Origin of the sequence: Arthrobacter sp. UYP6 (assembly GCF_040547315.1) — a bacterium.
GTDB lineage: Bacteria > Actinomycetota > Actinomycetes > Actinomycetales > Micrococcaceae > Arthrobacter_B.
On record NZ_JBEPPM010000016.1, the window covers coordinates 57,672 to 114,647 of the forward strand.

The window sequence follows — 56,976 nt, forward strand, 5'->3', positions numbered from 1 at the left end:
CTCAGAGCCGCGGCGGCCTCCCCGGGATCCACCCGGCCCGTACCGTCGACCGGCAGCAGCGTTACCCGGAAGCCGTGCCGCCGCTGCAGATAGTCCAGCGATTCCTGCACGGCCGGATGTTCGACGGCGGTGGAGACGATGTGCGCCGCGGTTCCGTTCCCGGCGGAGAACGGGGCAGCGGTTCCGGCCCGGTCCCCCGCGCCGTTTCCCAACCGGTCCAAGCCGGCCAGGGCCAGGCCCTTCACTGCCAGATTGTCTGCTTCCGTACCACCAGAGGTGAAGATGATTTCTCCCGGGCGGCAGCCCAGCACTCCGGCCGTCGTTTCCCTGGCAGCTTCCAATGCCACGGCGGCGGATTCCCCGACGGAGTGGGAACTGGAGGGATTGCCGAACCCGGTGGTGAGGTACGGCCACATTGCCTCCAGCACTTCCCGCCGCGGCGGGGCGGTGGCGGCTGCATCAAGGTAGATCACATCAGGTCCAGGCCGAGGTCCAGGGCCCGGACGCTGTGAGTGAGCGCTCCGGCGGAAATGAGGTCAACACCGGTGAGTGCGATGTCCGCGACCGTGTCCAGACGAACATTTCCGCTGGCTTCGACCAGTGCCCGTCCATTGATCAGTTCCACACCCCGGCGCAGGTCCGCCGGGGTGAAGTTATCCAGCAGCACGGTGTCCGCGCCGCCGGCCAGGACTGCCTCGATCTGGTCCAGCCGGTCCACCTCCACTTCGAAATGCACGGTGTGCGGAAGCCGGGCCTTGGCGGCGGTCAGGGCCTGTGCGAGATCCGCTCCCCCGGCGGCGAGCAGCGTGAGGTGGTTGTCCTTGGCCATCACCGCATCCGAGAGACTGAACCGGTGGTTGTGGCCGCCACCGCACCGCACCGCGTGGCGTTCCAGGATCCGCAGCCCCGGGGTGGTCTTACGGGTATCGGTAATACGGGCGGCGGTACCGGCGGTCTGCGCAACGAAGGCGGCGGTCAGGGTAGCGATCCCGCTCAGCCGCTGGGCCAGATTCAGTGCCACCCTCTCCCCCGCCAGCACCGCGCGGGCGGGACCGCTGACCTCCGCCAGCACTGCCCCGGCACGGAAGGTTTCACCGTCACGGACCCGGAACCGGACTGCCGTTTCCGGCGACGCCAGCCGAAACGCCGCCTCGATGACCTGCTCGCCACAGAAGATGCCCGGTTCCCGGGCGGTCAGGACTCCCGCGGCCCGGGACTTCGGGGGAACCAGCAGATCGGAGGTGATGTCCCCCCACGGTGCGTCCTCTGCGAGCGCCGCGGCCACAATGCGGTCCACCGCGTCCTGCGGAACGGGCATCACTTCCCGGGGATCCGGGGCGGGGGCATCAACGTTCGGTGCGGTGCTGTAACTGGTCATGGGCACGGATCCGTTCATGGGGTTCGGTATGGAAGTCATCGGACGAGGTCCAGGGTTGTGCCGGCATGTCGCCCCGCAGCGTGGTCCGCGATGCGTGGCGTAGCGTCGGTCCGGTAATGCGCGCCCACGGACTCCGTGCGCCGCAGAGCAGCAGCCAGGAGGAGCCGGGCTGAGGTAAGCAGGTTCGTGTCTTCCAGGAGGTGTTGATCTGTTCCTGACCCTGACCCTCCTTGCCCTGAGGCCGCACCAACCGTGTGCTGCTCCCAGCGGGCAACCGCGGAGGCAGCGGCAGCCAGCCCATCGGCGCTGCGGAGCACACCGGCATGGGCTGACATCAGGTCCTGCAGCGCAGCACGGCTGAAAGCAGGCTGCTCCCCGGCGGTGTCCCGTTCGGAAACCCCGCTTCCAGCAACGACCAGACCTCCGGCAGCGGCCGAAGATGCTCCGGTCCCCCTGTCCGCAGCCGCGGCAGCCCCCGCCCGGGCCCCGAACACCAGTCCCTCCAGCAGGGAATTCGAGGCCAGCCGGTTCGCCCCGTGCACCCCGGTGCAGGCGCATTCACCGGCGGCGTACAGCCCGGGCACGGTGGTATGCCCCCAGAGGTCGGCGGCCACCCCGCCCATCCAGTAGTGTGCGGCAGGAACCACGGGCAGCATCTCCCGTTCCCAGTCCAGGCCGTACCGCCGGGTCATTGCGTCCAGCCCCGGAAAGCGCCGGGCCAGGTAGCCGGGACCCCGGGCGGCAGCCACACCGGTGGCGTCCAGCCAGACCCGGGACTCCCCGCTGTCCCGCAGGTAGGCGCTGACCGCCCGGGAGACGACGTCGCGCGGAGCCAGTTCCGCCTCCGGATGCGCGGCTGCCAGAAACCTCTCACCGGCGGCGTTGCGCAGCACGGCCCCCTCGCCGCGCACGGCTTCGGAAATCAGAGGATTACCGGGCACGTCAAGGGAGGTGGGATGGAACTGAAAGAACTCAAGATCCCGCAACGCAGCGCCGGCGCGGGCAGCCAGCGCCACGCCGTCGCCGGTCGCGGAGTCCGGGTTGGTGGTGTGCGCATACAGGGTTCCGGCGCCGCCGGTAGCCAGGATCACGGCGTCGGCCGCCAGGATCTCCCGGCGCCCGTTCCGGAGCAGTTCCACGCCCGTGACCTGGCCGCTGTCAAGCAGAAGCCTGGCAGCAAATGCGGATTCGGCAACGGTGATCCGCGGTTCCGCCGCAACGCTCCGCAGCAGGACAGCGGCGATGCCGGCTCCGGTGCTGTCGCCGTTGACGTGCAGGATCCGCCGGGCGGAGTGCGCCGCCTCCCGGCCCAGCGCCAGCTCCCCGGCATCATCCCGGTCAAAGGGCGTCCCCAGCTCCAGCAGCCGGCGGATCTGTTCGCCGGCGGTCGCACACAAAACCCGCACCGCTTCGGCGTCGCCCATCCCGGCACCTGCCGCCAGCGTGTCCGCCGCGTGCGCGCCTGCCGTGTCTCCGGCCGCTGCCGAACCCGGAACCACGGCGGCGATCCCGCCCTGCGCCAGCCACGTGTTGGACTGCTGCACGGTGCCTTTGGCGAGCACTGTCACTTCCACGCGCGGATTCGACTGCACGGCGCTCAGCGCCGCAACCAGCCCGGCAATCCCGCTGCCGACGACGGCGATCACGGGTGCGCCGCCAGCATCCGTTCCAGCGCGGTCCGGGCGGGGACGGCCACGGCGGCGGGCACCGTGATCCGGTTCAGGGTTTCGCCGCGGACCAGCCCCTCCAGTACCCAGGCCAGGTAACCCGGGTGGATCCGGTACATCGTGGAGCACGGGCAGATCACCGGATCCAGGCAGAAGATGGTGTGCTGCGGATACTGCGCCGCCAGCCGGTTGACCATGTTGATTTCGGTACCCACGGCAAAGGTGCTGCCGGCCGGAGCGGCATCGATGGCCTTGAGGATGTAGTCCGTGGACCCGGCCTCATCGGCCGCGTCCACCACGGGCATCGGGCATTCGGGGTGCACAATCACCCGCACGCCGGGAAAGTCCGCACGTGCCTTGGCGATCTGGGCCACGGTGAAGCGCTTGTGCACGGAGCAGAACCCGTTCCAGAGCAGCACCCTGGCGTCCTGGAGTTCAGCGGCCGTGCTGCCGCCCAGCGGCAGTCGGGGGTTCCACATGGGCATGGCCTCCAGCGGGATGCCCATGGCTTTGGCGGTGTTCCGGCCCAGATGCTGGTCCGGAAAGAACAGCACCCGCCGGCCGCGTTCAAAGGCCCATTCCAGGACGGCCGCGGCGTTGGAAGAGGTACAGACAATACCGCCGTTCTCCCCACAGAATCCCTTCAGCGCCGCCGAGGAATTCATGTAGGTGACCGGAATGACCGGCAGCCGGCCGTCGTCGTCGGGCGCCGATCCGAAGAGTGCGGTGAGCTGGTCCCAGCAGGCGGCCACCGACTCAATATCCGCCATGTCCGCCATGGAGCAGCCGGCGGCGAGGTTGGGGAGCATCACGGCCTGGTCCGGACCGGACAGCAGGTCAGCGGTTTCGGCCATGAAATGGACGCCGCAGAAAATGATGGCTTCGGCGTCCGGCTTGGCCTTGGCCGCTTTGGCCAGCTGAAAGGAATCACCCACAAAGTCGGCATAGCGCAGGACCTCGTCGCGCTGGTAAAAGTGGCCCAGGATCACGGCGCGGTGCCCCAGCTTTTCCTTGGCGGCGAGGATGCGCAGGTGCAGTTCGGCGTCGGACGCCAGCCGGTATTCCTCTGGAAGGACGCCCTGCCGGGGTGTGGCGGGCGGCGCGGCGTCGTGCATGGAGGCGCCGGGACCATAGTCCGGCAGCGGGGCGCCGTCGAACTCCCACGGCGGCATCATCAGGTCCGGCGTGCAGGTAGCGGTGGAGGTTTCGCCGTTGGCGGCGGCCTCGGCCGAAATCAGTGCGACGGCGGTGGCCACGCTGGGCGCGGAGGTAACGGGGGCATTGCTCATGATTCACTGCTCCGTTGCTGGGTTGGGCTGTGTCGCCGGGTTGGACCGTGCTGCCGGATTTGAGAGGAGGGCACCGGTGTAGCGGTAGAGGCGCGGCGGGCGGTGCCGGCCGCCCTGCAGATACTGGTCCGTGGCTTCGATGTCCGGGGCTGCCCGCAGCTGGCGGCGGAAATTCGCCGGCTCCAGTTCCCGGCCCAGCACGGCTTCATACACTTCCCGCAGCTGGGCCAGAGTGAAGGTGTCCCCCAGGAAGGCGTAGGCAATGGAGCCGTACTCCATCCGGTTGCGCAGGCGCCAGAGGGCGTATCCCACGATCTCGTTGTGGTCGAAAGCCAGCTCGCCCACCGCGGGGGCCCGAAACCAGCGGACGTTCTCGTCCTGCCGTGACAGTGCTGCCTCGTCGGGTTGAACAAGAGCCCAGTAGACGATGGACACCACCCGCGGCGACGGCGACCGATCGGTCCCGCCGAAGGCGTAGAGCTGCTCCAGATACTTCGGTGTCAGACCGGTGGTCTGCGCAAGGTTGCCGGCGGCGGCTTCCTGCAGCGACTCGCGGGCTCCCAGCGGTCCGCCGGGCAGCGCCCACATCCCAAGAAAGGGCTCGCGGATGCGCCGCACCAGCGGCAGCCACAGGGCGGGGCGGCCGGTTTCCGGATCCGGGCGCAGGGCAAAGATGACGGTGGAGATGGCCAGCGCCGGCGGCTGCCGGGCCCGTTCGGACACATTCGCGTATCCGTACGCTGGCTGCTGGTAAACCATGGGGGCCTTTCCGGCCGGACCGCCGGCGAGACCCGGCGGAAAGAGTAAAAGTCAGGATGACTCTAACTCATTGCAGGCAGAATCCGTGCAACCTGTGCCACATTTATCGAGGCGTCTTATGGGCGCGCAGCATCACATCGTCGGTCCACAGTGACCTGCGGTTCCCCACTGCAACCGGCAGCTATGCCACAAGAACAGTGGTGGCTTACGCCGGATCGAGGGTCTGAATCGCTGTGGGATCGGCGCCGGAGGCGGCCTGCAGCAAGGGGAGGGTTCGGCCGTCAAAGTGAGTATTAAGCACTATGACGGACGAGGACCGCACGATAGTGCGGGTGGCCACAATGGAATCAATGACCCGCTGCAAATCCGAATTGGACCGGGCCGCCACCCGGGCCAGGAGATCGCTCTCGCCCGAGACGGTGTGAATCTCCTGAATCTCCGGAATCTCGGCCAGCGCCCTGACTACCGCATCGTGTCCGCTGTCCTGGCTGATGGTCAGCGAGCAGTAGGCCAGGACCGTATAACCCAGCGCTGCCGGATCAATCCGCGGGCCCCAGCCGGAAATAACCCCCAGCCGCTGCATCCTGTCCAGCCTGGCCTGGACCGTGGCTCGCGCCACCTTCAAGCTGCGCGAGGCCTCAAGGACGGACATCCTGGGCTCGTCGGTGAATAGTTCAATGATTTGTGCATCCAAGGCGTCTGTTGGCACTTTTCCCTCTCCAGCACCGCAAACCGCTGTGCAAACTGTAAGCATTGTGGCATGGATCATGCGCATTCTGAATGACGCAAGGAACGGCATAAGATGGATAGGCCGCGGCCGGGCCCGTTTTTCTACGGCCCCCGACATGCCGTCGCGTCCCCAACTTCAAAGGCGCCTTTTCCATGACCACCCGAACGTCCGCGACCGGTCCCACCGGCTCACCCGGATCCGCCCCGGCAGGATCAGGATCCGGGTCCCCCGCGGTACGGAAACTACGCCCCCGCCATCTGGTTTTTATGAGCCTGGGAAGCGCCATCGGCACCGGACTGTTTGTCGGTTCCGGGGCGGGTATCCAGGCAGCCGGCCCGGCAGTCCTGCTGTCCTTCCTCATCGCGGGCACCATGGTCATTCTCGTGATGCGCATGATGGGCGAGATGGCGGCTGCCGATCCCAGCAGCGGAGCCTTCTCCGTCTATGCGGAAAAGGCACTCGGCCGGCCGGTCGGGACCACCATCGGATGGCTGTGGTGGCTCCAGCTCGTGATCGTCATAGCCGCCGAGGCAACGGCTGCGGCGGCAATCGTTTCATCCATGTGGCCCGGGTCGCAGCAATGGCTGCTGGCACTGGTGTTCATGAGCGTGTTCACCGCTATCAACCTGGGAGGAGTGGCCAGCTTCGGCGAGTTTGAGTACTGGTTTGCCCTGCTCAAGGTACTCGCCATTGTGGGCTTCCTCGCCGTCGGCGTCGCCTTCATAGCCGGTTGGCTGCCCAACGTTCCGGCACCGGGGCTAAGTAACCTCACGGGCAACGGCGGCTTCATGCCCCACGGCTGGAGCGGAGTCGGCGCAGGACTGCTCCTGGTGGTCTTTGCCTTTGGCGGCACCGAGATTGTTGCCGTCGCCGCTGCCGACACGGAGAACCCGGCCACCAACATTGCCAAGGCCATCACGTCGGTTGTCTGGCGCATCCTGGTTTTCTACGTCGGTTCAGTTCTGGTGATCGTGACCGTCCTGCCCTGGGACAGCGAGTCCCTGAGTACCGGCCCGTTTGTTGCTGCGCTTGCCGCAGCCCGTGTTCCGGGTGCCGACGTGGTCATGGCAGTGGTTATTGTCGTGGCGCTGCTGTCAGCCCTGAACGCCAACCTGTACGGCGCATCCCGGATGGTGTTCTCGCTCGCCGAACGGGGCCGCGCCCCGAAGGCGCTGGCCGGCAAAGGCCCGAGCGGCGTGCCGCGTGCCGCCGTGGCCGCTTCGGTAGCCTTTGGCTTCCTGGCAGTGGCACTAAACTACCTCTACCCCGAGACAGTCCTGATGATCCTGCTGAACCTGGTCGGTTCCACCTGTCTGGTGGTCTGGGGTGTTTCGATTGTTTCCCAAATCATCCTGCGGCGCCGGGCAGAGGCGGCCGGCGTGGAACTGCGCTTCAAGATGTGGGCCTTCCCCTGGCTCTCCTACTTTGCGCTGGCACTTCTGGCCGGCATTGTAGTGCTCGGGTTCCTGGACTCCGCCGTCCGTATCCAGCTGCTGGCAACCTTGGTTCTGACCTGCGCACTGGGCTTCGCAGCCTGGCTTTTGGACCGGACCGCCATGCGCTCCGGCAGGCAGTTGAACTAGCGCCACCCAGCTCACGCTAGGGTGTTTCGCGCTCCGAGTTACGGGAATTTGTAGGCACTCTTGAGTAGAAAAGCACTTTTCCCTACGGGGACCGCTGAAAATATTCTTTATTTGCTGCCGGCGGGGAGATTCCACAGAAAATCAATGCAGCCTGCAGAACTCTAAAAATAGAAAACAGAAACGGCCGCGATCCAAGTTGATCGCGGCCGTTTCCCGTTTTTTCCGGTTTTCCGGCCCCCGTGGCACCCCCGGCGCTCCCCCTCATCGGGCGGCGTGGACACCGTTTACAGAACGCGCTCTTGACTGCGGATCACCCTGCAACTACCGGGATTTTCGGCTTGCATCCACTCGACTCCGTGCCGACCCTAGGGCCTGCAGCTACTACTGCCCCTTGCGCTTCTTGGGGATAAGCTCTGAGTCACTGGCACTCTTAGCTCTTTTTTCTGCGCGCTTATCCTTGATGGACTTGCCCGGCTTCTTCTCATTTGAACCCTGCGGGGATTTACCTGACAATTTAGGCTCCTCATTAAAGAACAAATACGGATAGTCCTGACCATACCCGGTATAAAAATAAAAGCCAGTCCTGAGCCGGATCCTGTGGTCATCAGCATGCTGATTGCTGCGTGGTAACGCCTGTCCACAGCGCGGTAGGCCAGCACAGAGCACGCCTACACTGCGCACACCTTGTGCCTTGGCGAGCCGCCATGGCATTCCAGTGTCGGGATAATGCCCCTCCCCGCCGTCGAGAGTAGAGACGATGCCACTCCGAGGCGCCGGAAACGGCACGAAGGCGACACTCGGGGAACCCAAACGGCACGAAGGCGACACTCGGCAGGCAGTCCGGTGCTCACTTACTCGATCGGGCCCGTACTAGCCGCCGATGCGCCGACGATGCGCCATCGTCGTGCCGATGCACGGCCGTCATGCCTCCCCGCCGTCATGCATGATGCCCCCGCTGGCCTCCGGACCGGGGAAGTGACCGCGCTGGTGACCGGGTGCAGCTTTTCCACCCTGTGCGCCCGGTTGAGCGGGTCACAGGATTCGACGTACCGTATCCCTCGGACGGCGTTGAAGATGAATAGGTCCCCAACATTGACCTCATCCTTGGCGGCCAGCCACGGCCAGGCGCTGTTTTCCCCGCACCACAGTCCCGAACCAGGAGTAAGCATGCAGCTGCACACACATACGGTGGAAGGCACCGACCCGGGCCTGTTCGCAGAGGTGATCATGCCCGATGGCGGCGCCTCCGCTGTGCGGCCGGTCCTACTGCTGCACGGCTTCGCCTCTTCCGCACAGCTGAACTGGCATGATTCCGGCTGGGTGAGCACCCTAACTGCCGCCGGCCGGACCGTGATCACCGTGGACCTGCCCGGGCATGGGCGCAGCGCCGCGCCCGCTGATCCGCAGGCCTACCGCCCCAGCCGCATCCGGGCAGACCTGCTGCAGCTGCTGATGGATGCCGGAGTCCTCCCCCTATCCCCCGATAATCCGGCGTCAGGCGTGGACATCATCGGCTATTCGCTGGGTTCCCGGCTGGCCTGGGAATTCGGAGCCACGCAGCCGGAGCTGGTACAGCGCATGGTGCTCGGCGGCGGTCCCGGCACCGCAGACCCCCTGACCGATTTTGACCTGCCCGCAGCGCGCGCGGCTCTTGCGGGGACCGCCGAAATCCTGGACGCGTCCACCGCGGACCTGATCCGAATGGCCCGGCTGGTTCCGGGCAATGACCTCTCCGCCCTGCTGCGGATGGTGGAGGCCGTCAAGGAGGAGCCGTTCATCCCGGCCGAAGCCGTTCCCGGCATGCCGCTGCTCATGGTGTCCGGGGACCGGGATCCCTTTGCCGAGGGATCATCCGAACTTGCCGCCCTGTCCGGGACGGCGGAAGTGCTGGTGCTGCCCGCACGAACCCATGCCAATGCGGTCACCTCGCGGGTCTTCAAAACGGCAGCCATCGATTTCCTCGCCTGAAAAGTGTGGACTGTGCGCACCCACACTCCGTGAGAAGGGGCATATTAAGAGTTGGTAAAGCCGGGCTGGCCCTGAGAATCGAGGCAGAAGGGCCGGGATAAGATTAACGCGCGAGCAGAGTAGGATCGATTTAATCAGCCTGCTGATGATTTATCCTTCCGGTGCCAAGCAAGAAACCCGGATTCCTGCGCCACGTTTTTCTCATTCTTCGATAAACCCTCAAGGGAGGACACCCGTGGATGTACTCCTTGGGCAGCGATACCGGATCAGCGAACTGATTGGCACCGGCGGCGCTGCCTCTGTCTACCGCGCGATGGACGAAAACCTTGGGCGGGAAGTCGCGGTCAAGCGGTTTCGCCCCAGTGTCAGCGACGACGATGAGAACCGCCGCCAGCAGACGGAAACCCTCCTGCTGGCCACACTGAACCATCCCGGCCTGGTCACACTGCTGGACGCCGGCACCTTCGAGGAAGAAGACGGCCGGACCTCCACCTACCTGGTCATGGAGCTGGTGGACGGCCCGGACCTTCGCCGGACATTAAAGTCCGGACAGCTGGCGCCGGCCGCCATCGGCTCGCTGGGCGCAGACCTGGCCGATGCCTTGAACTATGTGCACTCAAACGGCGTCATCCACCGGGATGTGAAGCCGGCAAATATCCTGCTTTATCCGCAGGCCGAGAACGATACCCGGCTCTATCCAAAGCTGACGGACTTCGGTATTGCCCGAATGACCGAGGCAACTGTTGCCACGGCGCACGGTGCCACCATTGGCACCGCTAATTACTTGAGCCCTGAGCAGGCGCTGGGCGGTGCGGTTGATCCGCGCACCGACATCTATTCCCTGGGACTGGTGCTGCTCGAATGCCTCACGGGAGAAAAGGCCTTTCCCGGCCCCATTGTTGAGTCCGCCGTCGCCCGTTTGGTCCGCGATCCGGAGGTGCCGGCAGAACTGGGCAGCGACTGGGTGGATCTGCTGCGCTCTATGACCGCTCGGACAGTGGAGGCACGGCCCGACGCCCATGACGCCGCAGCAGCCCTGCGCGCGTTGGCCGTGGAGCCTGAGGTCCTGCAGCATCTGGTGTCCCCCGCAGATTCCAGCCCCGACGATGCCATCACGGGCGGAGTCACCACCGGCAACATCTACATTCCGCTGCCGCCGGCACACGCCCCAAGCCTCGGCTAGGAACCGTCGCCAACGCGGCTGCCGCCGCCGCCTGCCGCTGAATCGCCGCAGACAAAAGCCCGGACCGGGAATCCTCCCCGTCCGGGCTTTGTTGTCCGCCGGTTGTTCTTCCTTCCGGCTACGGCTTACATGGATCCGCTACTTGGATCCACCCTCGGCAGACTCCTGGTCTTCCTCAGGTTCAAAGTTCGACGCTTCGCCGGTTGACGCAGCGGCCACGCCGTCCTCAGTGTCAGGGATGGTCCCTTCCGGGCCGGTGGTCTTCCCGCTGTCCTTGGCATGATTCTCGTTGGCGTTCTTGTCACTGCCCATGGTGGGTCTCCTCATCCGCTGCGGGTCCCGCCGAAGATCTCGGCGCTTCCTTCGATACTAAGCCAACTGAGGGTCGGGCCGACAGCCGGAGCAGTTCTGCCCCGGAACATATCGCTCGTTCGCAGCCCGCAGGGACGGTCAGGCGCGCCGGCGGCGGGCCGCGACGGCCCAGCGGGTGCACAGGCTCAGGATCAGCAGGGCGGCGGCGGCACCGACGGTTACCAGGAACGCCGCCTGGTGGCCGTGACTGTCCGCCAGGCGGCCGGCCAGTGCGGCACCAAGTGCAGTTCCGGTGACCACGCCGCTGGCGAGCATGGTCATGACCGTGCCCATCAGGTGGCGGGGCGCGACGACGGCGCCGATGCCAAAGATGCTGACCATGGTGGGGCCTACGGGAATGCCCAGGACAAAGAGCGCCACCAGCATGGTGGGAATGTCAGCCGGAAACAGCAGCAGCACCGAGAGCGCCGTCATGGCCGCGGCGGCCACCATCCAGCGCGCCGCCGGCCCGAACCGCTCCGGCCAGAAGGCAACGGACAGGGCCGCCGCCGCCGAGCTGATACCCATCACCGCGTACAGCAGCCCTGCCGCGGACGAGATGTTGAAGAGCCCGCCAAACGCGGTGAGGCTGGTTTGGGTTCCGCCGAAGAACGTTCCCATGGCCACCATGCCCAGCACGGGCAGCGCGATCAGCAGCCAGTCGGCGCGGGGCTCGGCGGCCGCCGGTTCAGAATCTTCGGTGGACCCCTTGGCGGCCTGCAGTTTCCGGGCAGCCCGGGCCGGCACCACGGTGCGGACTGTGGGGTGCACGGCGAACGCCGCCACCATGGTCAAAGTCAGGATCGCCGCCAGTGCCAGCGGAAGCCAGGGCGCGACGGCGGCAGCCAGCAGCCCGACCAGGGCCGGGCCCAGGACGAAGCTCAGTTCGTCGGCCGTTCCTTCGTAGGACATGGCGGTGTCCAGGTCCCGGGCACCACCCGCAGCAGGGCGGCGCGAGGTCATGGCCATCCAGCGCACGCGGGCCAGCGGGCCCACCTGTGGGCAGGTGGCACCCATAAAGAAGGCGGCAGCTAGGATTCCCGCCGGTCCGGCGGCATCGGGCAGCAGGTACGCCATGTACAGCACCAGGGCCGTAGCCAGTGGATTAACGACGGCGGCGGTCAGCAGCACCGGCCGCTGGCCCGCACGGTCAGCGATATAGCCAAGGACCGGGGCCCCGATGGCCGAGCCGATGCCCACGGCACCGGCGGCCAGGCCTCCGGTGGCGTAAGAACCAGTGACGCTGGTGACCAGGGTCAGGGCGCCCACGGTGAGCATGGCCAGGGGAAGCCGGGCCAGGAAGGCGACCGGCACAAAACCTCGGCCTGCGAGCGCGAAGATGCGTGCATAGCGTCCGGCGGTAGCTGCGTCGGGCTGGTCCGGAGCCGGATGTTTGGGCTCCTGCGGTAACTGCGGCGCAGGCTCGGGAGACGGCTGCTCCGGAGCAGAGGAAGAGAAGGAAGAGGATGACAGGTCGTTACTCATACGATGTCCAGATACGTTGTATCGCGCATCGTCCCCCCTCCCGATGCGCCGAACCCGGTTACGCATCCACCTTACCTTCTATCGAGGTGGATGGCAGGTGACCTACACACCCACCGGATCGCCGGCGGAGAAGCGCACCGTGGATCCGTTCCGCCCCTTGGTAATCTGCAGCTGGGCCCCGATCCGCTGCTTCATCTCGGCCACGTGGCTGACCAGCCCCACTACCCGTCCGCCGTCGCGAAGCCCTTCCAGCGCATCCATGACCTGCTCCAGCGAAGTCTCGTCCAGGCTGCCAAAACCCTCATCCACAAACAGTGTCTCGATGCTCACTCCTCCCGCTTCCTGCTGGACAACGTCGGCCAGACCCAGCGCCAGCGCCAGCGAGGCCATGAAGCTCTCTCCGCCGGAGAGGGTGGAGGTGTCCCGGTGCTGGCCGGTCCAGGCGTCGGTCACGTGCAGGCCCAGCCCGGACCTCTTATTCCCGGAGGTGGAGTCGCTGTGCACCAGGGCGTAGCGTCCGGCCGTCATCGCTGACAGCCGTTCAGTGGCGGCTGCAGCCACCTGTTCCAGGCGTGCGGCCAGCACATAGGTGCTCAGCGTCATCTTGTAGCCGTTCTCCCCCGCCCCGCGTGCGGTGTTGGTCACGGACTGCAGGAGCTCAAACCGTTCCTCCAGCGGCCGGATGCGTTCGGCAGCAGCTGCCAGTTCCTGTCCATAGGACTGGAGCGTTGCGGTGGATGCTTCCAGCAGGCCCAGCTGGACGGAGCAGTTGGTAAGACGCGTGCGGGCGGCCGCTGCAGCCTCGGAGGCCAGGACAAGGTCCTCCTCTTTGGGCACCGGGAGCGGTTCGCTCTCTCCATCCACCTCGGCGGCTGAGTCCTCGGCTTCCCGGCGCAGAACCAGCCGCGCTCCCTCCTGGTCGTACCGGGCCACGGTGAGTTTGGCGTGGGCGGCCGCCCCCGCCTCCAGCAGGGCATCGCGCACGTCCTGGACGGTCTCGAAGTCAGAGTCCCCCAAACGGGCGGCAAGGTCCTCTTGGGCTTCGGCTGCGTTGTCCCGCGCCGTCTGCAGCTCGGTGAGGGACCTTCGCGCGGCGCTGATCAGAGTCCGGAGCCCGGCCAGACAGTCCACGCGTTCGGCAAGAGTGGCAAAACCGTCCCGGGCTGCCTGCACCCGGCCGCTGAGATTGGCAATCTGTCGCTGTGCCGACTTCCGCTGCTCCTCGGCCTGGGCCGCAGCAACCAGTGCCGCGGCACCTTCCTCGGACAGCTGGTCGATCTTCCGGGACAGCTCCGCACAGCGCGCCACGGCAGTATCCAGTTCCGCAGCGGCGGCCGCAGCCACGGCAAGAGCACCGTCCGCTGCTTCTTCGAGTGCGCCGGCCGCCTCCAGGTCTCCGTCTCCGCCCTGGATCCGCAGTTCGGCGAGGCGGCGGTTGTCCTTGTCCGCCTGCAGCCGCGCAGCTTCGTACGCAGCCTCCGCGGCCTGCGTCAGCCGGCGTGCCTCGTCCTCGTCCTGCTTGGTGACGGCGCTTTCACCATCGGGCAGGGCCGCCGGAGCCGGGTGTTCACAGCTGCCGCAGACCGGGCAGCCCTGCCCGTCCTCCAGTCTTCCCGCCAGCTCAGCTGCCGCCTGGTCCAGCCGCCGCTGCAGTTTGTCCTGCCATCCCTGGCGCCGGTCCTGGTAGCTTCCGCGCAGCCGCGCCGCCTCCGTCTCGGAAGCGGCAGCCGTTACGGAAGCTTCGGCGTATTCGCTGATGGCACGGGTCAGGGCGCGCGCACGATCCATGTCTTTCTGCGCCGATTCCTGCCGGGACGCCTGCTCCCGCAGTGATGCCAGCTCGCGGGTCAGCTCGGATTCCTCGGCGCGGAGCTCCTCCCCCGCTGCCTCGGCGGCAGCAGCTGCCGCCTGGCTGGTTTCGCTCCGGTGGGAGGCCTGTGCCAGTTCCGCTTCCAGATCGCCGATGCGCTCTTCCTCGGCCAGCGCGGCCTCGGCGGCCCCCAGCTCCGTGGTTAACCGGTCCTCGGCGGCCGACAGTGCCGGGGCAAGGCCCTCTTCAGCCATTCCGTTATCCGTGAGGCCGAATCCCTCTGCCTGCGCGTGGGCCAGCAGTGCTCCCCGGGCCTGATCTGCGGCCTCCTCACGCAGCCGGAGCCGCTCCTGGGCAGTGTCGACAGCCCGGACATAACCGCTCAGCGACTCGGCCCGCTGATGACGTTCGAGGGCGCGGCGCACCGGTTCCACTTCCTCCCGGCGGCCGGCATGAGCCTGTTCATCGCGTTTAAGCTGCTCCCGGGCAATGCCCCGGGTGCGCCGCACCTCCACCTCCTGGCGCGTGTGCTCCGCTTCCCGCAGTGCTGCGGCCAAGACCGTATGCTCCGCCCGGGCAGCCTCCGTGCGGGAGGCCAGCAGGCGCCGGAACTCCTCCACCTCGGCGGCCTCACCGCTCCCGGCCCGATCCCCGTCCGTGTCCCTATCCGTGTCCGCGTCTGGGTCCGCCAAGGAGCCGTCATCCCAGCGCTCCATTTCGTCGCGCACCCGGCGCATCACATGCTCACTCTCGGCACGGGCCGCGTTAAGCTCCCGCTCAGCCACGGCGAGATCTGCTTTGAGCTGGGCTTCAATGTTCTCGAACCGCGTGGTGCCGAACAATTTCTGCAGGAGCGCAGACCGGCTCGCGGCGTCGGCCTGCAGAAAAGCGGCAAAGTCTCCCTGCGGCAGCATCACCACCCGGGTGAACTGCTCCCGGTCCATGCCCATCAGCTCTCGAATTTCGGCACCGGCTTCATCGTTGCGGGCAGACTTCTGAATCCAATCCCCGTTAACGAACTCACGGAGGGTGGTTTTCGCCTGCTCGAGCACGGTCTTTCCGGTGCCGCGCTTGGCCGGACGGTCCCAGGCCGGGGTGCGCACCACTTCGAAGCGCCTGTCTCCGGAGCTGAATTCGCACAGGACCTCAGGCGCAGTGTCCGCGTCCGCATGGTCGCTGCGCAGCCGCTTGGAGTTCTGCCGGAATCCGGGGACGGCACCGTAGAGGGCATAGCAGATGGCGTCCAGGATGCTGGTTTTCCCGGCACCCGTAGGTCCGTTAAGCAGGAACAACCCATGGGCACCAAGCTCATCAAAGTCGATGATCTGCCGGTCCGCGAAGGGACCGAACGCCTGAATTTCGAGCCGGTGGATCCTCACTGTGCCGCCTCCGCTGACTGGACCTTGGAAAGTACTTCGGAGAAGAGCTTCTTCTCCGCCTCATCGGCCTGCCGGGAGCGCACATGGTCCAGGAATCCGCAGCAGATCTCCAGGTCATCAGTGGCCCGCGCCAGCCGCTGGCTGTAGGTCTGGTTGGCGGTGCGCGGTCCGGACGCGGGCTCAAACGCCAGAACCAGGGTGTCCGGGAAACGTGTCCGCAGCCGTTCCATGGCTTTGGCCGGACGCTCGTCATCAGTCAGGGTGATCTGGCAGTAGGCGTCTTCAGCCTCGGTGAGGCCGGGGTCGGCGAGCAGATTCTCCAGCGTGCCCTTGAGCACTGCGAGCCGGCGCGGAGCAGGCCACAGGACCGGTTCCACGGAAGCCAGGCCGCCGGCGTCGAACTCCACCAGCAGTCCGCCCTTCTGCTGGCGCGCCTCCGAGAAGGAGTACGGCAGCGGCGATCCGCTGTAGCGGACGGACGGGCTCAGCTCCTGCCGCCCGTGCAGGTGACCCAGGGCGGTGTAGGCGAACCCGTCGAAGAGGTCCAGCGGAACAGCGCCCACGCCGCCCACTGTGAGATCCCGTTCGCTGTCCGAAGTGATGCCGCCGCTGGCAAAAACGTGGGCCATGGCCACGGGCTGCACCGGTGTCCCCTCCGCGGCGCGGCGCTGCACGTCCGCCAGGATGCGGCGGACGGCCTCACCGACCACGGTTTCGTGGTGCGGCGTCTCGATGCCAAGTTCCGGAGCTGCCAGCCTCGGTTCGAGATACGGAATGCCGTAGACGGCCACGGGCGTGCCGCCGGTTTCCAGCAGGACCGGGTCCGGAATCTCACTGATCCGGGTCCGCAGGTAGACGCCGCCGCGTTCAAAGATTTTGCTGCCGAACCCCAGCCGGGCAGCGGAATCGTGGTTGCCGCTGGAGAGAATGACCTTCGCTCCCGCGGCGGTGATACGTTCCAGCGCCGAATCAAGCAGACGCACGACGTCGACCCCCGGCAGGGCGCGGTCGTAAACATCACCGGCGATCAGGACGGCATCCACCTTCTTTTCGCGGACCGTCTCCACGAGGCGGTCAACAAACTGCTGCTGGGCGCCGAGCATCCCCACGCCGTGGAAGGAGCGGCCCAAATGCCAATCGGAGGTGTGCAGTAATCGCATACCAACAAAACTACCCCGGGGCACCGACACTCCCCGGACATCCGGAACATGAGAACGCCCACCCCCTTCCGCGGCGTCGTACTGCGGAAAGGAGCGGGCGTTCCGTGTCCCTGCTGTCTTAGGGCGTGTCGTACTTAGTGCTGGGCGCTACCCGGGCGTCCGTCGTCGCCGTCGTTGAAGAACCCGCGGGCGTCGTCCTTCGTCTGAGGGGACACCTCGCGCGGTGCCGCGGCTGATGCGCCGGCCGGCGCCGCTGTTTCGGTGCCGCCCAGGCGCTGGGCCGGGACGTCGTCGTGGGCCGGGACGTCGTCGTGGGCCAGATCGTCGTCGGCCTCAAGGTCCAGGTCGGCGTCGTCCTCCTCATCAGCGCGCTCGGCGTCGGAGACTGTCAGGTCGATGCTGCGGTAAATCAGGCCGGTGATCAGCGCGCCCAGGAGGGGTGCCGCCCAGAAGAGCCACAGCTGCTCCACCGCTGTGCCGCCGGCAAAGACGGCCGCGGCCGTGGATCGGGCGGGGTTGAGGGAACCGCCGGTGATCGGAGCGAGGATGGTCAGCAGGACCACGTAGGTCACGCCCACGGCGAAGGCGGCCGAGACCGCCGGGATGCGCCCGGTGGAGGCGCCCAGGAACACGGCGACCAACAGGGCGGTGGCTATCACCTCGGCCAGCAGGGCACTGGCCAGCGGGAATCCGAGCTGGTAGTCGGCGCCGTAGCCGTTGGCCAGGACAGCGAAGATCTGCCGTGTGTCGCTCAGTTCAGGGTGGCCCTGGAACATCACCCACAGGATCAGGAAGGCCAGCAGTGCACCAACAAGCTGCGCCACCACGTAGACGGGAAGGACCTTCCACGGCGTGCGTCCGGCGGCGGCGCTGCCCACGCTGATGGCTGGATTGAAATGGCCGCCGGAGACGTAGCCGAAGGCCACCATGGCAGCTGCCGCGGCGAGCCCGACGGCCAGCGCGGAGGAAACCCCGCCGGTGGCGCTGAAGATTGCCGCTGCTGTGGCGAAGACCAGCAGGAAGGATCCCACGCCCTCCGCCACGCTGCGTCCCAACAGTCCGTAGCTGTGCAGGTGCCTGCGGTTTGCGGTGCCGGCGGCGGGGTGCACAGCGCGCGCGCCGCCTGCGGGGATGGGCTCAGGATTCATTGGCAAAAAGTGTCCTTCTCCTAGTAAGTGCGGCTCGGCGGTGATCTTTGCGTACGATCCCGGCCGGCGCCCCGGGCCATGACGCAGGCTGCGGGGCAAACTCACCCAGCTTTCCATTCCCTGCTGTGAAGTTGCTGAAGACTCGCCCGGGCTGAGACCGCCGATATGCTGGAACGGTGAGCCAAAACCCTGAACATCCCGCTGCAGCCGACCCGTCCCGCACGGAGTCCGCCGCTTCCTTCCATCTTCCGCTGAACGGGCAGTCAGGCAAAGTGTTTGGCGCCCTGCTGGGCGGCGCCCTCGGCGATGCGATGGGATTCGCCGTCGAATTCTCCCGCATGGCCGAGATCCGCAGCGCCTTCGGCCCGGACGGGCTGCGGGACCTTGCCGCTCTGCCGTCACCCGTTCCGTTTTCCGATGACACGCAGATGACCCTCTACACGCTCGACGGGCTGCTGGAAGCGCTGGAATGGGCAAATCAGGGCCTGGGCGCCGATGAGAGCGCAGTCCTGTGGCTGGCCTACCTCCGCTGGCTGAAGACGCAGGGCATAGCGCTGGATCCGGCCGCTCCCAACCCTCCGCTGCGGTGGATTGATTCCCAGACCGTCCTGCACCAGCGCCGTGCTCCCGGAAACGCCTGTATTTCGGGGCTCTCGGGGCCGGACATGGGAACCAAATTCCGCCCGGTCAACCCGGATTCCAAGGGATGCGGCACGGTGATGCGCTCGGCGCCCTTCGGCCTGCTCCCCTATGTGGAGACTGAAATGGTGTACCGGCTCAGCCAGGACGCCGCCTCGCTCACGCACGGGCATCCGTCCGCGCTGCACTCCGCGGCGGTGTTCGCCACCCTCATCCACGATCTGCTGGACCCGTCGGCCTCCCTGCAGGACGCCGCGGCTGTGGCTGTGCGCCGGGCCGGTGAGAGCGGCGTTCCCGAACTGTCTGACCGGCTGTCCGCCGCCGTGGAGCTGGCATCCTCGGGTCCCGTTTCCCCGGAGGAGCTGACCGCGGCCCTCGGCGAGGGCTGGGTAGCGGAAGAAGCTCTCGCCATTGCCGTATATGCCGCACTGGCCACCGCCTCCGCCGGCTCGCCGCAGGAGCACTTCCGGGCCGCGCTTGCTGTGGCGGTGAACCACGACGGCGACAGCGGCTCCACGGGCTCCATCGCCGGCAACATCCTGGGCACGTTCTACGGCGCCGCGGCGTTGCCCGCCGACTGGTTGGCTGCTTTGGAGGGCCGGGACGTCATCGAGGAGCTGGCCAGGCAGTTTACGGCCGCCACCGCCGGCTAGTTTCCTGCCGGCCGGCGGGGCGGGAGGCTGCTATTGGGCCGTGGAGGGCCAGCTGCCGCCGAGCATCTGCAGGAACTCCGCTTCCGAGAGCACCTCGATCTGTTGGCCCTTGCCGTGCAGGTCCAGGACCCGGCGTGCCTTGCCGGTCAGGACCCCGTTACGCAGGTCTCCCGCCTCAAACCCGTCTCCCATCACCAGCACGGTGGTGGCCCGGGTGACGTTGGAAGCAGGCTTGGCCCCCAGGTCAGCTGCACGGTTCTTGGCCGCCTGACGGGACATGCCAAGGTTTCCGCTGAACACCACGGTCTGCCCGTACAGCGGATGGTCGGAGTCCGCGTCCAGGTTGGGCGGCGGGTTCTCCCCCTCCGACGGCCAGCCGGCCCAGCCGGTGGCGGCAGCCTTGGCCTCAGTGCCGGTTCCGCGTTCCAACGCCGCCCGCGTGGCCTTGGAGAGCGGATCCACACCCGGGACATAGGCGGGCAGCCGGGACGGAACCATGCCCTGCAGGGCAAAGAACCCGGCCATGTCCGCGGCACCGCTGCGGCGCACAATATCCAGCATGATGCCGGCGCACGCGCGCGCGTCCTCGACGGCGTCGTGGTGGTTCTGCAGCGGAACCCCCGCCGCTTCGGCGGCAAACGGCAGCGAGTGGGAGACCAGGGAGTAGGTCCGCCGCGAATGGACCACGGAGCAGGTGTAGTCATAGGCAGGTCCGGGGAGGTCGGAAACCTCCAGCGCGGAGCGGATGACACCCATGTCAAAGGCGGCGTTGTGCGCTACCAGCAGGTCCGCGCCGATGAACGCACCGATCTCCGGGAACAGTTCGCCGAAGCGCGGGGCGGCTGCCACCATGTCCGCTTCGATGCCGTGGATGCGGGTGTTGCGGCGGTCAAAGAAGTCGTGGCCGGCCGGCGGCCGCATCAGCCAGGACACTTCGTCGACGACGGCGCCGTCCCGCACCTTCACCAGTCCCACCGAACACGGAGAACCCCGGAATCCGTTGGCCGTTTCGAAGTCAATGGCCGTGAATTCAATTCCCACGCGGTGTTCGGTTCCTTAGTTCATGCCTGCAGACGCGCTGCAAAAGAGGGGTAATGCGGTGATACGGTGATCTGCCGTTGTGCCTGACCCGGGGCCTATTCGCCGTCCACCGGCTGCTGCGGCGGCTGCGGCGGCTGCGGCTGCTGCGGGAGGGCCTGCTTCTTGCGGCGGTGGGAGCGGACCTTGCTGACCACAAACCACACCGCCACCAGGACGCAGACAACAATCACGATCTTCTGGAAGACACCGGCGTATTCCTCCACGATGTGCCAACTCTCGCCCAGGTAGTACCCGGAAAAGACGAAGATGGCGTTCCAGATGAGGCTGCCCGCCGTTGTCAGGCCCAGGAACTTCCAGATGGGCATCCGTTCGATGCCGGCGGGAATGGAGATCAGGCTCCGGAAGATGGGAATCATCCGGCCAAAGAACACTGCCTTGTAGCCGTGGCGGAGAAACCAGGCTTCCACCTTGTCAACGTCCTCGATGTCGATCAGGGGAACCCGCGAGACCAACGCGCGCATCCGGCGCCGGCCCAGCCAGGCACCGAGCCCGTACAGCGCCCACGCGCCCACAACGGAGCCAAGGGTTGTCCAGACCAGGGCCGCCACCAGGGAGAAGTTGCCCTGGCTCGCGGTGAACCCGGCCAGCGGCAGAATTACTTCACTCGGCAGTGGCGGAAAGAGGTTCTCCAGCGCGATGGCCAGGCCGGCACCGGGAGCACCAATGGTCTCCATAACGTTGACGGCCCAGTCAGCGACCCCTCCCAGCGCCGATCCGTCGGTGGTGGCGGTGGCAACTGAGGCAAGAATCTGTGTAGTCATATTGCCCCCAATTCTGCCCTATGGAGCGGCCGGGGCGGAAACCCGACACCTCGGATGGTCCGGAACCATCGATTTTTAGAGGTTGCGCGGGGAACCGCGGGAGCCGGCTGATGTGCGCCCGGAAGGCCGCGCCGACTCCCGCAGAACGCCTCAGGCCAGGGCGTCCACGATGGCCGGCAGCAGCGCCCTAAAGGCCTGTCCGCGGTGGCTGATGGCGTTTTTCTCCGCCGAGGACAGCTCGGCACAGCTACGGTCCAGGCCGTCCGGCTGCAGGATGGGGTCATAGCCGAACCCGCCGTTTCCGCGCCGTGCTGTGAGAAGCGTCCCACGCAGCTCTGCGCGCTCCACCGCGGTGGCCCCGCCGGGAAGCGCCAGCGCAGCGGCACACACAAAGGCCGCGCCGCGGTGCTCCTCTCCGATGTCCGCGAGCTGGGCCAGCAGCAGGTCCAGGTTGGCGGCGTCGTCGCCGTGCCGGCCGGACCAGCGGGCGGAGAAGATGCCGGGCGCTCCACCCAGGACATCCACCGCCAGGCCGGAATCGTCGGCAATGGCAGGCAGGCCGGTCGCTTCGGCCACCGCACGGGCCTTCAGCAGCGAGTTGGCTTCGAAGGTCACGCCGGTTTCCGGAACGTCCGGAACACCGGCGGCGGCTGCATCAATCACCTGGGTGTCGACGTCGAGCCCTTCGATCCGTCCGCGCAGCAGCTCGCGCAGTTCCAGCAGCTTGCCCTGGTTGCGGGTGGCCAGGACCAGACGGGCCCGGGCGGGTGCGCCTGCGCTCACGCGTTCTGCTCCAGGGCTTCGCCCAGCGTCCGCCGCTGGATTTCGGCGAGCTCGGATGTGCCCAGCAGTGCCAGGTCCAGCAGGGCGTTCAGCTCGTCGCGGTCAAACGGTGCGCCTTCGGCGGTGCCCTGGACCTCCACAAACTTGCCGGAACCGGTCACCACCACGTTCATGTCGGTCTCCGCCCGGACGTCCTCCACATACGGCAAATCCAGCATCGGCACCCCATCGATGATGCCCACGCTGATGGCCGCCACGGTATCCAGCAGGGGCTCGGCATTGCGGGCAATGAGCTTGTTTTCCTTGGCCCAGGCCAGGGCGTCGGCGAGGGCAACGTAAGCGCCGGTGATCGCCGCGGTGCGGGTGCCGCCGTCGGCCTGGAGCACGTCGCAGTCCAGGACGATGGTATTTTCGCCGAGCGCCTTGGTATCGATGATGGAGCGCAGTGAGCGGCCGATCAGACGGGAAATCTCGTGCGTGCGGCCGCCGATCTTGCCCTTGACGGATTCGCGGGAGTTGCGGGTATTGGTGGCGCGCGGGAGCATGGCGTATTCGGCCGTGACCCAGCCGGTGCCTTCACCCTTGAGCCAGCGCGGCACACCCGGGGTCAGGGAGGCGGTGCACAGCACGCGGGTGTTGCCGAACTCGATCAGCGCCGATCCTTCGGCCTGCTTGGACCAGCCGCGGGTGATGGTGATGCTGCGCAGCTGGTCGGGGGTGCGGCCGTCGGAACGGACGACGGCGGAGCCTGCGGAGGGCGTGGAAGTAGGGCTGTTTGCGGCTGTAGTCATGAGCCCAGTCTATCGGCCGGCAACACCCGGCCCGGTGGCGGAGTTATCCGGTGGGTTGGACGCCGCTGTTGGCTGCCAGGCCGGCAGCGAAGGGGGCCCCGACGTCGTACGAGACACCGGCGACAGCCACCGCCAGATCTCCGGCATAGGTTTCCCGGGCCTCCGCCACTGACGCGTTAGCATCATTCCACACGGGAAGGTGGGTCAGCAGCAGACGGCGGGCATTCGCGGCCGAAGCGGCGGAACCGGCGCGTTTTCCGGTGAGGTGCACCCCTTCGATGGCGTCGTCGCGGCCTTCGTGGAACGCCGCTTCACAGAGGAAGACATCACTGCCCAGAGCTGCTTCCTCCAGGCCGTCACAGGAGTCGGTGTCCCCGGAGTAGGCCAGCGTGTGAACCACCGGATTGCCGTCAGCGTCGATGCCCGCGGCCTGGACCCGGAGGGCATACGCCTCGTCAGCCGGATGCCGCACGGGATAGGGCGTCACCGTAAACGGGCCGATGGACACGGCTTCGCGGCTGTTCCAGTGCTGGAAATCGAAGTCCTCATGCATGCCCGGATCCGTGGGCAGGCCGTAGGCAGTGGCCATCCGGTCCGCGGTGTCAGCGGGACCCCACACGAGGATCCGCTCCCGGTTCCAGCCGGCCGGATCCCAGTGCACCGCCACGTGCAGGCCGCACAAATCCATGCAGTGGTCCGGATGCAGGTGGGTCAGCAGGACGGCGTCAATGTCCCGCAGGTCCATGTAGCGCTGCAGTGCGCCCATGGAACCGTTGCCCAGGTCCAGCAGAATACGCCAGTCGCGGACGCCGTCGTTGGCGGTCACGAGGTAACAGGAAGCCGGGGAAGCGGGGCCGGGAAAGGAGCCGCTGCAGCCCACAATGGTCAGTTTCATTTACGTGCCGTTCCGAAGGGCGCCGGGCGGCCTTCCGTGGTCTCGGTGAGTGGAGCGGGCTCCGGCAACCATGTCCGGGGTGACCCGGGCCATGCTGCCGGTGGGATAGTGGGCGGCCACGTTCTCCACGTGTTCAACGCTGAGGACTTCGGGGCCAAGGAAACGCCGGGCAAGTAGTTCGAACGACGTCGAATCCCCGGTGGCTACAAAATGATGTTCCGGAGCGGTTTCGGCCGTCCGCTGCAGGTTGTGGGAAATCAGCGCCCGGTACACGTCCTTGGCGGTCTCTTCCGCGCTGGAAACCAGCGTGACGCCGTCGCCCATCACATAGGAGATCACGCCGGTCAGCAACGGGTAATGCGTGCAGCCGAGCACCAGAGTGTCCACGTCCAAAGCCTTCAGCGGGGCAAGATACTCTTCGGCGGTGGCCAGCAGATCCGGCCCTGCGGTGACCCCGGCTTCGACAAACTGCACAAAGGCGGGGCAGGCCACGGATGCGATCTGCAGGTGCGGAGCGGCCGCAAAGGTGTCGTTATAGGCCCGGGATCCCACGGTGGCTTCGGTGCCGATCACTCCCACCCGGCCGGAGCGGGTGGCCGAGACGGCTCGGCGCACTGCCGGCTGAATGACCTCGATGACCGGGATGCCGTAGCGGCGGGTGTAGCGCTCGCGGGCGTCGCGCAGCACGGCGGCGGAGGCGGTGTTACAGGCGATCACCAGGAGCTTGACGCCGGAATCCACCAGCTCATCCATGACGCCCAGGGCATTGGCCCGGACTTCGGCGATGGGCAGCGGCCCATAGGGTCCCTTGGCGGTGTCCCCCACGTAAAGAATCGACTCATTGGGCAGCTGGTCGATCACGGCGCGGGCAACGGTCAGTCCCCCCACCCCGGAGTCGAAAATTCCGATGGGTGCATCCTGGCGCTGTGCGTGCTTTTGCGGTTCGGTGATCAGCGGGGAACTACCCGGGTCAGAGCTCATAATGTAACGACAATAGCCCTCGGGGGCCCCGGGACGCACTCAGTGCAACGTGCGCTTGATCACAGCAGGGAGCGGGTCATGGCCTGCATGAGTGTCTCCTGGAGCCAGGTGACGAAGTTGTAAACGAGGGCAAGGTAACCGTCCACGTCCTGCGCCTGGGAGGGGTCCGTGATCCCGTGCAGCCGCTCGGTGTCTTCATCGGTTTCCAGTCCCAGCCGGTCCGCGAGCACCAGCCGCACATCGTTGAGTGCGCGGGCAAAATACTGTGCCTGTTCGGCATTCAGCAGCAGCGGTTTGGACTCCAGGAGCAGCGCCGCGGCGCGCAGCGCACCGGTCTTGTTTTCGCGCAGCGACCGCTCCGTGAGGCGGCGGAATTCCAGCGCCTCGCCGTCGTCGCCCTGCACCCCGTCCGGCAGGAGCCGGCGCAGCGCGGAGTCGGACGGGACACGTGCGCTGGTGTCCAAACCCACCATGGCTGCCAGGGGGTCGGCATCCGCCGGAGTGTCCGGTGCCAGCATGCCGAGCACATCGGCAAAAAGACTGCGCAGCAGCTCCCGCTCCCCCGCGTCCAGCGATGCAGAGATTCCCTTGCGGGTGACTTTGAATCCGGTTGCCACGTCTGTCCTATCCGCCGGCCGGGGCCGGTCTGTGCTGCGCGTTGGTGCTGCTGTTGGGGTGCCGGGGGCCGTTTACGGCTCGTCGCTCTTTTGGAAGGTGGCCCAGAGCCCAAAGGAATGCATCGCCACAGTGTCCCGTTCCGCGGATTCCCTGGAGCCGGCGGCGACCACCGATTTTCCCTGCTCATGGACTTCCATCATGAGCTTGTTGGCCTTGGCCTCCGAATAGCCAAAGTAGCTGCGGAACACGTAGCTGACGTAACTCATCAGGTTCACCGGGTCATTCCAGACGATCACCACCCACGGCACGTCACTGGCGACCACGGACTCTGTGTCAGTGCGCTCGAGGGTGTCGGTGCCCGGCGAAGCGCTCAGGACTACGCCGGCTGCAGTGCTCAAAGTCATGACTACAAGTGTAGGTTGGACCCGGTTGCCGAACCGCCAGTGGAAGCCTTCTACTCAATAAGCGAACGGGGGATAGAGTTTTCACTGTGAACAGCCCTTCGACGTGGCGCCAGCCCAATGCCGCCCTGTATACAGACCATTACGAGTTGACCATGCTGCAGGCCGCCCTGCACTCGGGCACCGCCTCCCGACGCTCGGTGTTCGAGGTCTTCGGCCGCAGGCTTCCGGACGGGCGCCGGTACGGCGTGGTGGCCGGCACCGGCCGGATCCTCGAAGCCCTCGCCGCGTTCCGGTTCGACGACGAGCAGCTGCAGTTCCTGGAGCGCACCTCCGTGGTGGACTCGACCACGCTTCAGTGGCTGGCGGACTTCCGGTTCTCCGGCAACATCTTTGGTTACGCGGAGGGCGAGGCGTACTTCCCGCATTCGCCGATCCTGATCGTGGAATCCACTTTTGCGCAGGCCTGCATCCTGGAGACGCTGGTCCTTTCCGTCCTGAACCATGACAGCGCCATTGCCTCGGCTGCCTCGCGCATGGTCACCGCCGCCGGCGGGCGCCCCTGCATCGAAATGGGTTCGCGCCGCACGCATGAGGAATCCGCCGTCGCGGCCGCCCGCGCCGCAATCATTGCCGGCTTTGACAGCACCTCCAACCTCGAGGCCGGGCGTCGCTACGGCTTGAAGACGGTGGGCACTGCCGCGCATTCCTTCACCCTTCTCCACGACTCGGAGCGGGAGGCCTTCGAGGCCCAGGTCGGTTCGCTCGGCGCCAACACCTCGCTGCTGGTGGACACGTACGACGTCGAAGCCGGCGTCCGCAACGCCGTCGCCGTTGCCGGGCAAAAGCTGGGCGGGGTTCGGCTGGATTCCGGCGACCTGGTGGCCCAGGCCCGCTGGGTGCGGGAGCTGCTGGATGATCTGGGCAACACTGACACCCGCATCATGGTGACCTCGGACCTGGATGAATATGCCATTGCCGCCTTGGCATCTGCACCGGTGGATGCTTACGGTGTCGGAACGTCTCTGGTCACCGGTTCCGGTGCTCCGACCGCCGGGATGGTTTACAAGCTGGTGAGCCGCGAGGGGGATGACCACGAATTTGTGTCAGTGGCCAAGGCCGCCAAGAACAAGGCTTCCCTGGGCGGGCGCAAGTATGCGCTGCGCCGGCTCAATGACCGCGGAACCGCCACCGCGGAGGTCATCGGCATTGGACACCGCCCGCAGGACGACGGCAATGACCGCCCGCTGCTGGAGCAGTTTGTGGCCGACGGCGAGGTCCTTCCCGGCTGGACCGGTCCCGATGCCGTGGGCCGGGCCGCCAAGCGCCATACCGCATCCCTGGCCGAACTTCCGAGTTCGGTGAATCGCCTGCAGCGCGGCGAACCGGTGATCCCCACAGAATACGAGGAGTAAGAATGACGCGTGCCCTGATTGTTGTTGACGTCCAGAACGACTTCTGTGAAGGAGGTTCCCTGGCCGTTCCCGGCGGCGCCAACACGGCGTCGGAAATCACCGACTACATCGAAACGACGCTGGGCCGCTATGACGTCGTGGCCGCCACCCAGGATTGGCATATCGAGCCCGGCGCGCATTTCTCCGAGACCCCCGATTACAAGGAGTCCTGGCCGGTGCACTGTGTTGCCGGAACCTCCGGCGCCGGCCTGCATCCGGATCTGGACACCGAACACCTTGACGCCGTCTTCCGCAAGGGCCAGTACGAAGCGGCGTACTCCGGTTTTGAGGGCGTCCTTGCCCCTGAAGACGAGGTGCCCACGGGAGACCTGGACGCCGCTACCGCACCGGCGGATCCTTCCGAAACGGTGAGCCTGGATGACTGGCTGCGGGAGAACGACGTCGATGAGGTGGTCATCGTGGGCCTGGCCACCGACTACTGCGTCCGGGCCACTGCCGTGGATGCCATCGCCGCCGGATATGACACATACGTCATCCCGGAGCTGTGCGCCGGGATGAACCGTGCCGATACCCGGGCCGCCCTCGCCGAACTCGAAGACGCCGGCGTGGAACTGCTGGACCTTTAGCCTGCTGGAGCCCTCACCGCACCACCGCGGGAACCGGGCGGTCCGCCGCAGGTATTGCGCGGGGCTGCGCAGGCCAAGGGATACTTTGGGTACGACGACATACAAGAGGTGCCGGAGCTTGTTGCTCCGGCACCTCTTGTATGTCTGAGGAATGCGCCTTCTCACCGGCGTCTGGGGTTACGGGTTCACCGGTCTGCGACTGAGTGTGCACATATGGTGACCTTGGCCTGCTCGTGCTGGATTAAGTGTGCACATCTGGTGACCTCAACTCGCCGGCACCCACCAGAGCTGCACACTCACGGCGGGATCTGCCTCGCCGACCCACCAGAGCTGCACACTCGATCCGGCTCGGGCAGGCAGCGTGACGGCTCCGGCTCCTTCGCACCGGTATCCCCGCTACTTGCGGCCGATGAACCAGTCCTGCAGCTTCTTCAGCCGCTGGTTGAGCTGTTCCTCGTTGGCCTGCGCCACCGGCGGCCCGCCGCAGATCCGGCGCAGCTCACTGTGGACCATGCCGTGCGGCATCCCCGAACGCGCGGACCAGGCGGAGACGTTCTTGGCCAGCTGGCCGCGCAGCTCGGTGAGCTGGCGGTGGTCCATCACCGTGGGGGCCGGCTCCGGCTCCGGTGCCGCCGCAGCTGCCTTACGTCCGCGCCGGGACTGCTGCTCGTGCTGGCGCTGGCGCAGCAACATCCCCACCTGATCTGCGTCCAGCAGCCCCGGGATGCCCAGAAAGTCCTGTTCCTCTTCGCTGCCGAGCTCTCCCCCGGTGCCGAACTCGCCGCCGTCGAACAATACGCGGTCAAAGGAGGCCTGCGACTCCAGCGCCTCAAACTTTTGTTTGGTGAGGGAATCGGAGGCTTTTTCCTCGCGGTTGGCGGCCTCCATGAGGCTGTCCTCCAGCGCGAAGCCTTCCTCTTCCAAGTGGTTTTCCGGCCGGTCCAGCGCGTGGTCGCGTTCCAGCTCCAGCTGGTTGGCCAGCGCCATCAGGTTGGGCACGGAGGGCAGGAACACTGACGCCGTCTCACCGCGCTTGCGGGCACGCACAAAGCGCCCCACCGCCTGGGCGAAGAACAGCGGGGTTGCCGTGGAGGTGGCATACACGCCCACTGCCAGACGCGGAACGTCCACACCTTCGGACACCATGCGCACAGCCACCATCCAGCGCTGGTCACCGGCGGAGAATGCGTCGATCTTGTCCGAGGCCTTGGCATCATCGGAAAGGATGACCGTGGGAGACTCTCCGGTGATCTTCTTCAGCCTGCCTGCGTAGGCGCGGGCGTCGTCGTGATCGGTCGCGATGACCAGCCCGCCGGCGTCGGGCACTGCCCGGCGCACCTCGGAAAGCCGGCGGTCCGCGGCAGCCAGCACCGAAGGAATCCATTCGCCCGTGGGGTTCAGCGCGGTCCGCCAGGCCTGGGCGGTGATGTCCTTGGTGACGGCAGCTTCGCCCAGGGAAGCAGCCATTTCATCGCCGGCGCTGGTGCGCCAGCGCATGGTGCCGGAGTAGGCCATGAACATCACCGGGCGCACCACATGGTCCCGAAGGGCCTGGCCGTAGCCGTAGGTATAGTCCGCCTTGGAACGGCGGATCCCGTCGCGGTCCTTCTCATACTCCACAAAGGGAATGGCCGCGGTGTCCGAGCGGAACGGCGTACCGGTCAGGGAGAGCCGCTTGACGGCCGGTTCAAAGGCTTCACGGATGCCGTCGCCCCAGGACAACGCGTCGCCGCCGTGGTGGATCTCGTCCAGGATCACCAGAGTGCGGGCGGCTTCGGTCTTGGCCCGGTGCAGCATGGGCTTGGAGGCCACCTGCGCATAGGTCACGGCCACGCCGATGAAGCCGTCTCCGTGGCGGCCGTCGGCGTTCTTGAAGTTGGGGTCCAGGGAGAGCCCCACCTTGGCGGCGGCGTCGGCCCACTGGCGCTTGAGGTGGTCGGTGGGCGCCACCACGGTGATCCGCTTGACGATCCCGCGGTCCACCAGCTCGGTGGCCACGCGCAGGGCGAAGGTGGTCTTACCGGCGCCGGGGGTGGCCACGGCCAGGAAGTCGTCGGCGTCGGCGGCAAAAAACTTCTCGAGGGCTTCGGCCTGCCACTGGCGAAGCTTCGGGGCGGTGCCCCACGCGGCTCGTTCCGGGTAGGCGGGCGGCAGGGCCGGTCCGCCGAAGAGGGTGTCTGGGCTCACGCTGTGAACGGCACCTTTCCTGTGTTCGGAGTAACAATTGCACTGCGGGCGCCGGAGATAATCCCCAGGCACGCAAAAACGGCCAGAACAAGCCACATGACGCGGAACACGCCGGTTTGTCCGGAAGCGGCAGGGTTCTGCAGCAGGGCGAAGAGAATCCCCGCCACGGTGGTTCCCGCTACGGCTCCGAGCTGGTCGGAAATCTGGAGGGACGCGGAATTGCGTCCCCGGTCCGCGGAAGTGGACAGTGCCAGCACCATGACTGAGGTGCTGGAGAGGGCCAGACCCATGGCTGCTCCCGCGAAGGACCACACCGCCACGATCACCCAGAAGGGGACCATTGGTGAGGCAAGCAGCCCGATTCCTCCCACGGCTGCGGCCAGCATGGTTGCGCCGATCACCAAAAGGCGGTGGCGGCGCCCGCCGGCACGTGCCTGCAGGAAAGAACCCACAGCCCAGCCTACCGCTCCTGCGGTCAGGGCCAGTCCGGCAGTGGCGGGGTCCACACCGTGGGTGGCCAGTACCATCAGCGGCAGAAACGCCTCCGCCGCCACGAAACCGGCGCTGAGCAACCCGCGCGTGGCGACCACACTGGGCAGTCCGCGGGCCAGGCGCAGGGTCCCGGCCGGCAACAGACGGGCAAGCGCGACGCCGGCTGTTCCGGCTCCCGCCGCGGCCGCGGTCCAGAGCAGCACGGCGGCCGACGGCGCTGCTCCCGACGGCGACGAGGCGGCGGCGCTGCCGGCCCACTGGGCGATGAAGACGGCAGCGGCCAGCACTGTGCCCCAGAGTGCCCGCCGGCGGCCCGCTGCTTGATCCAGGGCCGGGTTGGCCGGCGGACCGAGACTGCGGATCCGCGGCCAGACCATCAGACCGGCCGCCAGGACAATGGGGATGACAGCGGCAAAAACCCACCGCCAGCTCACGTACTGCGCCAGCAGGCCCGCGGCCAGCGGCCCCACCATGGACGGCAGGATCCAAGCCGCCGCAAGCCAGCCGAAAACCACCGGCTGCAGCGCCGACGGATAGATCTCGCCGATGATCACATAAACAGCCACAATCATGGCTCCGCCACCGAGTCCGGATACCGCCCGGCCGGCGGTGACAATCCAAAACTCGCCTGCCAGGGCGGACAGCAGCAGCCCCACGGTCATGAGGGCCATGCCTGCCCCCAGCGAGGGCAGCGGCCCCTCGCGGTCGCATCTGCTGCCGGCCACCACGGTGCCCAGCAGCGAGGCGGTGAGGAACATCGAGAACGCCAGCCCGTAGCCTGCGCCCGCCGACAGCTCCTGCGCCACCACGGGCATCGCCGTCGTCACAGCCATCGCTTCGAAAGCAGAACAGGTGATGATCGCCAAAATGCCCAGCGTGAGGGCACGATATTCGGCGGACATGGCGCCCGCGGGGCGTGGTTGGGCCGCCGAACCGCTCATGCGCGCACCGTAATTACTTCTTGCCGTCCTTGGGCGCGCTCAGCCCTTCATAGATTTCCTTGCAGGTGGGGCAGACGGGGAATTTCTTCGGGTCCCGGCCCGGGGTCCAGACCTTGCCGCACAGCGCAATCACGGGTTCGCCCGAAAGCGCGGACTCCATGATCTTCTCCTTGCGGACGTAGTGGGCAAACCGCTCGCTGTCACCCGGTTCGGTGTACTCGCGCTGCTCTTCGCGCTCAATAACGGCGGTGGAACCACCGCCGTCGTCCAGGCGGCGGGCGGGGTCATTTTCGAAAGGATCGGGAGGAAGACTCATGGTTCCCATCTTAGTACGCGGGGTCATTTGTTCACGGAAACCGAGGCCAGCAGCTCCGGAGCGCGCCGGTCCATCCACCGTCCGCCCACCCGGATGCCGGCCAGCAACAGGCCGGACCCCAGCAGCAGGCCGGCCGCCAGAGTGAGCCAGCCCAGCAGCGCAGTGCCCGTCAGGACGGCGGCCAGAGCCAGTGCCAGCACCGGCAGCACGAGCGCCAGCTGGGCCAGCATCCCCAAACTCTGAACCAGGATGGTGCGTCCGCCGGAACCGGGCTGCGTTTTGAACGCGTTCTCGCCGGGCAGCGGCACGTTGTAGGTGTAGCGGGCGGACACCACGCTGGAGAGGCCCAGCCCGCTCAACAGCATCGCCAGCGAAACACCGAGCAGCACCGGGAGCAGGTCCGCCTCCCCCAGCACAAGGCACGGAAGCACAGTTGCGAGTAGTACAACGGGTACGGCGAAGACGGCGCAGGCAATAACCCGGCCGGCACGGTCAGCCGCACCGGACACGCCGGTGCTGATATGCAGGGCGAATGCGGTGTTGTCATAAGCGATGTCCGCTGAGAGCCCGTAGGCAAGCAGGAAGGCCACCAGCGGACCCAGGAGCAGCGGCAGCACCGGCGGCCCCTCGCTGCGGTTCAGGAACAGCAGCACCACCACCAGCAGCGGAATGATGAGCAGGGAGGCGCCGTAGCGCGGATCGCGGATCCAGTAGGTCAGCGCCCGCGCTGCCACCGCGCCGGTGGGGGTTGCCGGGAACAGCCCGAAGAAGCCCAGCTTGCCGCCCTTGCGCCGGGCTCCGGCGTTGTGCGGAGGGGTAACCAGCGCCCGGACGAGGAGGACTTTCCAGGCCCAGGCCAGCAGTGCCAGGAAGACGACGGCGATGCCCAACTTGGCGGCCGCAGGTCCCGGCTGGCCAAGGGCTACGTCACCCGGAACGGACCACACAGCGCCCAGCGGTGTCCAGGACAGCGTCCGGGCCAGGGATGGGAGGTATTCCTGCGCATTGCTGATCCCTGACATGGTCCCGCCGATAAGGGGGCCCAGCAACACCAGCGGAATGATCGCCACCAAGCCGGAAATATCCTTGAACCGGCGCGAAGATGACAGCGACGTGCTCGCCGCCACGGTGACACGGGCGGCAATGATGCAGGTGAAGACGGCAATTATGGCGCACACCAGCCCTGCGGCCAGGGCGGCAGGAGAACGCCACCAGATCGCGGCGGAGCCCAGCGCAGCCAGCAGGGTTACGGCGCCGGGGACGCCGATGAGGCCGCCAACGGCCAGTCCGGTCAACAGTTTGGGCAGCGGCACGGCAAAAGTGACGAAACGTGCCGGGTCAAGCGTCAGGTCCACCCCGGTGGCCAGGATCGGTATCAGCGCCCAGCCCAGCACCGCCGTGGCACCTGCGAGGACAACGGCGGTGCGGGCCAGCTCCGCATCACTGATGCTCAGGTAGAACAGTCCCGCGAAGAGCAGCACCAGCACGGAGATCCCGTACAGGGCACCAAAAATGATCCCCACGATCTGCCAGGGGCTGCGGCGCAGGGAATTGCGCAGCAGGGTGAGCTTGAGCCTTAGGAGGTGCGCAACCACGGCAGGCCCTCCGAATGGGTGCGTCCGCCAACCAGCTGCACAAAACGCTCTTCCAGGCTCTCGCCGCCGCGGACCTCGTCCACGGTACCGGCCGCCAGAAGGTTGCCGCCGGAGACCACGGCAACGTGGTCGCACATGCGCTGCACCAGGTCCATGACGTGACTGGAAACAATCACGGTGCCCCCGGAAGAAACGTATCCGGAGAGGATGTCGCGGATATTGGCCGCGGACACGGGGTCCACCGCTTCGAACGGCTCGTCGAGGACCAGCAGCCGGGGTGCGTGGATGAGCGCCGAGGCGAGGGCAATTTTCTTGGTCATGCCGGCGGAGTAGTCCACAACGAGCGTGCCCGCGTCCCGGGTCAGGTCCATCGCTTCGAGCAGGTCCTGCACGCGCTCCGCCACTGTTGCGCGATCCATGCCGCGCAGCAGGCCGGCATAGGTCACCAGCTGCTCGCCGGTGAGCCGGTCAAAGAGCCGGACGCCGTCCGGAAGCACACCCATCAGGCGTTTGGCCTTGAGCGGCTCCGCCCAGACGTCCGTGCCGTGCACCCGGACCTGGCCGTGTTCGGGCCGCAGCAGACCCGTGGCCATGGAAAGCAGTGTGGTCTTGCCTGCACCATTAGGACCCACCAGTCCAAAAAAGGAGCCGGACGGAACGTCAAGGCTGATCCCGTTGACGGCAATCTTCTCCCCGAAACGCTTTCCCAATCCGCGCACCGCCAAGGCCGGGACAGCAGGAACGGCGGGGCTATGCAGCGGCGAGAATTCGGTCATGTCAGCACCAGTTTCGTCATGGAACCAACGTACCGCCGCCCTCCCACCGGCCGGATCATCCACAAGGACCAAATCGGAACGGTTTCCGCCGGGGATCACCCGCCCTGCGGCCTAGCCACACCCGATGACACGGCTGCATCTTCACCCGCAACAACCTCCGCCCGAAGCGCGCCAACCCCCACCCGCTCCCAGCCAGCTCAACCCCGATGCGGGTAGGGATAGTCGAGTGTCGGGATAGTCGAGTGTCGAGATCCTGCCGCTCTCCCCTGTCGAGTGTAGAGATCGTGCCGCTTCAGCGCCGGAGTTGCGGCATCGTCGCGTCACTCGATCCGCGAAAGGCACATCGTCCCTACACTCGGCCAGGAACCTCGGCCGAGCGCATCGTCCCTACACTCACCCCAACGCTCACACCTTCACTCGGGTTGGAACATCGGGCGGGCGGCTAGGCCGGACAGGTCAGTGGTGAAGCCTGCGGCTAGGCCGGGCGGGCTCTTTCATACTGCGGCACCCAAGGGAGCTTGGCGTCCAGTTCTTCTGCGGCGTGCAGCCACCAGTGCGGATCGCTGAGCGCCGCACGGGCGATCAGCACGGCGTCCGCACGGCCTTCCCGCAGGGTCCGCTCAGCTTCGGCCGGAGTACGGATCAGGCCGACGGCGCCTGTGGGCACCCCGGCGTGGGTCCGGATGTGTTCTGCGAAGCTGGTCTGGTAACCCGGCGCCACGGGGATGGAAGCATCCGGAACGGCTCCGCCGGTGGAGACATCCACAAAATCGACGCCGCGGCTGCGGGCCTGGGCGGCCAAGCGCGCAGAGGTGTGCTCGTCCACACCGCCGGGGGTCCAGTCGGTTGCGGAGATGCGCAGCAGCAGCGGCATGGAGTCAGGGATGACGGCCCGGACGGCGTCGATCACCTCCAGCGTGAGGCGGTTGCGGGCCTCTTCGGACCCGCCCCAGCCGTCAGTACGCGTGTTGACCAGCGGGGTCATGAACTGGTGCAGCAGGTAGCCGTGCGCGGCGTGGATCTCGATGGTGTCAAAGCCTGCTTCGACGGCCCGCTCGGCACCGCGGGCAAAGTCGTCAATAACCTTGCGGATGCCTGCCTCATCGAGTTCCTGCGGCGCGGCATACCGGCCAAAGGCTTCTGCGGTGGGACCGACAGTGGGCCAGCCGCCGTCTGCTGCCGGAACGCTGCCCCGGCCCTCGGCAAAGGGGGCATAGGTGGAGGCCTTGCGGCCCGCGTGGGCAAGCTGCACCCCAATCTTGGTGTCCGCCGCGCCGTAGCGGTGGACAAAGTCGATGATTCTGCGCCAGGCATCCGTCTGCTGCCGGTTGTAGATTCCGGTGTCCTGGGGGCTGATCCGGCCTTCGGGGCTGACTGCGGTGGCTTCGGTGATGATCAGTGCCGCTCCCCCGGCCGCAAAGGAGCCCAGATGCATCAGGTGCCAGTCGTGCGGCACCCCGGGGGCGTTGACTTCGTCCGCCGAGTATTGGCACATGGCGGCCACCCAGCCACGATGCGCCAGCTCCAGTCCCCGAAGGGCCAGAGGGTCGAACAGGCCGGGATGGAGATTTACTGCGGTCTCATTCATGCCGGCCCGCTTAGAACAGTGCCCGGGCCAGGGCGGAGCGCGCCTTGGTCACCCGGGGATCGGCAACGCCCACCACCTCGAACAAATCAAGCAGCCGAACTCTGGCCTTCTCCCGGTCGTCTCCGAAGACCCGGGCAATCAGGCGGACCACCCGGTTGAAGGCGTCTTCAACATGCCCGCCGGAAATGTCCAGGTCAGCGACGGCCAGCTGCGCATCGACGTCGTCGGGATTCTCTGCCGCTTCGGTGCGCAGCTTTTCCGCGTCGGCGCCCTTGAGCCGGGACATGAGCTCCACCTGGGCGAGGCCGGCTTTTGCCTCGGCATCAGCCGGCTGCTCGGCCAGGGCCTTGCGGTAGGCGGCGGCAGCGCCGTCGTAATCGCCTTCAACAATCGCGTCGTAGGCTTCCTGATGCAGCGGTGAAAGCGGCGGCTCCTCGGCCGTTTCAGCGCCGCCGCCCTCGTTGAGGCTGCCGGTGACACCGTTGGCTTCCGCGACCTGTTGCAGTTCGGCCACCAGGGCGCGGATCTGCTCCTCGGGAACTGCTCGGTCAAAGAGCGGCACCGGCTGGCCCTTGAGGACCGCGGCAACGGTGGGAACGGCCACGGCCTGGAAAGCCTGGGCAATCTGCGGATGCTGATCCACGTCCACGCGTGCCAGCAGCAGTTTCCCGTCCTGCTCAGTCACGATCTTCTCGAGCGCACCGCTGACCTGCAGCGATTCGGGGCTGCGTGCCGAGTACAGGTCGATGATGACCGGGACCTGGGCGGAAAGCTGGACCACCTGGGGGAAAGACTCTTCAGAGACCTCCACGATGTACGGGCTGGGGCCGGCCTGACCGGCGCCGGCAGCCCCCGCTGCGGCTCCGGCTGCGGGGGCGGGAGGCGCCGTGGCCTTCGCCTTTAGTGCGGAGAGGTCGACGGCGCCCCGCAGGTTCATCGTGGAAGCGGCCGGTGCGGGACGGTGGTTCGGAGTGCTCATGGCTTCACCTTATTACGCGGTCTCGGGTCACCGGCATCCCCGGTTACCCCTGATGGAGGGTTGGGGCTATTTCAGGGTGGCGGAGAGCAGTTCCTGCACGGCGCCGATGACCTGAATCTGGTCGGTGCTGCCGGCCGGCGGAACATAGAGCATGACACCTTCGCCGTACTTGACATCGATTCCGGCTTCGGTGTTCGTCTCCCCCGTCAGCTTCTGGTAGACCGTGCCTTCCAAGTTGATGGAGTCGCCGGCTTCGCGCGGAACGCTGGTGTAGCTGCTGTCCATGTAGCCGAAAACGATGGCTCCGCCGTCGGCAGTACGCAGCGCACCGGTTTCCCCGGGAACTGCCGTGTGCTTGAACGTGATGTCGGCGAACTCATTATCCGGGCTCGACAGCACCGTGGACTGGAACTTCGTGACAGCTTCCGCAAAAGTGTTAGTCGAAAACGTGTCCTTGTTCTCACCGTCGGGCTTGGTCAGGGCGTCCGCCAGATCTTCTACGGCGGTCTGCGGTGAGACGGCCAGGCCTTCGGCAGAGTCTGCCGGAGCGGCTTCCACACCGGTGTCGCCCGCCGGCCGGGGCGGGAACGTGGTTCCGGGCAGCATCTTGATGGCCGACATCAGCTTGTAGTTTTCGCGGGCGGAATTCTGGACCAGCAAAAGTGCCTGCGGGACCTCATTGTCCGGTCCCTGGGTCACGGCAACTACGCTGCGCGGGAATTCGGTTCCGCCCATGATCAGGTCGGTCCTCAGCGGCTCCGCTGCAACAGGTTCCGGAGCCTCGCTCTCCGGCACCTTCGCGGAGGTGGCGTAGCTGGCCTTGCGAAGGCTGGCGGCGGCGCCGCCGGTTCGGGTAGCCAGGAGCGCGGAATCCTTGGCGGCGTCGGCGGTGTTGACCGAGGTTGCAACCTCGGTGAGGATCCGCTCCAGCTGTGAGTCCAGGACCACGGGCGGCGTGGCCTCAGTATCTGACTCGGCCGTGGGGCCGGCGGTCAGGGGCAAGGCAGCCAGTGCCGGCGCGGGGGCCGCGCCGAAGGCCAGCGCAGCCACAAGCATGGTGCTGAAGGCAGCGGCCGGGCCGCGGCGGCGCAGGGCAGGCAGGATCCGGAGAGCTGAACCGGTGCCGGCTGTTCCCGTCTTAGGGTCCCTGGCTGGTGCGTCGGATTCTGAGGGACCAGCAGTGCCGGGCTTCGCCGTGGCAGGGCGCTCGGCGACCGGTTTCTTCCCGGCGGGCTTCTCGGCGTCCGGTGCGGCGGGCTTCACCGCTGGCAGCGAGGTGGTGCTGCCGGGGCCGGCGGCAGGGCCGCTGCCGCTGGCGCGGCGCCCGCTGTTGCCGCGTCCCGTGGCAAAGAGCAGTGCCAGGCCCAGGACGGCGATAAGCGCGCCCAGCACAATCAGGGGGATGGCGAACGGCGTCGAATCATCATTCGCGAAGGTAACTGACACATCGGCCGGCGCAGCGGCGGTGCCGTCCGTGGCCAGCAGGATCTGCCAGTCGCCGGCTGCGGGGGCTTCCCAGGTGAAGGTCAGCTCACCGTCAACGTCCTGTTCGGAGACCCAGAGGTCGGAACCGGCCGGGTTGGGGACGGTGGCAGTGCCGTCAATGTGCTCGGCGGTCAGGGTATCGGCGTCGACTCCTATCCTCAGGACTGAAGCATCTCCCACCCAGGCATCGACGTCGTCTGCCCGACCCACGGCCATCAGGAACGGGCCTTCCGCAGAAACGGTAAGGTCCACGCCCTCGGAGTGTTCAGTGAGGACCTCTGAGCTGATGACAGTCAGCGGCGCCGCCTGGTCTTGGGTCGGTGCTGTGGCCGTGACGGAACTGGGCGGGGCCCAGATGGTGCGCTGTCCGATGCCTATGAGCATCAGCAGCACTCCGATCACGATCAGCGGAACTGCAATTTTGTTTCGCACAACTTACCTATCTTCAGTCTCGGTGCAATCGCCTCACCTGCGGGCAGGCGGAACGGGGCGTGGAGCCTCTTGGCTGTCGGGGCGGTAACCGGGTTTATAACCCAATGGTAACGAAATCCGTTGACTGGTCACATTCGAAGCAGCCCGCCGCCGAAGCGCGTCATGCCACGCCGCTGCCGTTGACTGATAATGTGACGCTTCGTACCCGGGGCATTCGCTAGATCTAGGAGACTTGCAAGAATATGGCCGAGAACCAGGACCAGCCGGCTGACGAGCCGCAGGCGGCGCAGGAGCAGGTCCGGGAACCTGCCCCACCCGCCGGCGAGCGGAAGGGCTTCCTGGCCGCTGCCTCGGAGCGGATCCGGCATGCCGTGCCAAACGGTGTTCCCGGCGCCCGGCCGAGGCTCAGATTTGATGTTCCGCCGGACGTCCCCCTCACGGAGGCGGGGTCAGACGGAGGGGGCGGCGGCGCTGACGGTGCTCCCCCTCGCACCATGAACGCCCATCCCATCCACTTCGGTTTCATGTTTGCCGTAGGCGTGGGTATTGCCCTGCTGGGCTACTTCATCCTGACCAACGTCGGCGAGCTCCTGGTGTGGATCGGAGCTGCGCTCTTCATTGCCATCGGCCTGGATCCGATCGTGAGCTGGCTAGCCGCCCGGCGTGTACCGCGTCCGGCCGGAATCGCCATCACCATCCTGGGCCTGGCCGGCGTCATGATCGGCTTTTTCTCGATGCTGATTCCCACGATCGTCCAGCAAACCTCGGAAATCATCAGCAATGCTCCGGGGTACGTGGATAAGTTCCTCCAATCAGACTTCTTCGTGAACATCGAAGAGCAGTTCCATGTGCGGGAGAGAATCGAAGAAGAGGTCAATAAGTTCTTCACCAATGCCGACACACTAGGCGGAGTTTTTGGCGGCGTCTTGTCCGTGGGAACCGTGATTGCCAACGGCCTGTTCGGCGCGCTGATCATTCTTGTGCTGACGCTGTATTTCCTCTCCTCCCTGCCGTCTATGAAGAAGTGGGGCTACCGGCTGGCACCACGGAGCCGGCGCCAGCGGGTCGAAGCGTTGTCCGAGGAAATCACCGGCAGCGTTGGCAACTACGTGATCGGCCAGGGAATCGTGGCCCTGCTGGATGCCACGTATGCCTTTGTGGTCATGACCATCACGGGCGTGCCGTTCTCGGTCCTGCTGGCCTTTGTGGTTGCGCTGCTGGCCTTTATCCCCCTGGTGGGCCCACCCATCGCCCTGGTGTTGGTCTCGCTAATCGCGCTCACGAACAGCTGGCAGACAGCGGTGGTCTTCGCCCTGTTCTATATGGCCTACCTGCAGTTTGAGGCCTACTTCGTGTCCCCGCGCATCATGCGCCGTGCCGTAGCGGTTCCCGGGGCTGTGGCCGTCATCGCCGTGATAGCCGGCGGAACCCTGCTGGGCGTCCTGGGTGCCCTGATAGCCATTCCCACCGCTGCGGCCGTGCTGCTGCTGCTCAAGGAAGTGTTCATCTCCCGCCAGGACCAGCGGTAGTCAGCGCCTGCCCAGGCGCCCGCCGCCCGTCCTGCGGGTGCGCCAGCAGCGCTCGTGCCAGTGCCTGCGGTCGGCCACCGCGGTGTCCCTGCCCAGCAGCGAATCCTCCTGCCACACCACCAGATGCGGAATCCCGGGCGGAATGATCATGCCGCATCCTGGGCATTTGTAGTCCTTCGCGGCATTTCGTGCAGTGATTTGCCGCACTGACCACTCGCCGTCGGACGCACTCTCGCGCCGGGGTATCCCCGCCCGGGTCCGCTCCAGGTCCAGCTCGGCGGCGGGTGTGGCCCACTTGCTCCGCGCGCTGCGGCCCAGGTTGGCGTTGGCTGCGCCCGGCGGGCGTCGGGGACGGTTCGAACGGGGCATATAAGTCATTTTGCCCGAGCAGAGCCGGTAAAGTGCAACTGTGCGTTTAGTAATTGCCCGCTGCTCTGTTGACTACATCGGCCGCCTCCGTGCCCATCTTCCACTTGCCGTTCGTCTGCTGATGGTAAAAGCCGACGGTTCCGTCCTGATCCACTCAGACGGCGGCTCCTACAAGCCCTTGAACTGGATGAGCCCTCCGGCCACCCTCCGGATCACCGAACCGGCCGACGACGACGCCGAGTCAGGCGTGATCGAAACCTGGAACGTTCAGAGTGCCAAGACCGACGACAAACTGGTCATCAGCATTTACGAGCGGTTCTCCGAGACGAAGCACGATCTGGGCGTGGACCCGGGCCTGATCAAGGACGGAGTCGAGGCGGACCTGCAGCGGCTGCTTGCGGAGCAGATCACCAAGCTCGGTGAGGGTTTCACGCTGATCCGGCGGGAGTACATGACCGCCATCGGACCGGTGGACATCCTGGCCCGCGATGCTTCAGGCGCCACTGTGGCCGTGGAACTCAAGCGCCGCGGAGACATCGACGGGGTGGAGCAGTTGACGCGCTACCTTGAGCTGCTCAACCGGGACCCTCTCCTGGCACCGGTAAAAGGTGTGTTCGCCGCACAGCAGATCAAACCCCAGGCCCGGGTGCTGGCGCAGGACCGCGGCATCGAGTGCCTGACGCTGGACTACGACGCCATGCGCGGCGTGGACGATTCAGCGTCCCGTCTTTTTTAGGTCTTTGCGCACACCGGAACGTGCCGGATAAATACTTCAGAAAATACTCGGAAGTTTTTTCATCCAATTCGTTGACCAGCCATTCGGCGTGTGTAATCCTATAACCAGTCTTTGTGTAGGTGTTATTCATGCTCGCAAGACCGTTGCGAGCGTGGAGCTCCTCAAGGAACTGCTGAATGGCAAGGATCTTGAGCCTTCCCGTTTCAGTAACAATAGGCCGCCGCGGGGTGTGGCGGCCGGTAGTTCCACTTATGAGGAGAAACAAAATGGCACAGGGTACCGTCAAATGGTTTAACGCTGAAAAGGGCTTCGGCTTCATCACTCCCGATGATTCAGACGGCGACGTCTTTGTTCACTACTCTGAAATTCAGACCGGCGGCTTCAAGACGCTTGATGAGAACCAGCGCGTAGAGTTCGAGATTGGCCAGGGCGCCAAGGGCCCCCAGGCTACCGGCGTCACCGCCCTCTAAGCTTTCATTACTCAGCTTCACCGTCCGGGTTCTTCCCGGATCACCAGGAAAGTCCCCGGCACCTGCCGGGGACTTTCCTGTTTGTGTAGCGGTACAGAACCGCCCCCCGGCAGCAGAACCAGGGCGGAGCCGCGCCCGGAACAGTGGCCGGCACAGTGGCCGGTGTCAGCTGCGGCGGCGGATAACCTGCGCGCCAAGGCCACGGAGGTTCTCCATAAAACTCTCGTAGCCGCGGTCTATGTGGTCTACCCCACGGACTTCGGTGGTGCCCTCGGCAGCCAGCCCCGCAATGACCAGGGCAGCCCCCGCACGGATGTCGTTTGCCTCCACGGGGGCACCGGATAGCCGGGGAACACCCTGTATCAGGGCATGGTGTCCGTCGAGGCGGATGACGGCTCCGAGCCTGGCCAGCTCCGAGGTGAATCCCCAGCGTGCTTCAAAGACATTCTCCGTGACCATTCCGGATCCGGTGGATACAGCGTTCAGCGTGACGACAAAGGGCTGCAGATCGGTTGGAAATCCCGGATAGGGCAGCGTGGACACATTGATAGGTTCCGGGCGGTTGGTTCCCTTGACCGTGAAGCCATTCTCCCCCACCGTGACCGTACAGCCGGACTGTGCAAGCTTGTCCAGGACAACGCTCAGTGCTGAAGCGTCGGCGTTGCGCACCTCAATGCACCCGCCGGTAATGGCGGCAGCAAAGGCCCAGGTCCCCGCAACAATCCGGTCCGGAACAACACGGTGCACCACCGGGTTCAGCCGCTCAACGCCTTCGATCACCAGGGTATTGGTGCCGATGCCTGAAATCCTTGCACCCATCTCGTTGAGCATTAAGGCGATGTCGGTGATCTCCGGCTCGCGGGCCGCGTTGTCGATCACTGTGGTGCCCGAGGCTAGGGTCGCGGCCATCATCAGGTTTTCGGTGGCGCCGACGGACGGAAAGTCCAGAAGATGACGCGCGCCGATCAGCCCTTCGGGCACAGAGGCCACCAAGTAGCCGTGGTCAATGGTGATGGTGGTTCCCATCAGCTCCAAGCCGGCGCGGTGCATGTCCAGTCCGCGGGAGCCGATGGCGTCACCGCCGGGAAGGGCAACCTCTGCCTGCCTGCAGCGTGCCACCAGCGGACCGAGCACGGAGATGGAGGCGCGCATTGCCCGCACCAGGTCATAATCCGCCTGATGCCCGGGCAAGGCGGGAACGTCGACGGAGACCGCGGCAGCCTCGACGTCGTAATCCACCGTGCATCCCAGCCGGCGCAGCAGCTCGGCCATGATCCAGACATCCTGGATGTTGGGAACGTTGGTGATAGTGGAGCGTCCCTCTGCCAGCAGCGTAGCCGCCATGAGTTTTAGAACGCTGTTTTTTGCTCCGGGAACGCTGACAGCCCCATTGAGAGATGCGGGGCCGGTAACAACAATGACGTCTTCCATCCCTCCATACTAAGACGGTTGAGGAATGGACCCCGCCTCAGCGCCAGGTGCCGATGCCAATGACCGGACCGGCCTCCAGCCAGGAAGACAGGCCGGTATAGACCTCATACTTCATGGCAACCAGGAATTCGCTGCCCTTATAGTCAAGGGTGACAATAATGGCGCCGGGCTGGATCCGGGCGCGTTCAGCCTCAGTGGGCTGCCGCCAGCTCCCGATTTCCAGGGAACTACGCAGGAATCTGTGGGGTGGGCGCGGGCTCAGTGAAATAAGCCTCAGCCACTCCAGATGAGTGTCCGTATAACGACAAACCCCCATCTGCCAACCGCGGGGCGGGAGGCAAATGGAGGCGTCAAAAGTACCCAGGGCACGCCGCAGCTGGCTGCGGCGCACCCCGAACAGAACTACTGCCAGTACCAACAGGAACAGGAGCCCTGCCAGCGCAATGAACACATAAGAGCTGCTCATTGGGAAGGGTCAGCGAGTCCCAGCGTTGGCTGCGTCGTTCATCTGAGCGTTGTCAGCGACAATCACCACGCGGTTGCTGTCGACGGAGAAGAATCCACCGTCAACGTTCACCGTGAAGCGCGCGCCGGACACCGGTTCAATGGCCATTTCGCCTTCGGCCAGGATGGCCAGCAGCGGGGTGTGGCCGGGAAGGATCCCGACGTCGCCCTCGGACGTGCGTGCCTTGACCATCTTCGCCGCGCCGGACCACACAAAGTGGTCGGCGGCGACAATCTCAACTTCGAGTTCAGCAGTGTTCGCCATGGGGCTTACTTCCCGGTCTGCTCTTGGATCTTCGCCCAGTTGGCCATGACATCGTCCATGCTGCCAACGTTGAAGAAGGCCTGCTCGGCAATGTGGTCAACGTCGCCGTCGCAGATGGCCTTGAAGCCCTCAATGGTTTCCTTGATGGTAACCGTGGAGCCCTCGACGCCGGTGAACTGCTTGGCGGTGTAGGTGTTCTGCGACAGGAACTGCTGGATGCGGCGTGCACGTGCCACAACAATCTTGTCCTCTTCGCCCAGCTCGTCGATGCCGAGGATGGCGATGATGTCCTGCAGTTCCTTGTTCTTCTGAAGGATCTGCTTGACGCGGACAGCCGTGTCATAGTGCAGCTGGCCCACGTACTGCGGGTCCAGGATGCGTGACGTGGAGGTCAGCGGGTCAACGGCCGGGTACAGTCCGCGGGAGGCGATTTCACGGGATAGTTCCGTGGTGGCGTCCAGGTGCGCAAACGTGGTGGCCGGAGCCGGGTCGGTGTAGTCATCAGCAGGCACGTAGATGGCCTGCATTGACGTAATCGAGTGGCCCTTGGTGGAGGTGATGCGCTCCTGGAGGAGACCCATCTCATCTGCAAGGTTCGGCTGGTAGCCCACGGCGGACGGCATGCGGCCCAGAAGCGTTGAAACCTCGGAACCTGCCTGCGTGAAGCGGAAGATGTTATCGATGAAGAGCAGCACGTCCTGGTTCTGCACATCGCGGAAGTACTCCGCCATGGTCAGGCCGGACAGGGCCACGCGAAGACGCGTTCCCGGCGGCTCATCCATCTGGCCGAATACAAGGGCGGTGTCCTTCAGGACGCCTGCCTCTTCCATTTCAACCCAGAGGTCGTTGCCTTCACGGGTACGCTCGCCAACACCGGCGAATACCGAAGTACCACCGAAGTTACGGGCAACACGGGTGATCATTTCCTGGATCAGCACGGTCTTGCCGACGCCGGCGCCGCCGAACAGTCCGATCTTTCCACCCTTGATGTACGGGGTGAGAAGGTCGATGACCTTGATGCCGGTTTCCAGCATCTCGGTGGAACCTTCGAGGTCCGCAAAGTTCGGAGCCTTGCGGTGGATGGGCCAGCGCTCGGTGATCTCAAGCTCATCTTCGGTGACGTCCAGGGGCTTGCCCAGGACGTTGAAGATGTGGCCCTTGACGCCGTCGCCCACGGGGACGGAAATCGGTGCGCCGGTATCCTTGACGGCTGCGCCGCGGACCAGGCCATCGGTGGCCTGCATGGAGATGGCGCGCACGAGGTTGTCACCGAGGTGCTGGGACGTTTCGAACGTAATGGTGCGGGTCTCACCGTTGAGCGTGAGCTCGGTGGTCAGCGCGTTGTAGATGGTGGGGATTGCGTCAGCCGGGAATTCGACGTCGACAACCGGGCCGATGACACGGGCGATACGGCCGGTGGCACCCGAGGCTACGGAATCAGATCCGTGCTCGACAGTTTGGGCAGTCATCTCTCTCACTTCACTCAGTTAGATGGCGTGTGGACTAAGTTTGCTTCTGGTGGAACTACGCCTGGAATCGTGCTGGAGCTAGGACGCGCTGAGCGCGTCGGCACCGGCCACAATCTCGGACAGTTCCTGGGTGATCTCGGCCTGGCGGGCGTTATTGCGAAGTCGCGTGTACTTCTTAATAAGGTCGCTGGCGTTGTCCCCGGCGGACTTCATTGCGCGCTGGCGGGCGGCAAGCTCGGAAGCGGCTGCCTGAAGCATGGCTGCGAAGATGCGCGACTCGATGTAGCGCGGCAGCAGTGCGTCAAGAACCTTTTCGGGCTCGGGCTCGTATTCGTAGAGAGGCAGCAGCTCAGTCTCGGACTTCGCTTCTTCCTCCACCACCTCCAGCGGCAGCAGACGGATCACCGTGGGTTCCTGGACAACCATTGACTTGAAGCGCGTGTAGACAATGTGGATCTCGTCCACGCCGCCGTCTTCGTAGTCGGTGTTGAAGTCATCAAGAAGGGCCCGGCCGATTTCGCGGGCGGTTTCAAAGTCCGGTGCATCGGTATTTCCGGTCCAGACACGCGCAGATTCGCGGTCTCGGAAGTCGTAGTACGCCTGCGCCTTACGTCCCACCAGGTAGGTCTTGACCTCTTTGCCCTCTTCACGGAGCAGTTCGGCCAAGGATTCGCTTTGCTTCAGCACACTGGCGGAATACGAACCAGCAAGACCACGGTCGGAGGTCAGGATCACCATGGCTGCCCGGCGGATGTTCTCCGGCTCGGTAGTCAGCGGGTGGTCGATTTCCGACTGGGACGCCACAGCAGAAACGGCACGGGTGATCGCATTGGAGTACGGCAATGACGCAGCCACACGGGTGCGTGCCTTTCCAATGCGAGAGGCAGCAATCAGCTCCATCGCCTTGAAGATCTTCTGCATCGACGTCGTCGAAGCGATCTTCTGACGGTAGACCCGAATTTGGGCTCCCATACTTTTCCTTTCAGTTCCTAGCGTTCTACTAGGGGCTAAGGCAAAGGCCTAGGGTTCCGCGTCCGGGTTCCTGAGGAATCCGGACGCGGAACTACAAAGGCGTTAGCGCTTCTGCTTGACGATCTTTTCCTGGTCAACAGCGTCTTCGCCCAGGGCGGAGTGCTCTTCGTGGCCGGCAGCAACCATGTGGTTGTCGCCTTCGCCGAAGAACCCTTCCTTGAACGCGACAACGCGCTTCTTGAGTTCATCCACAGTGGAGTCCTCAAGCTTGCCCGTCTGTGCCAGGGTGGTCAGCACTGACGTGCTGTGCTTCAGGTGGTCGATGAACTCGCCTTCAAAGCGGAGCACATCTTCCACGGGAACATCGTCCAAGTAGCCGTTGGTGCCGGCCCAAATGGAAACAACCTGCTCTTCAACGGGGTACGGAGCGTACTGACCCTGCTTAAGGAGTTCCATCAGGCGCGCACCGCGGGTGAGCTGCTGACGGGTGGCTGCGTCCAGGTCCGACGCGAACATGGAGAATGCCTGCATGTCGCGGTACTGGGCCAGTTCCAGCTTCAACGTACCGGAGACCTTCTTCATGGCCTTCTGCTGAGCGGCACCACCGACGCGCGACACGGAAATACCGACGTCGACGGCGGGGCGCTGGTTAGCGTTGAAGAGGTCCGACTGGAGGAAGATCTGGCCGTCGGTGATGGAGATGACGTTGGTCGGAATGTAGGCCGAGACGTCGTTTGCCTTGGTTTCGATGATGGGCAGGCCCGTCATCGAACCGGCGCCGAGCTCGTCGGAGAGCTTGGCACAACGCTCCAGCAGGCGGGAGTGCAAGTAGAACACGTCGCCCGGGTAGGCCTCGCGTCCCGGCGGGCGCCGGAGCAGCAGGGATACGGCGCGGTAGGCTTCAGCCTGCTTGGACAGGTCATCAAAGATGATCAGAACATGCTTGCCGCCGTACATCCAGTGCTGGCCGATGGCCGAACCGGCGTAGGGTGCCAGGTACTTGAAACCGGCGGGGTCCGAAGCAGGGGAAGCAACAATGGTGGTGTACTCCATTGCGCCCTTCTCTTCGAGGGTGCGCTTGATTTCAGCAACGGTGGATGCCTTCTGGCCGATGGCTACGTAAATGCAGCGCACCTGCTTCTGCACGTCGCCGGATTCCCAGTTGGCCTTCTGGTTAAGGATGGCGTCCACGGCAATGGCGGTCTTACCCGTCTTGCGGTCACCAATGATCAGCTGGCGCTGGCCACGGCCGATCGGAATCATGGCGTCAATTGCCTTGAGACCGGTCTGAAGCGGCTCATGGACAGACTTACGCTGGGTAACGCCCGGCGCCTGGAGTTCCAGGGCGCGGCGTCCCTCAGCCTGGATCGGACCCATGTCATCCATGGGCTCGCCCAGCGGGTCGACAACGCGGCCAAGGAAGGCGTCGCCCACGGGTACGGACAGGACTTCACCGGTGCGGTGAACTTCCTGGCCTTCTTCGATACCGGCGAAATCGCCGAGTACCACGACACCGATTTCACGGGTGTCAAGGTTCTGGGCCAGGCCCAGTGTGCCGTCCTCGAACCGAAGCAGCTCGTTTGCCATCACGGAGGGCAGGCCCTCCACACGGGCAATGCCGTCGCTGGCGGTTGTTACGCGGCCAACTTCAACGCGCTCTGCGTTTCCGGGTTCGTAGGACGCCGCGAATTCGTTCAACGCATTACGGACGTCGTCGGCGTTGATGGTCAATTCGGCCATCTGCAGTCCCTGCTCTCCTGTGTTGTGATCATCGCTTGGTGCCGATGACCGGGATTAATTCTCAATGTTCTTGAACTGGTCTCAACCGCCCCGCGGGACGGTTAGACCGCGAGCTTCCGACGGAGGTCGGACAGACGGGAAACTACTGATGAATCCAGTATCTCGTCTCCCACTGCGATCCGCACGCCGCCGATCAGTGACGGGTCAACGTCGGCGTTGATCTTCAACTCACGGCCATAGAGTCCGTTAAGAGAGGACTGCAGACGCGAAAGCTGCTCTTGGGTCAACGGACGGGCGGCCCGAACCTCGGCGATCCAGCGTTTCTGACGCCCGGCAACGAGCTCAAGGAAGCGTGCCACCAGGGCACTGGGCTTGAGGCCACGCGGATGCGTGACTGCCTGGCGGATCAGGACGAGTGCTTCAGGGCTGGCCCCGGGCACAAGCTTTTCGGCCAAGACGGTCTTTGCCGCAGGCGACGCCTGCGGCTCCGACAGAGCACGCTGGACCTCGTGGCTGGAAGCCACCACCCGGTTGAACCGGATGAGGTCATCTTCCAGGGCATCGAGGCCGGAAAGGCCACCTGCCCTGTTTTCTGCCGTTGCCGAAACAACGGTGGCAGCCAGTTCCTCGAGCGCATCACCCAAGTCACGCGGAGACCGCCAACGCGAGGAGACAAGGTTTGCCGCAATTGCTTCAGCATCAGCCGAAACCTTGCCGCCTACCAGCTGTGAAACCAGCGCCGCCTTGGCATCGCTTTCACGGGCGGGATCGGTCAGCGCGCGCCGGACACCGGCACTGCTGTCGAGAACGCCCAGGATTCCAAAGAGTTCCTCTGCCAATGACAGCGAGGCAAAGGGAAGCTTGGCTTCCAGCTGCTCGCGGGCCAAGGCCAGTGATTCGCTCGATACTCCTGCCATTACCTAGCTGCACCTGCGTTCTCGTTTTCCAGTTCCCCAAGGAAACGGTCAACCACGCGTGCGGCGCGGGCGTCATCCTCGAGCGTTTCGCCGATGATGCGTCCGGCCAGCTCGGTTGCCAGTGTGCCAACCTCAGCACGGAGCGACGTAACAGCCGCCTGCCGCTCTGCGGCGATCTGCACCTGTGCCTGCTCGGTGATCCGAGCGGATTCCGAAGCGGCCTTGGCCTTCAGCTCAGCAAGGATCTGGGCGCCTTCGGCGCGTGCTTCCTCACGGATGGCGTTGGCTTCTGCCCGGGCGTCGGAAAGCTGGGCCTTGTATTCAACCAGCGCTGCGCTGGCTTCTGCCTGGGCCTTTTCGGCCTTGGCAATATTGCCTTCAATAGCTTCGGTGCGCTCCGCGTACGTCTTTTCGAAGGCCGGCACCACAAACTTGACGACGATGAACATCAGTATGGCGAAACTGATTCCCGTCACCAGGATTTCCCAGGGATTGGGCATCAGGGGGTTGGCGCCCTCAGAGGCTGCCAACATAACTACCTGATCCATAATGCACCCGTCCTATCTGCTTGGTGGGTCAGTGGGCTGTCGTTAGCCAAGAATGAACGCGAGAACCAGACCAAGGATAGCGAGGGCTTCGGTCAGTGCCAGACCCAGGAAGGCGATCGGCTGGAGGACGCGCTGTGCCTCCGGCTGGCGTGCAACGCCGCTGATGTAGGCGAAGAAGACAAGACCCACACCGATGGCGCCGCCAATAGCGGAGAGACCATAGCCGATTGCGTTGAGGCTACCCGTGATTTCCATGTTCATTTTTCCTTTCAAGATGCCCTGAAGGGCAGGTTGCTTGGGGTTTCCCCGAGGGGAAGTTTAGGTTTTCCCTAGAGGGAAAGCTTAGTGATCGTCTGCCAGTGCGCCCTGGATGTAAATGGCGGTAAGCAGGGTGAAAACGTAGGCCTGGAGCACCATGATCAGTGCTTCAAGCATGTACATGGCGATGCCGCCGCCCAGAACCAGCACGGAGGAGGCCTGGAGCAGAATGTTGTCCTGGAGAACCAGGAGGTATTCAATACCGGCGCCGGCAAGCATGATGATCAGGTGGCCGGACATCATGGTGGCGAACAAACGCAGGCTGTGCGTGATCGGCCGGACCAGGAAGTTGGAGATGATCTCGATGGGAACCAATACGGGCAGGATGTACCACGGCACGCCAGCCGGAACGGTGGCCTTCACGAAATACTTCATTCCGTGCTTCTTGATGCCAACACCGATCCACGTAAAGTAGACGATCCCGGCCAGCAGGTAGGCTCCGCCCGGATGGGAGAAGCTCGGCAGCTGGATAAAGGGAATAGCGCCGTAGATGTTGTTGACAACAATGAAGAAGAACAGTGCGAAGAGGAAGGGGACAAACTTCATGAAGTCCCGCTCGCCGATCACATCCTTGGCGATGCTGTTACGGACAAATCCGTAGCCGAACTCGCCCAGGAACTGCAGCCGTCCCGGAACCAGCTTGCCCTTACGGGAAGCCATGATAAAGAACACGGCAATGATGACTACCGAGATGATGACCAGCAGCATCTGCTTGCCAAAACCGGTGCCGTATTCGGCGCCCCACGGGAAAATCTCAGGGAGGTGCATTTCTTCAATGGCCGGCGGAACGAATCCACCTTCATTAGTGGCCGGGAGTGCAAGCGCGATCAACGCGTTTCCTCTCTGCTGTGTCCTTCATCGGGCGTGTGTATCGGGGCAAAGCTAGTTGCCCGGTCTAAAATCTTTGGCATTACTGTTCGGCTTCTTCACGGTCGTGGGCTGGATGGCCGACGCTGGCTTTCGCAGGTTTGCTTCCGGTCAGGCCGTGCACTTTGGTCAGGTAGAATCCGGCGGCTACTCCAAAGAGCACACCGACGAGCACCAACCACTGAGTTTCGAACAGATTGTCCAGAAACCAGCCTATCAAACCCCAGGCGACGATCCCGCCAATAATGTAACTGAAGACACGCATGCCGGAGTCGTAGGTGGCGTCGGGGTCGTAACCAGGCTTATCAGACATCCTTTTCCCCTTTATCTGATGGTTTTTCCCGGGGAACGTCGTCATACAGCTGGAAACGGATCCGGGAAAAGGCACGGATTTCCGCAACTTGCCACACCACTACGGTTCCGATCGCGGCGGTGAAAAACCACACTGCCTCGAGCCAGTCCGGCCTGCCGATCATTATCAGCACGGCCGCAAAGACAACGACTTTGACGATGTAGATCAAGGCAAACATGGCCATGGCACCGTGCGGATTGTCGCGGCCCACCACATGGACGGTCAGGAGGCTGACACCGCTGAAAGCGATGACAAGTGCCCAGCCGAACAGCACGCTGCCTGCACCCGAAATCCCGGCAACCACCAGGGCAGCTACAGCGAGAATTCCAATGAACACTCCGGTCCACTTCATCCCGTAACGGAATATTCCGAGCCATGGATTCAGAGTTGGCCCGGAAGCGGTAAGGGGACGTCCAGCCTGGGCACCGTCTGCGGGGCTCATAACTTTAGACATCCTTTGGGCTGGGGCGGGCGGAAGTTGCGTCGCACATTCTCCGCGACTCCTCAAATTCTACAGCACATAGAAGTCGGTCCCGTCCGGGAACCGCCATGCGCGATCACACCCGGACGTTGCGCCGCCCGAAGATCCGGGGCGAGAGCAGGTAAAAGACCACAACGGCCATGGCGAACAGCGTCACACCGACTTTGAGCACATCGCCGGCGCCGGCCACCAGCAGCCCGGCGCCTCCCGTCAGGAGGGTGCAGGCGCTCACCACGGACGCCGACTGAAGATGGCTGAGGCCGACATCGGTCAGGCGCTGGTATACATGCTGACGGTGCGCCGCGTACCACCGCTCACCCCGGCTCATGCGTCGCAGGAGGGTCGAGAAGGTGTCGGCCAGGTAAATGAGAATCGGAAAAAGCAGATACTCCACATTGACTCCGGCCAGGAAGGCTGCCACAGCTATTCCGGAGATCGACGCGCCCAGGAGGTAGCTGCCGACGTCGCCCATAAACACCGATCCGCGGCCCAGGTTCCACGGCAGGAACGCAGCAAAGGCCGCCGCAACCACCGCCCCGGCCACCGTCATCCACAGCTGGTCGCCCAGCATGCCGCCAACGGCGTACAGAATGCCCACCGCGATCCCGTGCAGCCCGGAAATCCCGTTGACGCCGTCCATAAAGTTGGCAACGTTGATGTACGCGGCAATGGCAAGGGCGCCCACCGGCACCCACCAGTAGCTCTGCTCCATGGTCCAGACGAGCGCGGTTGTTCCCGCAAGTCCCAGCAGCAGCTGCAGGCCCGCACGCACCCGGACCGACAGGCCGCGGAAGTCCTCGATCCAGCCCAGCAGCGAGGCCAGCGCAATGACTGCCATCAGGATCAGCACAATGGAGCGGTCCACGGCTACGAGGCTGGTCACCAGGGACAGCCCCAGCCCCAGCAGCACTCCGGCGGCGATGGTGACGCCCACGCCGCGGATAATTACTTTGCTGTGGGAGGAGCGCTCGTTGGGGATGTCCAGGACACCGAGCCGGCGCAGGAAGGGGATGAAGAGGAAGGGCAGCAGCAGGCTTACGAGGAAGGCTGCCCCGGTGCAGAGGGCAAGCAGCATCAGCCCGTCCGCCGTTCCGCCGCGCCGCCGTTGAACGGATGCAGATCGGCGCGGTCCCCGGTGGCCGCTCCCCCGATGCCGGTGACCGGCGGCAGGGTCTCGCCGTGCGAGTCAACACCGCATTTCTGCAGCCAGTCTTCGAACCGCAGGTCCGAGGGGTTCAACTCGTCCACTGCTGTGTGGGAGATTTTCGGATGCAGCGGCCGGGAATCGTCCTCGCCGGTGCCCACCAGGATTTCATGCAGCTTTTCGCCCTGGCGCAGACCGGTAAACACAATCTCAATGTCCTTGCCGGACATGGCGATCATCCGCTGGGCTACATCCAGGATCTTCACCGGTTCGCCCATGTCCAGAATCAGGACTTCCCCGCCGCGGCCGATCGCACCGGCCTGGATCACCAGCTGGCAGGCCTCGGGAATGGTCATGAAGAATCGGGTGACCTCGGGATCGGTCACGGTCAGCGGCCCGCCCTGGCGGATCTGCTCGGTGAACAGCGGCAGCATGGATCCGCGGCTGCCGATGACGTTGCCGAACCGCACCGATACGTAGCGCTCCTTGGTGCTGCCTGCCATCCAGGCGGTGAGTTTCTCGGCCACTCGTTTGGAGTGCCCCAGCACCGTGGTGGGGTTAGCTGCCTTGTCTGTGGAAATGTTCACGAAGTACCGGACCTTGGCCTTTTTGGCGGCGCGAAGAACATTCGCGGTACCCAGGACGTTGGTCTTCCACGCCTCCTGCGGGTACTGCTCCAGCAAAGAGACATGCTTGAGCGCGGCGGCGTGGAAAACCACGTCTGGACGGCGGTCGGAAAAGATCTGGTCCAGGGCGGCGGGGTCCCGGATATCGGCCAGGACGGTGTCCTTGCCGTTGAGCAGGCCGTGTCCGGTGATGGAGAGCTGGGTCAGCTGCAGACCGGTTTCGTCACGGTCCACCATGATCAGCTCGGCCGGATCAAAGGCGGTGATCTGCCGGCACAGCTCCGAACCGATGGAACCGCCGGCCCCCGTCACCAGGACCTTGCGCCCGGTGAGGTACCCGGCCACTTCCTCCACATGGATGTCTACGGGGCGGCGGCCGATCAAGTCCTCGACGGCGACCTCGCGGAAGTCGGTCAGCCCGGCGCCGGCACCCTTGCTCAGCATGTCCTTCAGCGGCGGCAGCACCAGGACCCTCAGGTTCAGGCCTTCGGCGCTGTCGGTGACCTGCCGTACCTGGCGTGCTTCGACGTCGGCGATGGCAATGATCAGGATGGTGGCGCGGGTTCGCTGCACAATCTCGCGCAGATCCCCCAGCCGACCCAGGACCGGCACCGTGGACAGGCGCAGGTGCTTCTTGGCCGGGTCATCATCGATCAGCCCCACCGGATAGTAGGGCGACTCCGGATCCTTCATCATGCGGGTCACCAGGGAGCTGCCCAGGAAACCGGCGCCGTACACCAGCGTGCGCTGGGCTTCATCGCCCGGACGGACCTTGCCCTCCACATACATGCGCTTGAGGTAGCGGATGGCGGCCATGAACAGGCAGGCAAACGGGAAGGCAATCATGCCGGTGCTGCGGGGAATATCGATGGCCAGGCCGAAGAGCGCGCTCACCAGGACCAGAATGACGGCAACAACCAGCGTGACGATTGCCAGCAGCCGCATCTCGTGGAAGCTGCCGAAACTGTAGCGGCCCCGGTACAGGGCGAAGGAATAGCCAACCACCAGCTGCACCAGCACGGCCACTGCACAGAAGACCGCGACACCCCCGGGGTTGATCTGGTCCACCGTCAGTTCGTAGCGCAATACCAGTGCCAGGACCACGGCCACAATCCAGGCCAGGGAGTCCAGGACGTACTGGGACCACAGCCACAACGCAGGCTTTTCCTCGCGGATGGGCCCGCTCTCGTCCGTGCTTGTCTGGCTCATAATCCTCAACGGGTAGTTCCCCGGTTCTCTTCTCGGCGGTTGCAACACAGTTCGGAAGAATCCGGTGTAATAGACTGGAATCTCATCAGCATTCTAACTGCACACCCTTCTCCGTTCGGCTTGGGCCGCTCATCCGGGTTGCCCCGAAAGGATCATTTTGCCGGACTCCGTGGCCGTAGCAGCAGTAACTTTCGACCGTCCAGATGACGTGTCCACCCTGCTGGACGCCCTGGCTGCCCAGAGCGCCAACATTACGTCAGTTGCCTTGGTGGATTCAGGGAAGACTCCGGTTCAGGATATCGCTGAAGCCTCACCCGCGCCGGTCACGTACATCAGGTCCAACACAAATCTGGGCGGTGCCGGCGGTTTTTCGCTGGCCATTCTCTCCGCCATGGCCTCGGGTGCGGACTGGATCTGGATCATGGACGACGACGCCCACCCGGAGGATCCGAACTGCCTTTCAGCGCTGCTCGAGGCCGCGCAGGAGCACCACATGGACGTGGTCCTTCCCCTGGTGGTGGCGCCGGGGCACCCCGATACGCTCTCCTTCCACTTCCGGCTGGACGGCAAGCTCACGCACAACCGCGCCGAGGTTGAAAAGCTGGGCTTCATTCCCGACGTCGGGCATTTCTTCAACGGCGCCCTGATCCGCGCCGATGTGTTCTTCCGTGTTGGCCTGCCGGACCTGCGCCTGTTCATCCGGGGTGATGAAACAGACTTCATGATCCGCCTGCGGCGCGCCGGAATCCGTTTCGGCACCGTCACCTCCGTGGCCCTGACCCATCCGGCCGCGTGGGCCGAGGTGCAGCAGGTGGCCGGCGACCGGCTGCATGTACTGGTTCCAGATAACGCCTTCAAACAGTTCTACTTTTACCGTAACCGCGGCCACCTGACATGGAAGTACAAGCGGCTGCGATCCTTCGCCGCCGATGCCGTGGGCTACCCTGTCCACTTTGCCAAAACCCGCGACCCGCGCGGCTTCGCCGCCTGGCTGCGCGCTTACGCTGCCGGCATGCGCGGACGCCGCTTCGGGCCGCCGTCGGACTTCGGCTTCTGAGATGACCGGAGCCGAGATCTCCGTACCCGCCACCGAACTGACCCTGGTCATCACCACCTTCAACCGTTCGGGCTACCTGCGCGGCCTGCTGGACTCCGTGGCCGCGCTAACGCCGGGGCCGGTGCGGATTGTGGTGGTGGACAACGCCAGCACTGATGACACGCAGGACGTCATCAGCGCCGCCGCTTCGCGGCTCTCCGTTCCGCTGATCAACGTGCGCCTGCCCGTCAACGCAGGCGGCGCCGGCGGCTTCGCGGCGGGGGTGGAACGTGCCCTCGCCGAAGGCGCGTCGTGGCTGTGGCTGATGGACGACGACGTCGTGATCCTTCCCGGCGCGGTGGCCGCGCTCGCCAAGTGGACCGGCACCTATCAGTGCATCCACGGCCGCCGTCTGGACGAGGCGGGCCAGCCGTTCTTCTGGCAGCACCGGTTCCTGCCCTTCCTGGGGATTCACATTCCGATCCGCGGCAACGTCTTCCGGGACGCACCGGTTTTTTCGACGAACGTTGGCTGCTTTGAGGGCATGCTGATTTCAGCTGACCTGGTGCGCCGCATCGGTCTTCCGGATGAGCGGTACTTCATCAACGGCGACGACGAAATCTATGGTTGGCTGGCCTCCAGACTGACGGATGTGGTTTATGTCAACGATTTTGTGCTGCAGAAGGTCCGTCCGCAGAAGCAGATCGATCTGGGCATCCGGCATCTGAACGATTCCAGTGATCTCAGCCGCTTCTATTCCATGCGCAACCGCGGCCACACCGGCCAGTATCTGCTGGCCCACGGCCGGTACAGCCGCACCGGTTTTGCCCTGGGCACGCTGCTGACCGCCGGCAAGGAACTGCTGCGGCTGCTCGCCGTCGAACACCGCATCGCCGGGGTTCCCAGCCTGTGGCGCGGTTGGCGCGCAAGCCGGACCATCCTGCACGATGGAACATGGCAGCCTATGCCGGCGCTTGCACCGGCCCCACCCCATGATCGGAAGCACCAGGTTTGACGCAACACCTTTCACCGCAGGAAACCGAAGTCCAGCAGACGTCCGCACCCGAGCAGGCCTCCGCGCCGTGGGTGGTTCTCGGATCCTCGGGCTTCATCGGCAGCGCCGTGTGCGCGGGGCTGAAGGAAGCCGGCATCACGGTGCGGACCGTGTCCGCGCCCCGGCTGGAATCCGCAGCCCATGATGTGCCGGGGCTGCTGGAGGAGGCGGCCCGGCTGGCCGCTGTGCGGGCTGAACTGGCGGCGGCCTTCACCGGCGCCGCTGTTATCGTCAACGCTGCGGGCCTGGCTACGCCGGGTGGCACGGACTCCCCCGCCCTGCGCGGTGCCAACTCGCTGCTGCCCGTGGTGATTGCCGACGCCGCTGATGCCGCCGGGGTGCGCCGGTTCATCCACCTCAGCAGCGCGGCCGTTCAGGGGCACCGCCCGTTCCTGGACGAGACCAGCTTTGTCCAGCCGTTTTCGGCCTACTCCCGTTCCAAGGCAGGGGGCGAACATGCCTTGGCTGCCCGAGCAGCCGGCCCCTGCAGTACGGTGACGATCCGCGCCACCTCGGTCCAGGGACCGCAGCGCGCCACCACCGCGAAGCTTGTCCGTTTGGCTGCCTCTCCCCTGGCCACCGTCGCCGGATCGG

55 protein-coding genes (2 of these 55 running past the window's edge) are annotated in these 56,976 nt (G+C 65.3%); 12 read left to right on the forward strand and 43 right to left on the reverse strand.

All coding sequences use genetic code 11. From position 1 onward, the window contains the following. The 6 genes from ABIB35_RS13880 to ABIB35_RS13905 all read right to left on the reverse strand — a co-directional run. Positions 1-473, reverse strand: the start of a protein-coding gene (locus ABIB35_RS13880; RefSeq protein WP_354182318.1) for a cysteine desulfurase family protein. 751 nt of this gene lie to the left of the window's left edge; the window shows 473 of its 1,224 coding nt (coding positions 1-473); its start codon is at positions 471-473; the stop codon falls past the left edge of the window. Further along, positions 470-1,318, reverse strand: a complete 849-nt coding sequence (gene nadC / locus ABIB35_RS13885) for a carboxylating nicotinate-nucleotide diphosphorylase (RefSeq protein ID WP_354182366.1) — start codon at positions 1,316-1,318, stop codon at positions 470-472. The genes ABIB35_RS13880 and nadC overlap by 4 nt, the downstream gene beginning before the upstream one ends. 95 nt (positions 1,319-1,413) lie before the next feature. After that, the gene (gene nadB / locus ABIB35_RS13890) at positions 1,414-3,024 is read right to left on the reverse strand and encodes an L-aspartate oxidase (RefSeq protein ID WP_354182319.1); all 1,611 of its coding nucleotides are present in this window, start codon (positions 3,022-3,024) and stop codon (positions 1,414-1,416) included. Then, the gene (nadA, locus tag ABIB35_RS13895) at positions 3,021-4,334 is read right to left on the reverse strand and encodes a quinolinate synthase NadA (protein ID WP_354182320.1); all 1,314 of its coding nucleotides are present in this window, start codon (positions 4,332-4,334) and stop codon (positions 3,021-3,023) included. The genes nadB and nadA overlap by 4 nt, the downstream gene beginning before the upstream one ends. Positions 4,335-4,337: 3 nt before the next feature. Continuing rightward, positions 4,338-5,093: an NUDIX hydrolase gene (locus ABIB35_RS13900; RefSeq protein WP_354182321.1), complete on the reverse strand. Its 756-nt coding sequence runs from the start codon at positions 5,091-5,093 to the stop codon at positions 4,338-4,340. Positions 5,094-5,298: 205 nt separating this feature from the next. Further along, the gene (locus ABIB35_RS13905; protein WP_354182322.1) at positions 5,299-5,802 is read right to left on the reverse strand and encodes an Lrp/AsnC family transcriptional regulator; all 504 of its coding nucleotides are present in this window, start codon (positions 5,800-5,802) and stop codon (positions 5,299-5,301) included. Between the two features lie 173 nt (positions 5,803-5,975). Between ABIB35_RS13905 and ABIB35_RS13910 the strand changes: the two genes are divergently transcribed. After that, on the forward strand, positions 5,976-7,406 hold the full coding sequence (locus ABIB35_RS13910; RefSeq protein WP_354182323.1) for an amino acid permease: 1,431 nt from the start codon (positions 5,976-5,978) through the stop codon (positions 7,404-7,406). Between the two features lie 381 nt (positions 7,407-7,787). Here ABIB35_RS13910 and ABIB35_RS13915 read toward each other — a convergent pair whose 3' ends face one another. Then, positions 7,788-8,087 carry a hypothetical protein gene (locus ABIB35_RS13915; RefSeq protein ID WP_354182324.1) on the reverse strand — a complete coding sequence of 100 codons (300 nt, stop codon included), beginning with the start codon at positions 8,085-8,087 and terminating at the stop codon, positions 7,788-7,790. 486 nt (positions 8,088-8,573) lie between these two features. Between ABIB35_RS13915 and ABIB35_RS13920 the strand changes: the two genes are divergently transcribed. Further along, a complete protein-coding gene (locus tag ABIB35_RS13920; RefSeq protein WP_354182325.1) occupies positions 8,574-9,374 on the forward strand; it encodes an alpha/beta fold hydrolase in 801 nt (266 codons plus the stop codon). Between the two features lie 235 nt (positions 9,375-9,609). Then, positions 9,610-10,557 (forward strand): serine/threonine-protein kinase, encoded by a 948-nt coding sequence (locus ABIB35_RS13925; protein ID WP_354182326.1) that lies wholly within the window; start codon positions 9,610-9,612, stop codon positions 10,555-10,557. 138 nt (positions 10,558-10,695) lie between these two features. Here ABIB35_RS13925 and ABIB35_RS13930 read toward each other — a convergent pair whose 3' ends face one another. The 5 genes from ABIB35_RS13930 to ABIB35_RS13950 form a co-directional block, all read right to left on the reverse strand. After that, complete coding sequence (locus ABIB35_RS13930) at positions 10,696-10,869, reverse strand: hypothetical protein (protein WP_354182327.1); 174 nt, start codon at positions 10,867-10,869, stop codon at positions 10,696-10,698. Between the two features lie 138 nt (positions 10,870-11,007). Continuing rightward, on the reverse strand, positions 11,008-12,393 hold the full coding sequence (locus tag ABIB35_RS13935) for an MFS transporter (protein WP_354182328.1): 1,386 nt from the start codon (positions 12,391-12,393) through the stop codon (positions 11,008-11,010). 102 nt (positions 12,394-12,495) lie between these two features. Next, the gene (locus tag ABIB35_RS13940; protein ID WP_354182329.1) at positions 12,496-15,582 is read right to left on the reverse strand and encodes an AAA family ATPase; all 3,087 of its coding nucleotides are present in this window, start codon (positions 15,580-15,582) and stop codon (positions 12,496-12,498) included. Beyond that, the gene (locus ABIB35_RS13945) at positions 15,579-16,742 is read right to left on the reverse strand and encodes an exonuclease SbcCD subunit D (protein WP_354182330.1); all 1,164 of its coding nucleotides are present in this window, start codon (positions 16,740-16,742) and stop codon (positions 15,579-15,581) included. The genes ABIB35_RS13940 and ABIB35_RS13945 overlap by 4 nt, the downstream gene beginning before the upstream one ends. A gap of 134 nt (positions 16,743-16,876) precedes the next feature. Beyond that, positions 16,877-17,890 carry an MIP/aquaporin family protein gene (locus ABIB35_RS13950; RefSeq protein ID WP_354182331.1) on the reverse strand — a complete coding sequence of 338 codons (1,014 nt, stop codon included), beginning with the start codon at positions 17,888-17,890 and terminating at the stop codon, positions 16,877-16,879. Between the two features lie 251 nt (positions 17,891-18,141). Between ABIB35_RS13950 and ABIB35_RS13955 the strand changes: the two genes are divergently transcribed. Then, a complete protein-coding gene (locus tag ABIB35_RS13955) occupies positions 18,142-19,182 on the forward strand; it encodes an ADP-ribosylglycohydrolase family protein (RefSeq protein ID WP_354182367.1) in 1,041 nt (346 codons plus the stop codon). Between the two features lie 30 nt (positions 19,183-19,212). Here the strand turns inward: ABIB35_RS13955 and ABIB35_RS13960 are convergent, their stop codons facing one another. The 8 genes from ABIB35_RS13960 to clpS form a co-directional block, all read right to left on the reverse strand. Further along, a complete protein-coding gene (locus ABIB35_RS13960; RefSeq protein ID WP_354182332.1) occupies positions 19,213-20,223 on the reverse strand; it encodes a 3'-5' exonuclease in 1,011 nt (336 codons plus the stop codon). Between the two features lie 95 nt (positions 20,224-20,318). After that, on the reverse strand, positions 20,319-21,044 hold the full coding sequence (locus tag ABIB35_RS13965) for a DedA family protein (RefSeq protein WP_354182333.1): 726 nt from the start codon (positions 21,042-21,044) through the stop codon (positions 20,319-20,321). Between the two features lie 150 nt (positions 21,045-21,194). Then, positions 21,195-21,827 carry an RdgB/HAM1 family non-canonical purine NTP pyrophosphatase gene (gene rdgB, locus ABIB35_RS13970; RefSeq protein WP_354182334.1) on the reverse strand — a complete coding sequence of 211 codons (633 nt, stop codon included), beginning with the start codon at positions 21,825-21,827 and terminating at the stop codon, positions 21,195-21,197. After that, positions 21,824-22,618, reverse strand: a complete 795-nt coding sequence (gene rph / locus ABIB35_RS13975; protein ID WP_354182335.1) for a ribonuclease PH — start codon at positions 22,616-22,618, stop codon at positions 21,824-21,826. Before rph ends, rdgB begins: the two co-directional genes overlap by 4 nt. Before the next feature lie 43 nt (positions 22,619-22,661). Then, positions 22,662-23,513, reverse strand: coding sequence for an MBL fold metallo-hydrolase (locus tag ABIB35_RS13980; protein ID WP_354182336.1), 852 nt, complete (start codon positions 23,511-23,513; stop codon positions 22,662-22,664). Continuing rightward, the gene (gene murI / locus ABIB35_RS13985) at positions 23,514-24,494 is read right to left on the reverse strand and encodes a glutamate racemase (RefSeq protein ID WP_354182337.1); all 981 of its coding nucleotides are present in this window, start codon (positions 24,492-24,494) and stop codon (positions 23,514-23,516) included. Positions 24,495-24,553: 59 nt separating this feature from the next. Beyond that, on the reverse strand, positions 24,554-25,111 hold the full coding sequence (locus ABIB35_RS13990) for a DUF2017 domain-containing protein (protein WP_354182338.1): 558 nt from the start codon (positions 25,109-25,111) through the stop codon (positions 24,554-24,556). 72 nt (positions 25,112-25,183) lie between these two features. Then, positions 25,184-25,516, reverse strand: coding sequence for an ATP-dependent Clp protease adapter ClpS (gene clpS, locus ABIB35_RS13995; protein WP_354182339.1), 333 nt, complete (start codon positions 25,514-25,516; stop codon positions 25,184-25,186). Between the two features lie 86 nt (positions 25,517-25,602). Between clpS and ABIB35_RS14000 the strand changes: the two genes are divergently transcribed. Beyond that, positions 25,603-26,928, forward strand: a complete 1,326-nt coding sequence (locus ABIB35_RS14000; protein ID WP_354182340.1) for a nicotinate phosphoribosyltransferase — start codon at positions 25,603-25,605, stop codon at positions 26,926-26,928. 2 nt (positions 26,929-26,930) lie between these two features. Further along, positions 26,931-27,554, forward strand: coding sequence for a nicotinamidase (locus ABIB35_RS14005; protein ID WP_354182341.1), 624 nt, complete (start codon positions 26,931-26,933; stop codon positions 27,552-27,554). A gap of 396 nt (positions 27,555-27,950) precedes the next feature. Here the strand turns inward: ABIB35_RS14005 and ABIB35_RS14010 are convergent, their stop codons facing one another. The 8 genes from ABIB35_RS14010 to ABIB35_RS14045 form a co-directional block, all read right to left on the reverse strand. Then, complete coding sequence (locus ABIB35_RS14010; protein WP_354182342.1) at positions 27,951-29,741, reverse strand: DEAD/DEAH box helicase; 1,791 nt, start codon at positions 29,739-29,741, stop codon at positions 27,951-27,953. Then, complete coding sequence (locus tag ABIB35_RS14015; RefSeq protein WP_354182343.1) at positions 29,738-31,174, reverse strand: MFS transporter; 1,437 nt, start codon at positions 31,172-31,174, stop codon at positions 29,738-29,740. Before ABIB35_RS14015 ends, ABIB35_RS14010 begins: the two co-directional genes overlap by 4 nt. A gap of 13 nt (positions 31,175-31,187) precedes the next feature. After that, positions 31,188-31,499 carry a DUF3039 domain-containing protein gene (locus ABIB35_RS14020; RefSeq protein WP_227891988.1) on the reverse strand — a complete coding sequence of 104 codons (312 nt, stop codon included), beginning with the start codon at positions 31,497-31,499 and terminating at the stop codon, positions 31,188-31,190. 14 nt (positions 31,500-31,513) lie between these two features. After that, positions 31,514-33,085 carry a transporter gene (locus tag ABIB35_RS14025; RefSeq protein ID WP_354182344.1) on the reverse strand — a complete coding sequence of 524 codons (1,572 nt, stop codon included), beginning with the start codon at positions 33,083-33,085 and terminating at the stop codon, positions 31,514-31,516. Beyond that, positions 33,067-33,861, reverse strand: a complete 795-nt coding sequence (locus tag ABIB35_RS14030) for an ABC transporter ATP-binding protein (RefSeq protein WP_354182345.1) — start codon at positions 33,859-33,861, stop codon at positions 33,067-33,069. Before ABIB35_RS14030 ends, ABIB35_RS14025 begins: the two co-directional genes overlap by 19 nt. Positions 33,862-34,336: 475 nt before the next feature. Next, positions 34,337-35,449, reverse strand: coding sequence for an NADH:flavin oxidoreductase/NADH oxidase (locus ABIB35_RS14035; protein WP_354182346.1), 1,113 nt, complete (start codon positions 35,447-35,449; stop codon positions 34,337-34,339). 10 nt (positions 35,450-35,459) lie between these two features. After that, complete coding sequence (locus ABIB35_RS14040) at positions 35,460-36,428, reverse strand: tetratricopeptide repeat protein (RefSeq protein WP_354182347.1); 969 nt, start codon at positions 36,426-36,428, stop codon at positions 35,460-35,462. A gap of 66 nt (positions 36,429-36,494) precedes the next feature. After that, complete coding sequence (locus ABIB35_RS14045; RefSeq protein WP_354182348.1) at positions 36,495-38,345, reverse strand: DUF8094 domain-containing protein; 1,851 nt, start codon at positions 38,343-38,345, stop codon at positions 36,495-36,497. Between the two features lie 242 nt (positions 38,346-38,587). On the opposite strand from ABIB35_RS14045, the gene ABIB35_RS14050 reads away from it, so the two are divergent. Further along, positions 38,588-39,874, forward strand: a complete 1,287-nt coding sequence (locus ABIB35_RS14050) for an AI-2E family transporter (RefSeq protein WP_354182349.1) — start codon at positions 38,588-38,590, stop codon at positions 39,872-39,874. On the opposite strand, the gene ABIB35_RS14055 is transcribed toward ABIB35_RS14050, so the two are convergent. After that, entirely contained in the window at positions 39,875-40,243 is a 369-nt protein-coding gene (locus ABIB35_RS14055) for an Rv1322 family protein (protein ID WP_354182350.1), read from the reverse strand. A 40-nt stretch (positions 40,244-40,283) separates the two neighbouring features. Here ABIB35_RS14055 and nucS point away from each other — a divergent pair, with 40 nt between their 5' ends. Both nucS and ABIB35_RS14065 read left to right on the forward strand, forming a co-directional pair. Further along, complete coding sequence (gene nucS / locus ABIB35_RS14060) at positions 40,284-40,979, forward strand: endonuclease NucS (RefSeq protein ID WP_354182351.1); 696 nt, start codon at positions 40,284-40,286, stop codon at positions 40,977-40,979. Positions 40,980-41,245: 266 nt separating this feature from the next. Beyond that, positions 41,246-41,449: a cold-shock protein gene (locus tag ABIB35_RS14065; RefSeq protein WP_104101230.1), complete on the forward strand. Its 204-nt coding sequence runs from the start codon at positions 41,246-41,248 to the stop codon at positions 41,447-41,449. Between the two features lie 165 nt (positions 41,450-41,614). Here the strand turns inward: ABIB35_RS14065 and murA are convergent, their stop codons facing one another. The 14 genes from murA to ABIB35_RS14135 form a co-directional block, all read right to left on the reverse strand. After that, positions 41,615-42,880 carry a UDP-N-acetylglucosamine 1-carboxyvinyltransferase gene (gene murA, locus ABIB35_RS14070; protein WP_354182352.1) on the reverse strand — a complete coding sequence of 422 codons (1,266 nt, stop codon included), beginning with the start codon at positions 42,878-42,880 and terminating at the stop codon, positions 41,615-41,617. A gap of 37 nt (positions 42,881-42,917) precedes the next feature. Further along, positions 42,918-43,346 carry a DUF2550 domain-containing protein gene (locus ABIB35_RS14075; RefSeq protein ID WP_354182353.1) on the reverse strand — a complete coding sequence of 143 codons (429 nt, stop codon included), beginning with the start codon at positions 43,344-43,346 and terminating at the stop codon, positions 42,918-42,920. Between the two features lie 9 nt (positions 43,347-43,355). Beyond that, positions 43,356-43,649: a F0F1 ATP synthase subunit epsilon gene (locus tag ABIB35_RS14080; protein ID WP_104052449.1), complete on the reverse strand. Its 294-nt coding sequence runs from the start codon at positions 43,647-43,649 to the stop codon at positions 43,356-43,358. A 5-nt stretch (positions 43,650-43,654) separates the two neighbouring features. Then, positions 43,655-45,118: a F0F1 ATP synthase subunit beta gene (atpD, locus tag ABIB35_RS14085; protein WP_354182354.1), complete on the reverse strand. Its 1,464-nt coding sequence runs from the start codon at positions 45,116-45,118 to the stop codon at positions 43,655-43,657. A 78-nt stretch (positions 45,119-45,196) separates the two neighbouring features. Further along, positions 45,197-46,090 carry a F0F1 ATP synthase subunit gamma gene (locus ABIB35_RS14090; protein ID WP_342024196.1) on the reverse strand — a complete coding sequence of 298 codons (894 nt, stop codon included), beginning with the start codon at positions 46,088-46,090 and terminating at the stop codon, positions 45,197-45,199. 102 nt (positions 46,091-46,192) lie between these two features. Next, a complete protein-coding gene (gene atpA / locus ABIB35_RS14095) occupies positions 46,193-47,830 on the reverse strand; it encodes a F0F1 ATP synthase subunit alpha (RefSeq protein ID WP_354182355.1) in 1,638 nt (545 codons plus the stop codon). Between the two features lie 101 nt (positions 47,831-47,931). Further along, complete coding sequence (locus ABIB35_RS14100; RefSeq protein ID WP_354182356.1) at positions 47,932-48,747, reverse strand: F0F1 ATP synthase subunit delta; 816 nt, start codon at positions 48,745-48,747, stop codon at positions 47,932-47,934. Next, positions 48,747-49,295 (reverse strand): F0F1 ATP synthase subunit B, encoded by a 549-nt coding sequence (locus ABIB35_RS14105; RefSeq protein WP_354182357.1) that lies wholly within the window; start codon positions 49,293-49,295, stop codon positions 48,747-48,749. The genes ABIB35_RS14100 and ABIB35_RS14105 overlap by 1 nt, the downstream gene beginning before the upstream one ends. Positions 49,296-49,337: 42 nt before the next feature. Continuing rightward, positions 49,338-49,550 carry an ATP synthase subunit C-like protein gene (locus ABIB35_RS14110; RefSeq protein ID WP_342024192.1) on the reverse strand — a complete coding sequence of 71 codons (213 nt, stop codon included), beginning with the start codon at positions 49,548-49,550 and terminating at the stop codon, positions 49,338-49,340. Positions 49,551-49,637: 87 nt separating this feature from the next. Then, positions 49,638-50,444: a F0F1 ATP synthase subunit A gene (gene atpB, locus ABIB35_RS14115; protein WP_354182358.1), complete on the reverse strand. Its 807-nt coding sequence runs from the start codon at positions 50,442-50,444 to the stop codon at positions 49,638-49,640. A gap of 79 nt (positions 50,445-50,523) precedes the next feature. Beyond that, a complete protein-coding gene (locus ABIB35_RS14120; protein WP_354182359.1) occupies positions 50,524-50,793 on the reverse strand; it encodes an AtpZ/AtpI family protein in 270 nt (89 codons plus the stop codon). Next, positions 50,786-51,286: a Cg1360 family ATP-synthase-associated protein gene (locus tag ABIB35_RS14125; protein WP_502915794.1), complete on the reverse strand. Its 501-nt coding sequence runs from the start codon at positions 51,284-51,286 to the stop codon at positions 50,786-50,788. Before ABIB35_RS14125 ends, ABIB35_RS14120 begins: the two co-directional genes overlap by 8 nt. A gap of 103 nt (positions 51,287-51,389) precedes the next feature. Then, a complete protein-coding gene (locus ABIB35_RS14130) occupies positions 51,390-52,388 on the reverse strand; it encodes an MraY family glycosyltransferase (protein WP_354182361.1) in 999 nt (332 codons plus the stop codon). Then, positions 52,388-54,292, reverse strand: coding sequence for a polysaccharide biosynthesis protein (locus tag ABIB35_RS14135; protein ID WP_354182362.1), 1,905 nt, complete (start codon positions 54,290-54,292; stop codon positions 52,388-52,390). The genes ABIB35_RS14130 and ABIB35_RS14135 overlap by 1 nt, the downstream gene beginning before the upstream one ends. A gap of 157 nt (positions 54,293-54,449) precedes the next feature. Here ABIB35_RS14135 and ABIB35_RS14140 point away from each other — a divergent pair, with 157 nt between their 5' ends. The 3 genes in view from ABIB35_RS14140 to ABIB35_RS14150 are tightly spaced (at most 1 nt apart) and all read left to right on the forward strand, a layout consistent with a single transcriptional unit that may run on beyond the window. Then, entirely contained in the window at positions 54,450-55,349 is a 900-nt protein-coding gene (locus ABIB35_RS14140) for a glycosyltransferase (RefSeq protein ID WP_354182363.1), read from the forward strand. 1 nt (position 55,350) lies between these two features. Beyond that, the gene (locus tag ABIB35_RS14145; protein WP_354182364.1) at positions 55,351-56,343 is read left to right on the forward strand and encodes a glycosyltransferase; all 993 of its coding nucleotides are present in this window, start codon (positions 55,351-55,353) and stop codon (positions 56,341-56,343) included. Beyond that, a protein-coding gene (locus ABIB35_RS14150; RefSeq protein ID WP_354182365.1) for an NAD-dependent epimerase/dehydratase family protein crosses the window boundary here: on the forward strand, positions 56,340-56,976 show its 5' portion. Its footprint extends 377 nt past the window's final position; only the first 637 of its 1,014 coding nucleotides appear in the window; its start codon is at positions 56,340-56,342; the stop codon falls past the right edge of the window. The genes ABIB35_RS14145 and ABIB35_RS14150 overlap by 4 nt, the downstream gene beginning before the upstream one ends.

Bases quoted from the DNA above. Each gene is read 5' to 3' on its own strand.
- nadC (WP_354182366.1), bottom strand. From the start codon at position 1,318: ATGCCCGTTCCGCAGGACGCGGTGGACCGCATTGTGGCCGCGGCGCTC.
- nadA (WP_354182320.1), bottom strand. From the start codon at position 4,334: ATGAGCAATGCCCCCGTTACCTCCGCGCCCAGCGTGGCCACCGCCGTC.
- ABIB35_RS13900 (WP_354182321.1), bottom strand. From the start codon at position 5,093: ATGGTTTACCAGCAGCCAGCGTACGGATACGCGAATGTGTCCGAACGG.
- ABIB35_RS13910 (WP_354182323.1), top strand. From the start codon at position 5,976: ATGACCACCCGAACGTCCGCGACCGGTCCCACCGGCTCACCCGGATCC.
- ABIB35_RS13920 (WP_354182325.1), top strand. From the start codon at position 8,574: ATGCAGCTGCACACACATACGGTGGAAGGCACCGACCCGGGCCTGTTC.
- ABIB35_RS13930 (WP_354182327.1), bottom strand. From the start codon at position 10,869: ATGGGCAGTGACAAGAACGCCAACGAGAATCATGCCAAGGACAGCGGG.
- ABIB35_RS13935 (WP_354182328.1), bottom strand. From the start codon at position 12,393: ATGAGTAACGACCTGTCATCCTCTTCCTTCTCTTCCTCTGCTCCGGAG.
- ABIB35_RS13945 (WP_354182330.1), bottom strand. From the start codon at position 16,742: ATGCGATTACTGCACACCTCCGATTGGCATTTGGGCCGCTCCTTCCAC.
- ABIB35_RS13950 (WP_354182331.1), bottom strand. From the start codon at position 17,890: ATGAATCCTGAGCCCATCCCCGCAGGCGGCGCGCGCGCTGTGCACCCC.
- ABIB35_RS13965 (WP_354182333.1), bottom strand. From the start codon at position 21,044: ATGACTACACAGATTCTTGCCTCAGTTGCCACCGCCACCACCGACGGA.
- rph (WP_354182335.1), bottom strand. From the start codon at position 22,618: ATGACTACAGCCGCAAACAGCCCTACTTCCACGCCCTCCGCAGGCTCC.
- ABIB35_RS13980 (WP_354182336.1), bottom strand. From the start codon at position 23,513: ATGAAACTGACCATTGTGGGCTGCAGCGGCTCCTTTCCCGGCCCCGCT.
- murI (WP_354182337.1), bottom strand. From the start codon at position 24,494: ATGAGCTCTGACCCGGGTAGTTCCCCGCTGATCACCGAACCGCAAAAG.
- clpS (WP_354182339.1), bottom strand. From the start codon at position 25,516: ATGACTTTGAGCACTGCAGCCGGCGTAGTCCTGAGCGCTTCGCCGGGC.
- ABIB35_RS14005 (WP_354182341.1), top strand. From the start codon at position 26,931: ATGACGCGTGCCCTGATTGTTGTTGACGTCCAGAACGACTTCTGTGAA.
- ABIB35_RS14015 (WP_354182343.1), bottom strand. From the start codon at position 31,174: ATGAGCGGTTCGGCGGCCCAACCACGCCCCGCGGGCGCCATGTCCGCC.
- ABIB35_RS14020 (WP_227891988.1), bottom strand. From the start codon at position 31,499: ATGGGAACCATGAGTCTTCCTCCCGATCCTTTCGAAAATGACCCCGCC.
- ABIB35_RS14030 (WP_354182345.1), bottom strand. From the start codon at position 33,861: ATGACCGAATTCTCGCCGCTGCATAGCCCCGCCGTTCCTGCTGTCCCG.
- ABIB35_RS14035 (WP_354182346.1), bottom strand. From the start codon at position 35,449: ATGAATGAGACCGCAGTAAATCTCCATCCCGGCCTGTTCGACCCTCTG.
- ABIB35_RS14040 (WP_354182347.1), bottom strand. From the start codon at position 36,428: ATGAGCACTCCGAACCACCGTCCCGCACCGGCCGCTTCCACGATGAAC.
- ABIB35_RS14050 (WP_354182349.1), top strand. From the start codon at position 38,588: ATGGCCGAGAACCAGGACCAGCCGGCTGACGAGCCGCAGGCGGCGCAG.
- ABIB35_RS14055 (WP_354182350.1), bottom strand. From the start codon at position 40,243: ATGCCCCGTTCGAACCGTCCCCGACGCCCGCCGGGCGCAGCCAACGCC.
- ABIB35_RS14065 (WP_104101230.1), top strand. From the start codon at position 41,246: ATGGCACAGGGTACCGTCAAATGGTTTAACGCTGAAAAGGGCTTCGGC.
- murA (WP_354182352.1), bottom strand. From the start codon at position 42,880: ATGGAAGACGTCATTGTTGTTACCGGCCCCGCATCTCTCAATGGGGCT.
- ABIB35_RS14075 (WP_354182353.1), bottom strand. From the start codon at position 43,346: ATGAGCAGCTCTTATGTGTTCATTGCGCTGGCAGGGCTCCTGTTCCTG.
- ABIB35_RS14080 (WP_104052449.1), bottom strand. From the start codon at position 43,649: ATGGCGAACACTGCTGAACTCGAAGTTGAGATTGTCGCCGCCGACCAC.
- atpD (WP_354182354.1), bottom strand. From the start codon at position 45,118: ATGACTGCCCAAACTGTCGAGCACGGATCTGATTCCGTAGCCTCGGGT.
- ABIB35_RS14090 (WP_342024196.1), bottom strand. From the start codon at position 46,090: ATGGGAGCCCAAATTCGGGTCTACCGTCAGAAGATCGCTTCGACGACG.
- atpA (WP_354182355.1), bottom strand. From the start codon at position 47,830: ATGGCCGAATTGACCATCAACGCCGACGACGTCCGTAATGCGTTGAAC.
- ABIB35_RS14100 (WP_354182356.1), bottom strand. From the start codon at position 48,747: ATGGCAGGAGTATCGAGCGAATCACTGGCCTTGGCCCGCGAGCAGCTG.
- ABIB35_RS14105 (WP_354182357.1), bottom strand. From the start codon at position 49,295: ATGGATCAGGTAGTTATGTTGGCAGCCTCTGAGGGCGCCAACCCCCTG.
- ABIB35_RS14110 (WP_342024192.1), bottom strand. From the start codon at position 49,550: ATGGAAATCACGGGTAGCCTCAACGCAATCGGCTATGGTCTCTCCGCT.
- ABIB35_RS14120 (WP_354182359.1), bottom strand. From the start codon at position 50,793: ATGTCTGATAAGCCTGGTTACGACCCCGACGCCACCTACGACTCCGGC.
- ABIB35_RS14125 (WP_502915794.1), bottom strand. From the start codon at position 51,286: ATGTCTAAAGTTATGAGCCCCGCAGACGGTGCCCAGGCTGGACGTCCC.
- ABIB35_RS14130 (WP_354182361.1), bottom strand. From the start codon at position 52,388: ATGCTGCTTGCCCTCTGCACCGGGGCAGCCTTCCTCGTAAGCCTGCTG.
- ABIB35_RS14135 (WP_354182362.1), bottom strand. From the start codon at position 54,292: ATGAGCCAGACAAGCACGGACGAGAGCGGGCCCATCCGCGAGGAAAAG.
- ABIB35_RS14145 (WP_354182364.1), top strand. From the start codon at position 55,351: ATGACCGGAGCCGAGATCTCCGTACCCGCCACCGAACTGACCCTGGTC.